This window comes from Streptomyces sp. NPDC013157, assembly GCF_042899865.1.
GTDB lineage: Bacteria > Actinomycetota > Actinomycetes > Streptomycetales > Streptomycetaceae > Streptomyces.
Genome location: NZ_JBIBAK010000002.1, coordinates 981,330 through 1,036,395, shown reverse-complemented (window position 1 = coordinate 1,036,395; position 55,066 = coordinate 981,330). Strand labels below are relative to the sequence as shown.

Here is a 55,066-nt window from a genome sequence, read left to right as displayed (position 1 = left end):
GTCATCATCGGCGCAGTCGGATGGGCGGTGATCCGCCGGTGGTCGGCCCGGCCCCGCGCCCTGCTGTCCTGGCTGGTCCCCGCCGTCGTGGTCATCTCCTTCGTCCCCGACCTGCTGATGCTCGTCAGCGACTACATTCCGCACGCCGATGCCGCCGGGATCATCGGACTGGTGCTCATGCACGTCGCGGTCGCCGCGGTGGCCGTCGCCGCCTACCACCGCGCCCTGCCCCTGAACGACACGCCCCGAAACTGACTCACGGCCGCCCACCCATCACCCACCGGGAGCTTTCACCGGGGGTGATGCGTCGCTCGGCCTGTGGCGTTGATTTTCTCAACACCTACGAACTAAGGCCTGTGCTATGACGACGGCTGCGACCGCCGAAGGTTTCCCGACCCAACTCGCCCCCATCGACGAGGCTGCCCAGGCGGCCCTGTTCACCCAGGCCCGGACGGTGAACTCGTTCTCCGACACTCCTGTCTAAGGGTCAGGCGGCGGGAACCGCCTGCGGATAGAGCACGCTCGGGTCGGCGGACAGGGCCGCCTTGAGCTGGACGCAGTTGTTGTCGGCGAGGATCTCCATCTTCCCGGCCTCGATACCGTCGAGGGCGGCGCGCACGACATCGGCGGGGTCGTTCTTCTCCACGTCCCACCCGGCCATCATGTCGGTGTCGGTGCTGGCCAGGTGCAGGCCCGTCACCGCGGTTCCCTGGCCCGCGAGTTCGAGGCGGATGCCGTTGGTGAGGCTCCACGCCGCCGCCTTCGACGCGCTGTAGGCGTTGGCCCCGTCGTAGGCGAGCCAGGACATTGCCGACAGGACGTTGAGGATGGCCCCGCCGCCGTTGGCGGCCAGGACGGGAGTGAACGCCCGGACCACGTTGAGGGTGCCGAAGTAGTTGGTGTCCATCTCCAGCCGGATCTTCTCGGGGTCCCCGGTGACGAGGTTCTGCTGGGTGAAGACGCCGGCATTGTTGATCAAGAGGGTGACGTCCGAGGCCGCGCCCGCCGCGGCGGCGACCGAAGCCGGATCGGTGATGTCGAGCCGCAGTACCTCCACACCGGGGAGGTCGACGAGGTGGGGGGTGCGCGCGGTCGCGTAGACCTTGGTGGCGCCCCGGTGCAGGAGCTGTTGGGCGAAGTGCCTGCCGATGCCGCGGTTGGCGCCGGTGACGAGGGCGACGGAACCGGTGATCTTCATGGGGAGTCTCCTGGCAGTGGTGAGGTGATTCCTGTCCGGGCTGTTCACGGGCTACGCTAGAACCTGACGTTGACGTCAGAGGCAAGGAATGTGATCCAGGTCATGGAGGGGGCGTTGATGCGTATCGGTGAGCTGGCCTCAAGGGTGGGCGTGAGCGTGCGGGCACTGCGCTACTACGAAGAGCAGGACCTGCTGGCCTCGGCGCGCAGCCCCAGCGGCCAGCGGCAGTACCCGGACAGCGCGGTCGACCGCGTCCAGCTGATTCAGCAGCTGTACTCCGCAGGGCTGCCGAGCAGGGCGATCCTGGAACTGCTGCCGTGCGTCGAGACCGGTGACGTGACCCCCGCGCTGCTCGACCGGCTGTCGGCCGAGCGGGACCGCATCGATACGCAGGTCAGCACCCTGGTGAAAACCCGGGACCGGCTCGACGCCATCATCACCACGGCCTCTACAGCCAGGAGCGCGGGCCGGCCCTGCCCTCGTTGAGCAGCGCGCCTTCCCCAGGCGTGCGGCAGTGCTTGTCCCCCCGACGCAGACGGACGCCCGTCAGCAGGCGTCACTTGAGTCTCTTGGTGGTGGGCTGTCCGTCCCAGCGGTAGAACGGGGTCGCGCGGCGGATGAGCATGCGGAGCGTGACGATTGCGGCGGACAGGTAGAGGTAGAAGTCCACAGTGCACTGGCGCTTCTCGGTGCAGCAGCGGAGCTTGCCGAAGCCGTTCATCCATGCGTGGCTCCGCTCCACGACCCACCTCTTGCCGGCCTGGATCGGTGCGGGCACGCCCTTGCGGGCGATCTCGCCGGTGAAGCCCATTTTCTCGAGCGCGGCTCGGGTCTTGTCACTGTCATATCCCCGGTCCACGTTGACGTTGACCTGCTCGGGAAACACACCGATCTGCTTCTTCGCGGCCTCCAGGGTGGGCACGAGCAGCGGGGAGTCATGACGGTTGGCCCCGGCCGAGACGAGACCGATCGGGACGCCGCGGGCTTCGGTGGCCACTGAGCGCTTCAGGCCCTGCTTGCCCCGGTCGACCAGGGAACGTCCGGCTCTCTCGCTGCCGCAGGGAGCCTTGGTGATGCACCCGTCGACGGACAGCTCACGGAGTTGGAGGCCGATCATGCGGTCGTACGCCTGCACGGCCAGCCCATGGACCTGCTCGGCCATGCCCAGCATGGGGTCGTTCTTCAAGGAGTGCGGGCACCAGCGCCCGCGGTGGGCGAAGTGCCCCCGCCCCCTACGTGATCCGGTACCGGTCGGCCGCCGGCAAGCAGGTGGAAGAGTTCGGGTTCGTGAACCAGGACTTGGCCATCGAGCGTTTGACGGAGGTCTACAAAGAGAAGTGGACGGCGAAGCAGGGGCTGCCGAAGGTGGAGCGTATCCGGAAGTACGGGGCGATGCGCTTCGCGACTACGCCGAGGACCTCGGGAGGTCCGGCGCCAGCGACGACGTGTGTGGCGTGGCGCTGGCCGCGCCGGGTGGGCGGCTGACGGTGATGACGACCTGGTGCCGGGTCTCGCCTCCCTCGCCCCCCGGACCGTGGATGGAGTGCCTCGGCAGACCTCTACAGGGAACTCGCTGTATCAGCTAACATAGAATAATTAGATAGATGAATGCCGAATGGTGCAGGGAGCGGCCGTGGACTTCGGGCTGACCGACGAGCAGGACCTGTTGCGCGCGACGGCACGGCAGTTCGTCGCCGACGTGTGCCCGGCCGAGAAGGCCAAACAGTGGGACGAGGAGGGCGTCGTACCACCCGAGCTGTTCCGGGGGATGGCCGACCTGGGCTGGTTCTCGCTCCCCTTCAGCGAGGCGGAGGGCGGCGACGGCGGCGGGCCGGTCGAGCTCATCCTGATCGCCGAGGAGCTGGGACGGGCCAGCTTCGACGTCGCCATGTGCTACATCGGGGTACTCATTCCCGGGATCACGGTGTTCCGGTGGGGCGACGACGCGCAGCGCGAATTCATCCGCGAACAGGTGATGACGGGGCGCCACCGACTGGCCGTGGGCCTCAGCGAGCCGGACAGCGGGTCCGACGCCGCTGCGCTGCGCACCACCGCCGAGGATCACGGGGACCACTTCCTCGTCCGCGGCCAGAAGGCGTGGTGCACGGGCGCCGGCCTGCCCGACACGACCATCGCGACCTATGTGCGCACCGGACCCCGCGAACCCAAGCACGGCGGTATCAGCCTGCTGCTCGTCGATCCGTCGACAAAGGGTGTCGAGGTGCGCCGCACGCCGACCCTCGCGCGGCACATCCTCGGCACCAACGAGGTCTTCTTCAACGACGCGCTCGTGCCGAAGGAGAGCCTCGTCGGCCCGCGCGACGACGGCTGGAAGGTCATGCTCTCCAACATCGAGCTGGAGAAGGTGATCATCAGCGGAGGATATCTGGGCGCCGCCCAGGCCACGCTCGACGAGATGCTCGACTATGCCCGCACCCGGCACGCCTTCGGCCGTCCGATCGGCAACTTCCAGGCGCTCGCCCACGCCATGGCCGACCTGCAGACCGAAATAGACTCCGCCCGGCTGCTCGCCTACCGCGCCGCCTGGCTGCTCGCCCAGGGCAGGCCCTGCACACGGGAGGGCTCGATGGCGAAGCTGAAGGGCTCGGAGACGTATGTGGCGGCCGCCCGGCTCGGGATGCAGGTGTGCGCGGGGCACGGGTTCTCGACGGAGAGCGTCATGAGTTTCCGCTACCGGGAGTCGATCGTGGCCACGATCTCCGGCGGCACGAGCCAGATCCAGCGCAACGGCATCGCCCGCAGCATGGGGCTCAGGTCCTACTGAGCCTCGCCGGCCCTGTCCTGTCCGGCCAGCCACTCCTGGTGCCGTGCGAAGTGGCCCGGGTCCCGGGTCACCCAGATCCCGGAGGTCCGGGCCAGCACGGCACGTGCGGGCAGCAGCACCATCTCGCCCGCGATGTACCAGCGCCTGCCCTCCCGCTTCTCCACCCAGGCCCGGACCTCCAGCGGCCGTTCGACCGGCACCGGCTTCACGAAGCTCACGGTCAGTTCCGCCGTCACGCTCAACACCCGGTGCAGTAGCGGCAGATGGCCGAGGCAGTCGTCCAGGACGGCGGCCGTCCAGCCACCGTGCGCGACATCGGGCCCGCCCTCCTGGTCCCGTGGGCAGGACAGCTCGAACACGGCCGCCCCGTCCGCGTCGAGCCGCTCCCGCTGCACCCCCAGCCGGCAGGAAGCCGCGGCGCGGCACGCCCCGCAGAGGGCCACTCCGCCGGGAGTGCGGGGCGGCTCCTGGAAGTCGGCGCCCGCCCAGGGGCCCGTCGGTGTCGTCGTGGACATGGTGTGGCTCCTCCTGCGGGGCGGGCGGACGGGCGTCGGGGTGTCGGGCGTCGGGGTTCTGGGCGCCGGCGTGTCAGACATCGGCCAGCAGCGGGCGCAGCTTCCCCGCGATCAGCTGGACCTGGCGGGCCACCATCTCCTCGGGCATCCCGGCCAGCGAGGCCCACAGGAAAACCCCCTCGACCGGCAGGCCCGCCACATACGCCTTGATGGCATCGGCGGTCTCCTGCGGTGTGCCGTACAGGAACTGTCCCACGCCGGTCGCGCGCAGCCCGGTCTCCCGCCACTTCTCGGGGTCGATGGGGCGAGGGGCGGGCTGGCCGGTCCCCTCGACCATGTAGCGGCGGTAGCTGTCCCACTGATACGCCAGATGCCTGCGGACCACCGGCCAGTCGCGGTCGGGGTCCTCGGTGACGAACGTGGTGAACGAGCCCTGCATCCGGCCCGCCGACACCTCGTACCCGCTCTCCGCGAGCCCCTGCCGGTACGGCGCCAGCAGTGCCGGGTTGAGGGAGAGCAGCCCGGTGCCGAGCCGGCCGGCCCGCCGGGCGCCCTGGGGGCCCTGGTAGCCCAGCCAGATGGGCAGCGGGTCCTGGACCGGGCCGGGCGTGACCAGGGATTCGGCCCACAGGCCCCGGATCTCCCGCACCCGCTGGTCGGTCGTGGTGTAGCGCTTGGCGAGGTCGGCTCCGTAGAGCCGGTACTCCGGCACCCGGTAACCGGTGCCGAGCCCGAGGTCCACGCGGCCGTCGCTGATGATGTCCACGAGGGCGGCCTGCTCGGCGATCTCGGGAGCCGCGTGCAGCGGTGCCGGGATGACGGCGGTGCCCAGGCGCACGCGCCGGGTGCGGGCCGCTGCGGCGGCCGCCATGGTGAGTGGCTGGGGGAGATAGCCGTCCTCGAAGCCGTGGTGTTCGGAGAACCAGACGGAGTCCAGGCCGAGCCGGTCCGCCTCCTCGCACATCTCCAGGGCGAACCCGTACACCCGCGACCAGCTTCGCTGCCACGGTGGCGGGTTGCGCAGGTCGAAGTAGACACCCACCTTCATGAGGGGCTTCCTCCTGTCGTACGTGACGCTTTGCCGTGATGCGGGGTCGCCCGATGCCGTGGGGGTCTTCCTGCTGTCATGCGAGGCCTCCTGCGGGTTCGGCCGAGATCCTGATCGTGGCGTGCGCCACCGCCACCCCGTCGCCGGGCGGCAACAGCCGTACCGGGCGCAGTTCCAGCGCCTCGATCTCGGGGAGGTCGTCGACCATCGCCGAGATCCGCAGGACGGTCTCCTCGAGGGCCGGCAGATCCACTCCGGGCCCGCCCGCCCGGCCGTCCAGCAGCGGTGCCGCGCGCAGCGAGCGGACCATCTCCCTGGCGTCGCGGTCGCTGAGCGGGGTGACGCGATGGACGACGTCCGCCATGAGGTCGGCGTAGTCGCCGGTGAGGCCGAAGGAGACCACCGGGCCGAAGACCGGATCGGCGCCGACGGTGAGGAACGCGGTCCGTGCGGCGGCCGGTTCCGGCCCGGTGCCGGGGGCCGGTTCGGTTCCGGGTCCGGGGCCCGGTTCGGCGGCGCCCACGGCGATTCCGTACGCGCCCAGCAGTTCGGCGGCGGCCGGCTCCGGCATCGGACCGGGGGCGCAGGCGGCGACCAGTGCGCGAGCCCGCTCGGCGTCGACGCCCGCGAGATCCGGGACGACGCCTGCCGGGGTGCTGCGCCAGGCCTGGTAGGCCGCCGCGTGTCCGAGAGAGGCGGCCGCCGCCTCGGGGAACGTGTAGGTCGGAATCACCAGGTCGCCCCGGTGCAGGAGATCGGCCACGCCCGCACCGCCGAGGAAGCTGGTCACCACCGGTTTCTCGGGCCGGGACGCGGCGGCGTCGAGGATCGCCGACGCCACCTCGTCGGGCTTGTCCGCCAGCGGCGGCATGAACAGCACGACGGCCGCGTCGACACCGTCGTCGGCCAGTACCGCGTCCAGCGCCTGCCGGTAGTGGGCGGCCGTGGCGGTGGGGGTCAGATCGACCGGGTTGGTGACGTCGGCCTGCGGCGCGAGGGCCGCGCGGAGCGTGTGACGGGCGCGTTCGCCGAGCGGGGGCACGGACAGGCCGCTCGCCGTGCACGCCCCGACCGTCAGCGCCGCGGGCCCGCCCGCGTTGGTGATCACGGCGACCCGGTTGCCGGGCGGGGGAGGCTGGTGGGCGAGCAGCAGGGCGACGTCGAACAGTTCCTGGAGGCTGCGGGTGCGGATCACGCCGGACTGGGCGAACAGGGAGGCGGCCGCCGAGTCCGCGTGGCCGGGGTGGACCGCGACGATCGGCTTGCGCGGTGCGACACGGCGGGCGACGCGGGCGAACCGGCGCGGATTGCCGAAGGTCTCGACGTGCAGCAGGATCACCGAGGTCGCGGGGTCCTCCTCCCACCACTGCAGCAGGTCGTTGGTGGAGACGTCGACGGCGTGGCCCACCGACACGAAGCCGGAGAAGCCGAGCCGCAGCCGGCGGGCGTAGTCGAGCACCGCGAGCCCCAGCGGCCCGGACTGGCTCGACATCGCCACCCGGCCCGGTGCCGGCAGGGCGGGCGAGAAGGTCGCCGCCAGCCGCGCCGCCGGGGTCGTGTTGACCACGCCCATGCAGTTCGGGCCCACCAGCCGCATCCCGGAGGCGCGGGCGAAGCGGGCCAGCTCCAGCTCGGTCGCCCGCCCCTCGGCTCCGGTCTCCCGGAAGCCGGTCGAGACGACGACCACCGCCTTGACCCCGGCCTCGGCACATTCCCGTACGACAGCGGGCACCGCCTCGGCCCGCACGGCCACCATCGCGAGATCCGGCGCCTCGGGAAGCTCCCGCACGCTGGGATACGCCCGTGCTCCGGCGATCCGCTCGGCCCGCGGGTTGACCGGGAACACGCTGCCGCCGAAGCCGCCCCGCAGCAGGTTGGCCACGATCTCGTGGCCGATCGTCAGCGGGTCGCGGTTGGCGCCGATCACCGCGACCGACCGCGGTTCGAGCAGCGGCCGCAGGGAGCGTCGTACGGCCGTGTGCTCGCGGCGTTCGGCCCGGGCCACCGCCAGCGTCTGCGGGTCCACGGCGATCTCGAAGTGGATGATCTGGCCGGGCGGCCCGCTCTCGACCCGGTAGCCGGAGCCGAGGAACACATTGATCATCCGGGTGTTGTCGGCGAGGACGTCGGCCTCCAGCACCCGGATGCCCCGGGCGCGTGCGGCGGCGGCGATGTGCTCCAGGAGCAGCCTGCCGAACCCCTCGCTCTGGTGGTCGTCCCGGATGGTGAAGGTGACCTCGGCGTGCTCGGGCCGCTCGGGATCACGGACGTAGCGGACCAGTCCGGCGATCTCGTCGCCGGCCAGGGCGACCAGCGCCAGCTCGTCGAGGTAGTCCACGTGCGCGCCGCGCCGGATGACGTCGTCGCGGGCGCGGACCACCGGGCCGAGGGAGCGGTAGGCCAGGGTGGCCCGGGACAGGCTGCCGACGAAGTCGACCAGCCGGTCGGCGTCCTCGGGCCGGACGGGTCTGACGAACGTCGACCGCCCGGTCCTGACGAGCCCGGGCCGTTCCAGGTCTTCGGGGTAGTGGGTCACGGCAGCGGTTTCGTGCGGCTCAGACGGCCGCTTCCCGGGGAGTCTGCTCGGGCAGGTCGAACAGTTCGTTGAAGGTGCCCCGCGTGACACGGTCGCGGATGTCGTCCGGCACGCCGGCGAACAGGTCCTGGAGCGTGGACTGGGTGTGCCCGTACGTCCCCTCCAGGTGGGGGTAGTCGTCGCCCCACATCACATTGCGGTAGCCCGTCGACTCCACGATCTCCACCGAGCTCTTGTCGTGCTGGAAGGAGGCGTACACCTGCTGCCTGATGATCTCGCTGGGCAGCCGGCTCAGCTTGGGCCGGACGAACATGCCGTGCTGGCGGTACGCCTCGTCCATCCGGTCGCCGATGGCCGGCACCCAGCCGGCACCGCCCTCCGCAATGAGGATCTTCAGGTCCGGGTGACGGTCCAGGGCGCCGCCCGCGACCATGTGGGAGACCACCCGCATGCCCGGGTAGGTCGTCTCCATGTAGTTGACGACCGCGCCGCCGGGGCCGCGGAAGACGACGTTCTGGCCGCCCGTGCCGATGTGGAAGCCGAGCACGATGCCCGCCCGCTCGGCCGCGGTCCACAGCGGCTCCCAGCGGTCCAGGGCGTACTCCTCGCCCTCCCGTGTCGAGCACGGCAGGAAGACCGCCTTGAAGCCCAGCTCGGCGGCCCGTTCCAGCTCGGCGACCGCGTCGCCGATGTCGGCCGTCGAGACGCAGGCGGTGGTGATCACCCGCTTGTTCCTGCTCAGGATCTCCTCGTGCGCCCAGTCGTTCCAGACCCGTACGGTCTCCCGGGCGAGTTCCCGGTCGGTGATCGACACCAGCCAGAACCCCATGGAGGGGAAGGCCAGTTGGGACCAGACGCCTTCCTGGTCGAGGTCCTTGAGCCGGACCTTCAGGTCCCAGGCGCCCGGCGGACGCATGGCGTCCATGAAGTCGCCGAGCTGGCGGTCGATGCGCTCGCCGTCGATGTAGAGCATCTCGTACTTCTCGCCGCGCTCGCTGCGGGGGGCGCGGGCGCCGAGCCGCTCGGGCAGCCTCGCGGTCCACACGTCGGCGGGTTCCATGACATGGGAGTCCCCCGAGTTGACCCAGATCTTCGACATGACGCCCCTTCGAGTCAATGGATGTAATCAGTTAGCGATTTTAGTTGTATGAACGGCGGAATGGAAGGCGGTGCGGGCTCTCGACTTGAATCCGTCAAAATAGTTGACTGATTGCGCTGATAGACGGAAGATCTGGGCACTGAGCCGCGAGGAGGCGCCATGGTGGGTGACGGGCACGCCGGGGACAGGTACTTCGAGCCGCAGGTGGAGACCATGCCCCGGGAGCGTCTGCGGGCACAGCAGGAGGAGCGGGTGCTGGAGCTGGTGGCGTACGCCCACGCGAACTCCGCCTTCTACCGCGAACTCTGGGACGGTCACGGGGTGCACCCTCGCGACATACGGTCGCTGGAGGACTTCCGGGCACGGATTCCCTTCATCACCAAGGACATGGTGCGCTCCTACCGGGCCCGCACCGGCGACCCCTTCGGCGGGCTGCTCTGCGTCCCGGTGGAGGAACTGACCTCGGTCTCCTCCAGCTCGGGAACCACCGGCGATCCGGAGTTCTTCGCCGAGATCTGGCAGGACGCCCCGCCCCTGGTCACCGCGCAGGTGCGGGACCTGTGGGAGCTGGGCCTCAGGCCGGGCGACCGGGTGCTCAGTCCGCCCGGAACCTTCCGCAACCTCATGGACCCCGGCTATCAGGCGCTCGGCGCGGTGGTCATCGAGGTCGACACCTGGCTCGGCAGGATGCACGAGGTCGTCGAGGCCCTGCGCACCTACCGGCCGGCCTACCTCCAGATGATGTATCCGCAGATGGTGGAGCTGGAGCATCTCGCCGAGAAGGTCGACCTGAAGGAGGCCTTCTCCTCCCTCAAGGGCGCCTCCTGCGCCGGGCAGCCCCTCAGCCGGAAGATGCGCGAGCGGATCCGCGACGACTGGGGCATCGACGTCTACGAGTACACGAGCGCCGCCGACACCGGGACCGCCTGGGAGTGCCGTGAACACGACGGTTTCCACCTCTGGGAGGACACCGTCTTCGCCGAGTGCGTCGAGGTCGGGGAGGACGGCTGGCGCGACGTACCGGAGAGCGACCTCGGCGAGCTGGTCGCCACCGACCTGGACAACCGGGCCGCGCCGCTGATCCGTTACCGAAGCGAGGACCTGGTCCGCATGTCACGGGACCGCTGCGGCTGCGGACGGACCCACGCCCGGATGTGGGTGGCCGGCCGGCGCGGCGACGAGACGGTCGTCCAGGGGCGGTCGGTGGTCCTCCGGGACGTCTGGCAGGCGGTGGAGGACCAGCCTGAAACGGTCGCCGGAGTGTTCCAGATCGTCCGGGACGGCCGCGAGGTCGACGAACTGCGCCTGCGTGTCGGCTACGACCCCGCGCTCACCGGCGACGTCGACGCGCTGGCCGGGCGGCTGGGCGAGGCCGTGCGCGAGCGGACCGGCGTCAAGCCGGTGCTCGACATGCGCACCGAGGAGGACCTGTTGAAGACCATGACCAGCGTCGCCAAGTTCCCCCGGGTGGTGAAGCACTGATGGCCCGCGCCGCGACCCTCGCCCGGGCCAGGACCCTCGACCGGCCCGAACTCGCCTACCTGGTCCGCTTCCCCACGGCCGGTGGCACCCGCGACATGGAAATGACCTGGGCGGAACTCGCCCGGGACACCGACTGGGTCACCGCACGGCTGCGCGAGCACGGCCTCGCCGCCGGGCAGCGGGCACTGCTCACCGCCTCCGGATTCGAGGGCTTCTGGGGCCACGCGGTGATCGGCGCCCTGCGCACGCTGCACGTCACGTACGGCATCGCGGAGGCGATGGGCTGGGACCACCGCCGTACCGCCGTCTTCCACCGTGAGCTCGATCCGCACGCGGTGATCGGCCTGTCGGCCGAGACCCTGGAGGGACTGGCCGGCGCGGCGGACATCGGTGAGATGTTCCGGTCCACGTCGGTCGTGCTGGCCCGGCCTCCCGCCGTACCCGTGCTGCGCGGGGTGGGGGTGTCCGCCTGTGTGATCTCGGCCGTGGGACCGGCCCTCGCGCTGGAATGCCCCGAACGGGGCGGCGCGCATGTCGATGCCGTCGAGTGGCGGGTGAGCGAGCGCGACGGACAGCTGTCCGTCGCGGCCGGCGAGGGGCGCACCTCACCGCTGCCCGAGACCCCGCTCGGCATCGCGGGCCGCGTCGTGGGCGGCCGTTGCGGCTGTGGCAGCGAGGACCCACGGATTCTGCTCGCAGAGGCCAACTGAACTGAGTCACCTAGGAGTTGAGGATGTCCGAAGGAGTGGTCGGCGGCCGGGTCGTGGTCGTCACCGGCGCCGGCAACGGGATCGGCCGGGCACACGCCCTGGCCTTTGCCGCGCACGGGGCGAAGGTCGTGGTAAACGACCTGGGCGGGGCGCGGGACGGCGCGGGTGCCTCGGCCGGGCCCGCCCAGGCCGTGGTGGACGAGATCGTCGCGGCCGGCGGCGAGGCCGTGGCCAACACGGACGACATCTCCGCCTGGGACGGCGCCGGCCGTCTGGTACGGCAGGCGGTGGACACGTACGGCGGCCTGGACGTGCTGGTCAACAACGCCGGCATCCTGCGGGACCGGATGATCGTGTCGATGACCGAGCAGGACTGGGACAGCGTGCTCGCCGTCCACCTCAAGGGCGGCTTCGCGACCCTGCACCACGCGGCCGCGTACTGGCGCGAGCGCGCCAAGGCCGGTCACGGCAACGACGCCCGGGTGATTAACACGACCTCCCCGTCCGGCGTCTTCGGCAACCCCGGCCAGTCCAACTACGGCTCCGCCAAGGCCGGGATCGCCAGCCTCACCGTCATCGCCGCCGCCGAACTCGCCCGCTACGGCGTGACGGTGAACGCCATCGCGCCCACCGCGCTCACCCGGCTGACCGAGGACATCGAGATGATGCGGCAGGCCGCCGAGGCCCAGGACCTCACCCCCGAGGCCATCTCCCCGCTCGTCGTCTGGCTCGGCTCCGCCGCCTCCCGCGAGGTCACCGGCCGGGTCTTCGGCGTCATGGGCAACCGCATCACGGTCCTGGAGGGCTGGGTCAACGGCCCCGCCGCGAGCGCGGAGTCCCGCTGGACCCCGGAGCAGCTGTCCTCGGTCGTTCCGAACCTGGTGGCCAAGGCGGCTCCGAACGCCGACGCCCTCGGCAACCGGAACGGGGTCTGAGATGACGATCCGTCAAGAATCTGTCGCCGAGGGCCTGTTCACCTGGCCGGACGCCCCGTTGCGGCTCATCGGCTCCGAGTGCGCGGACTGCGGGCTGGTGAGCTTCCCGGCAGCCCCTGACTGCGTCCGGTGCGCGAGTCCTCGGTCGAAGGAACGGCTGCTCGCGGACCGGGGCAGGCTGTGGACGTACACCACCCAGAACTTCCGCCCTCCCACCCCGCCGTACGACGGGCCGGAAGCCTTCGAGCCCTACGCGGTCGGCTACGTCGAGCTCCCCGGCGAGCTGCTCGTCGAGGCCCGCCTCACCGAACCCGACCCGGAGAAGCTCAGGATCGGGCAGGAGATGCGGCTGGCCCTGGTGCCGTACACCGTGCGGGACGACGGCACCGAGGTCATGACCTTCGCGTTCGCCCCGGCCGAGGAGTCCGACCGGTCCGAGGAGTCCGACCGGTCCGAGGAGGAGACGTCATGACCGAGGCCGTCATCATCGGGGTGGGCCTGCACCCCTTCGGCCGGTTCCCCGGCAAGCCCGCGCTGGACATGGGCGCGGACGCGGTACGGCTGGCCCTCGCCGACGCGGGCGTCACCTGGCCGCAGATCCAGGGCGGTTACATCGGCAGCTACGAGGTCGCCAACCCGGACGCCATCGTGGCCCGGCTCGGCCTGACCGGTGTGCCGCTGCGCGGCGTGTTCAACGGCTGTGCCACGGCCGGCACGGCGATCGCGCTGGCCGCCCGCGCGATCGAGACCGGCGAGCACGACCTGACCATCGCGATCGGCCTGGACAAGCACCCGCGCGGCGCGTTCGCCGCCGATCCGTCCGTGGCCGGTATCCCGTCCTGGTACGGGCAGACGGGGCTGTTCCTCACCACGCACTTCTTCGGCATGAAGATCAACCGCTATATGCACGACCACGGCATCTCGCACGAGACGCTCGCCCGGGTGGCGGCCAAGAACTTCGGCAACGCGGCCGGGAACGAGAAGGCCTGGCGGCGGACGCCCCTGTCGGTGGCGGAGATCCTGGCCTCGCCGGTGCTCAACTACCCCCTCCGCCAGTACATGTACTGCGGCCCGGACGAGGGCGCCGCGGCGATCGTGCTGTGCCGCGCGGACCAGGCCCACAAGTACACCGGGAAGCCCGTCCGGGTCCGCTCCACCGCCCTGCGCAGCCGCCGGCTCGGTGCCTTCGAGGTACAGAGCCCGTCGTTCCCGGTGGGGGAGGTGGTCGAGAGCCCGACGGTGGACGCGTCCAGGGCGGCGTACGAGGGCGCGGGCATCGGGCCCGAGGACGTCGACGTGGCCCAGCTCCAGGACACCGACGCCGGCTCGGAGATCATCCACATGGCCGAGAACGGCCTCTGCAAGGACGGCGAACAGGAGCGACTGATCGCCGAGGGCGCCACCGGGATCGGCGGCCGGCTGCCGGTCAACACCGACGGCGGACTGCTCGGCAACGGCGAACCGATCGGCGCGTCGGGCCTTCGGCAGATCCACGAGATCGTCCTCCAACTGCGTGGTACGGCAGGAGACCGGCAGATCCCCGGCACCCCCCGCGTCGGATACACCCACCTGTACGGCGCGCCGGGCGTGTCGGCGGTGACGATCCTCTCGACCTGAGCACGGAGCCGAACATGGACCACGACACGCAGGACTTCGCCGCCGAGGCCCGCCGCTTCCTCGACGCCCACGCGGCGAAGGCCCCCGACCCCGCCGCCTTCACCTGGGGCGAGGGCGACGACTCGATGGCCTACTTCAGCAGCCTGCCGCCCGAGCAGGAGCGGGAGCAGGTGCGGCGCGCACGGGAGTGGCAGCGCGTACGCCACGAGAACGGCTTCGGCTGGATCACCGGCCCGCCCGAGTACGGCGGCCGGGGCCTGACCCCCGTGCACGATCTGGTCTACGACGCCGTCGAGGCCGAGTACGACGTCCCCGACACCGGTGTCCTGAGCGTGGTCGGCCTGGGCATGATCGGCCCGACGATCCTCGCCCACGCCCAACCGGACATCAGCAAGCGGTGGTTGCCCGCGATGTACCGCGGGGACGCCATCGCCTGCCAGCTGTTCAGCGAACCCGGCGCCGGGTCGGACCTGGCGAGCGTGGCCACCAAGGCCGTACGCGAGGGCGATGAATGGGTGCTCAACGGGCAGAAGGTGTGGACGTCGGTCGCCCAGCACAGCCAGATCGGACTGGCGCTGACCCGCACGAACCCCGACGCTCCCAAGCACCAGGGCATCACGGCCTTCCTGGTCCCCATGGACGCCCCCGGTGTCGAGGTCCGGCCGCTGCGCCAGATGACCGGCGGCGCCGACTTCAACGAGGTCTTCCTCACCGACGTCCGCATCCCCGACGACCACCGCCTCGGCGAGGTCGACGGTGGCTGGACGGTCGCCCTGACCACGCTGATGAACGAGCGGAACACGGTCGGCACCGTGGGCGCCGGTCCGGTGGCCGCCGCACTGTCCCCGGACCACCTCTCGGCACTCATGCGCGCCACCTGGACCTGGGACGACCGCGCGCTGCGCGGCCGTCTCGCCGAACTCCTCGTGGACGCCCTGGCCACCGGCTACCTCAACGCCCGCGCCCAGCGCACCCTGCGCGCGGGCGCCGCCCCCGGCCCGGAGAGGTCGATCGCCAAGCTGATGTACGGCCAGAACCTCACCCGGGCCGCGCACTTCGTGTCGGAGTGCCTCGGCCCCCGCATCATCGCCGACACCGGCCAGTGGGGCACCTACGCCTGGGCCGAACTCCTCCTCGCCACCCCGGCGCTGCGCATCCTCGGCGGCACCGAGGAGATCATGAAGAACATCCTCGCCGAACGCGTCCTCGGCCTGCCGAAGGAGGCACGCGCATGAGCACCGACGATCACGAGCTGAAGGAACTCCGGTATTCCCTGAGGGAGTTCATGGCCGCGAAGTCCCCCGAGGAAGCCGTGCGCAAGCTCATGGAGAGCGACCCGCACTTCGACCCGGAGGTATGGGCCCAGGCCGCCGACCAGCTGAGGCTGCCCGCCCTCGCGATCCCGGAGGAGTACGGCGGTGACGGCTACGGGCTGGTCGAACTCGGCGTGGTCCTGGAGGAGATGGGCCGTGCCCTGTTCTGCGCGCCGTTCTTCGCCACCGTTCTGCTCGCCGCCCAGGCCCTGCTCGCCTCGGGCGACGGCGAGGCCTGCGCCCGCCACCTGCCCGGCATCGCGGCCGGCCGCACCACGGCCACCCTCGCCGTCGCCGAGGACAACGGCTCCTGGGACCCCGCCATGGTCTCCACCCGCGCCGTGCCCGACGGGGACGGCGGCTGGAAGCTGAACGGCCGCAAGTCCTTCGTCATCGACGGTACGACCGCCGATCTGCTGCTCGTCGTCGCCCGCACCGTGGCCGGGCCGACGCTCTTCGCCGTGGACCGGAACGCGCCGGGAGTGACGGCAGAGCCGATGGAGACCCTGGACGCCACGCGGGCGATGGCCCGGCTGACCCTCGACGCCGTGCCCGCGACACCCGTCGGCGTGGACGGGGCGGGCGGGCGTGTCATGGCCGAAGTCCTGGACGTCGCCGTGGTGGGGCTGGCCGCCGAGCAGGCGGGCGGGGCACGCCGGTGCCTGGAGATGAGCACCGAGTACGCCCGCACCCGGCACCAGTTCGGCCGGCCGATAGGCTCCTTCCAGGCGGTCAAGCACAAGTGCGCCGACATGCTGGTCCAGGTGGAACTCGCCGAGGCCTCCGCCCGGGAGGCGGCGCTGCTCGCCGCCGGCGAGGACTTCCCGGTGGCCGCCGCGGTGGCGCATGCGAGCTGCTCACGGGCGTACATGGTCGTGGCCATGGAGAACATCCAGGTCCACGGCGGCATCGGCTTCACCTGGGAGCATCCGGCCCATCTGTACTTCCGGCGGGCAAAGTCCGCACAGCTGCTGTTCGGCGGCCCGGCCGTGTACCACGAGCGGCTGCTGGACCGACTCGGCATCTGAACGGCCGGACGGTCAGCCCCAGTTCCACGCCTGGTTGCTGTTACCCGCGCAGCTCCACGCCTGGACGCGCTGACCGTCCTGGCCGGAGGTCGCGGCCTCCGTATCCAGACAGAAGCCGTCCGGCACGCTGACCAGGGTCTGACCGCCGGTACGCCGGCGGTTCCGACACCCCACCGCTGCGCGGCCCGGCCCGTTGCACCGGACGCCGTGGATCCCGTGGCCGTTCGTTCAAGGCCGACCGCCGCGTGGGCAACCGCGTGTGACCGGTTGTACAGCGGGTCGGACAGGGGAAATTCCGGTCTCTCGCGCGTACCTGTGGACGTACGCGGCGGCTGTCGGTGCACGCGAGATTAGCCCAATGTCCTTGTGAACAGGGCGAGTTGGCGTTCGTCAACTGTGTGTCGGGTCAGTCGCCGGACGGCGTCCCGGGTCAGTCGCGAGCCGCCTCGCCCAGCAGTGCCTTCGCGATGATGACCTGCTGGATCTGGCTGGTGCCCTCGTAGATGCGGAACAGCCGGGCGTCACGGTAGAACCGCTCGACGGCGACCCCGCGCATATAGCCCGCACCGCCGTGGACCTGCACGGCACGGTCGGCGACCCGGCACACCATCTCGCTGGCGAAGTACTTGGTGCAGGACGGCCCGATCTTGGTGTCCGTACCGGCGTCGAAGGCGCGAGCGGCCTCCAGCACCGTGGCGCGCCCAGTGTAGTAGTCGGTCATCGAGTCGGCGATCAGGCCCTGGACGAGCTGGAAGGACCCGATGAGCCTGCCGGACTGCCGACGGGTACGGGCGTACTCCACCGACTCGTCGACCAGGCGCTCGGCCATCCCCACCATCAGCGCCGAGATGTGCACCCGGCCGTGCGCGATACAGCCCATCGCCGTGCCGAAGCCCCGGTCAAGGCCGCCCTCGCCGCCGACGAGGGCGGCGGCCGGGACGCGTACGTCGTCGAAGTACACATCCGCGGTCCAGGCACCGAACTGGCCCATCTTGTGGTCCCGGGGGGCCACGGTCAGGCCCGGAGTGCCGGCCGGGACCAGGAAGGTCGAGATGCCGCGGGTGCGCGGGGCGTCGGGGTCGGTGCGGGCGAAGACCATGAAGACGTCGGCGAGCGGGGCGTTGGTGATGTACCGCTTGGCGCCGTTGATCACCCATGTGTCGCCGTCCCGCGTCGCACGCGTGGTCAGCGTCGACGGATCGGATCCGGCGTCCGGCTCGGTGAGCGCGAACGAGGCCAGCACCTCGCCCGAGGCGACCCTCGGCAGCCACTCGGCCTTCTGCTCCTCGGTGCCGCCGACCATCAGGACATGGCCGGCGATGCCGTTGTTCGTCCCGAACATGGAGCGCAGGGACGGGGTCGTGTACCCCAGCTCGAACATGAGCTGGGCCTCCTCGTACATCGAAAGGCCCAGACCGCCGTACTCCTCGGGCAGCGCGAAGCCGAACAGGCCCATCTTCCTGGCCGCCTCGCGGATGTCCGCGGGCATCTCGTCCTTCTCGTCGATCTCGGCTTCGAGCGGCATGACCCGCTCCCGGACGAAGCGCCGGACCTCGGACAGCACCGAGCTGAAGTCATCCGCGTCCATGTCGACCCCTTCACTGATCCTGGTCCTGATCGGCCGGCTTGCGCTCCGGCCGGTAACACACCGCCAACAACGCCGCGGCGCTCGCCGCACCGAGAGCCGTCGCGAGCAACGCCGGCCCCACGCCGGCCCGTTGCCGTCGCAGCAGCCCGTCCAGCGAGTACCGGCCGTTGCCCAGCGCCGCGAGTGCGACCGCCGTGCCGCCCACGACTCCGACGTACTCCCAGCCGCCCTTGAAGACGAAGAACCCCTTGCCGCGGTGGTCGGTCCGAGCGGCCACGGTCATCAGGCCCACGGTCGCTGCCATCGGGAGAGGGCCCGCAGCGCCCAGGGTGATCCCCACCCCGGCCGCGATCTCGGTTCCGGCCGCCATCCGGGCCTGCACGGCGGCCGGCTTCAGGCCGAGCGCCTCGAACCAGCCCGTGGTGCCCTTGAGGCCGCCGGGGCCCGCGACCTTGTTCCAGCCGTGCGCGACGAGCATGGGGCCGAGCGTGGCGCGCAGCACCAGGGCGGCGGCGTCGTGCCCCTTCACTGGCCGGCTCCGGTGGCCCGCCCGGCAGGGACGGCACCGTACAACTGCGGTACGGCGTCCACGAGTTCGTCATAGGTGAGGGCCTGACCGTCATGGCTGGGATGGACGGCCGCGACGGTCCAGCCCTGGAGCCGGTTGAGCCGGTTGCCCTCGATGCGCAGGACCTGACCGGTCAGCCAGGACGCGTCGTCGGAGGCCAGGTAGACGACGACGCCGGAGGCGTTGGCGGGGTCGCGCGGGTCGAAGCCCTCGGTGGCCCGGAGAGAGGCGCCGACGGCCAGTCCGTCCGTCATCCGGGTGGCCGCGATCGGCGAGATGGCGTTCGCGGTGACACCGTAGCGGCGCATCTCCAGGGCGGTCAGGACCGTCAGCCCCGCTATTCCGGCCTTCGCGGCGCCGTAGTTGGACTGGCCCTGGTTGCCGAACAGCCCGGTCCCGGACGTCGTGTTGATGACGCGCCCGGCGACCCGCTCACCCCGCTTCGACGCGTCCCGCCAGTACGCGCAGGCGTGCCGGGTCAGGGCGAAGGTGCCCTTCAGATGCACGGCGATCACCGCGTCGAACTCGGCCTCGCTCATCGAGAAGAGCATCCGGTCGCGCACGATGCCCGCGTTGTTCACGACGATGTCGAGGCGGCCGAACTCCGCGACGGTGTCCAGGACCATCTGCTCGGTGGCCGCCCAGTCCGTCACCGAGGCGTGGTTGGCGACCGCCCGGCCGCCGAGCTTGGTGATCTCGGTGACGACGTCGTCGGCGGGGGAGTCCCCGGTCCGTTCACCGTGCACGCCCGAGCCGAGATCGTTCACGACCACGGTCGCGCCGGCCTCGGCGAGCGCCAGGCAGTGTGCGCGGCCGAGGCCCCGGCCACCGCCGGTCACGATCGCCACCTTGTCGTCGAGGATGCCCACCCTCTACCTCCCGGGTATGTCAGTCGAGTTCGCGGAGTACTTCGTCGGTGTGCTCGCCGAGGGTCGGCGCGCCGGTGCGTGGTTTGTCGTCAACGCCCCAGAAACTGACTGGGGTCGCCACGGTCCGCAGTGGTGGCGCGTCACCCATGCCGGGCTGCTCGACGAACGCCCCCACCGCCTCCGCCTGCGGGTCGGCCGCGACCTCCGCGAGGCTCTGCACGGGCGCCCACCACACCTCCTCGGCGTCGAGGCGTTCCGCCCACCGTGCCAGCGGCCGCTTCGCGAACTCCTCGTCGAGCACGGCGATCAGCTCACGCACATGGCCGCGCCGGGCCTTGCCGGTCGCGAACCGTTCGTCCGTCTCCAGGTCCGGTCGGCCGAGCGCCCTGACCACTCCCGGCCAGTGGCGGTTGCCCTCCAGGCCCACCAGCCAGAACCAGCGGTCGTCGGCGGTCCGGTAGCAGTTGTACAGCGGGGACTCGTGCTCGGTGCGGTGGCGGGTACGGCCGCGCCTGCCGAAGAAGTTCTGCAGGGCGAGGTCGTTGCCGTTGGCGTAGGTACCGGACCGCAGCAGCGAGACGTCCACCACCCCGCCCTCGCCGGTGCGTTCGCGACGCAGCAGCGCGGCCAGCACGCCCGCCACCAGGTTGGCGGCGGCGGTGCGGTCGCCGAGGCCCGGACGGATTCCGGGCGGCGGTTCCCCGGCCGGGTTGAGCATCGCGGCGATGCCGGGCCGTGCCCAGAACGCGGAGACGTCGTATCCGGCCCGGTCGCGCTCGGCGCCCGTCCAGCCGTAGCCCGTCAACGTGCCGACCACCAGACGGGGATGGCGGGCCCGCAGCTCGTCGGGCGCGAGGCCGAGCCGTTCCAGCGCGCCGGGGCGGAGGTTGGTGACGAACACGTCGGCTCGTGCCAGCAGCCGTCCCAGGACGTCCTTTCCGGCCTCGGAGCGCAGGTCGAGCACGATCCCGCGCTTGCCGCGGTTGTCGGTCTCGAACGGGGGTGCGCTGTCGATGTCCTGGCCGACGTGCCGGAGCGTGTAGCGGTTGGGGTCGCCGGCCGGCGCCTCCACCTTCACCACGTCCGCGCCCCAGTCCGCGAGCATGGTGGCCGCGGCCGGTGCCGCCACCCACATGCCCAGCTCGACGACCGAATAGCCTTCCAGTGGCCGCACGGCCCACCTCCACACCTGTCGGGGACGGTTCGCTACACGCCGCGGAACTCGCCCGGGCGCCGCTCGCGGAAGGCCTTCAGCCCCTCGGCGCGGTCCTCGGTGGAGAACAGCACCGTGACGGTCTCGCGCTCGTAGGCGATCGCCGCGTCGAGGTCCATGCCGAGCCCGTGGTCGACGAGCCGCTTGCCGGCCGCGAGCGCCAGCGGGGCCCCGGCCGCGAGCCGGGCGGCCAGTTCCTCGGCGGCGGCGAGCGCCCCGCCGGGTTCGGCGAGTTCGTTGACCAGGCCCAGTTCCCAGGCCCGGGTCGCGTCGAGGGGATCGCCGGTGAGGATCATCTGCTTGGCGACGGCCGTCGGCAGCAGCCGTGGCAGCCGCTGGGTGCCGCCCGCGCCCGGCAGGACCCCGAGCTTCATCTCGGGCAGCCCGAGCCGGGTGCCGCGCTCCGCCACCCGCAGATCGCAGGCGAGCGCCAGCTCCAGACCGCCGCCGAAGGCGAACCCGTGGACGGCCGCGACCGACGGCTTGGGGAAGTCCTCCAGCAGCGCGTACGCCTCGGTCAGCCGCCCCACGAAGGCCCGGAACTGCCCGGGGGAGGTGAACGACTCGATCTCGCCGAGGTCGGCGCCGGCCGAGAAGGCACGGCCCGCCCCGGCCACCACAAGGGCTCGGACGTCGTCGTTGTCGCGCAGTTCGCCGAGGGCCCGGGTCAGCCGCTCGACGGTCTCCGAGCCGACGGCATTGAGCTGCCGAGGCCGGTCCAGCGTCAACACGGCGATCCTGTCGCGGAGTTCCACACGCAGCACGGTCGCTCACCTCAGACCATCGTCAGGCCGCCGCTGACCGAGAGCGTCTGCCCGGTCATGTAGGCGGCGTCGTCGGACGCGAGGAAGGCCACCACGCCGGCGATCTCGCCCGGCCGGGCGACGCGGCGCAGCGGGATCGCCCGCACGGTCGCGTCGTACATCTTCTGGCTGTACTCGGCGACCTGCCCGAGCAGCGCGGTGTCGGTGGGCCCCGGGCAGACGCAGTTCACGGTGATGCCGTGCCGGGCGACCTCGCGCGCCAGCGCCTTGCCGAAGGCGATGACCCCGCCCTTCGTGGCGGAGTACACGACCTCCCCGGAGGACCCGACCCGGCCGGCGTCGGAGGCGATGTGGACGATCCGGCCGCCGCCGCGCTCGATCATGGGGTCGAGCACGGCCCGGGTCATCGTGATCGTGCCGCGCAGATTAACGGCGATGATCCTGTCCCAGGTGTCCTCGTCGCTGTCCACGAACCGGCCGATGACGTCCACCGCCGCGTTGTTGACCAGGATGTCCACCGGCCCGAGTGCGGCGGCGACCCGCTCCACGGCCCAGTGCACGGCCGCGCTGTCGGAGATGTCCGCGCCGACTCCCGTGGCACGCACCCCGTACCGCTCCGTGAGCCGGGCGGCGGCCTCGGCGGCGGCTTCCGCGTCCAGATCGCAGACGGCGACGGCGGTTCCCCGGGCCGCGAGCCGCTCGGCGATCGCCTCGCCGATACCGCGCCCCGCCCCGGTGACGAGCGCCACCCTGTCCCGTACGCTCACGCGCCCTCCCTCGCCCGGACCTCGATACAGCGCTATCGTATAACTACTTCAGCTAAATAAGCGAGATGGGTGAGTGGAGTCGAGCATGCGCCGTACGATCTTCAGCGAGGAGCACGAGCTGTTCCGGGACACCGCCCGCTCCTACTACCTGCGCGAATGCGCCCCGTACGCCGAGCAGTGGGAGCGGGACGGCCAGGTGAGCCGGGCCGCCTGGACGGCCGCGGGCAAGGCCGGGCTCATCGGCTGGCAGTTCCCGGAGGAGTACGGCGGGCAGGGGATCCGGGACTTCCGCTACAACGCGATCATGGCGGAGGAGATGGCGGCCACCAGCTCGGTCGGCATCGGGCTCGGCCTGCAGAACGACGTCATCCCGCCCTATCTGACGAACCTCACCACCCCGGAACAGAAGGCCCGCTGGCTGCCCGGCGTGACAAGTGGCGAGACGATCTGCGCGCTCGCGCTCTCCGAGCCGTCCGCCGGGTCCGACCTCAAGTCCCTCCGCACCACCGCCCGCCGGGACGGCGACGAGTGGGTGATCGACGGGTCCAAGACGTTCATCACCAACGGCATCCTGGCCGACCTGGTCGTCGTCGCCTGCAAGACCGACCCGGAGGCCGGGCGCAAGGGCATCAGCCTGATCGTCGTCGAGCGCGGCGCCGAGGGCTTCGAGCGCGGGCGCAAGCTCGACAAGGTCGGCATGAAGGCGCAGGACACCGCCGAGCTCTTCTTCCACGAGGTCCGCGTCCCCGCCGAGAACCTCATCGGGCAGGAGGGACGCGGTTTCTATCACATGATGGGCAACCTGCCGACCGAGCGCCTCGCCATCGCCGTCTCCTCGCTGGCGTCGGCCGAGCGGGCCTACGAGCTGGCGCTGGAGTACGCGAAGACCCGTACGGCCTTCGGCCGGCCGATCGGGGAGTTCCAGGCCAACCGCTTCGCCCTCGCCGACATCAAGGCCAAGCTGGGCGCCGCCCGGGTGTACCTGGACGGCTGCATCATGGCGCTGGTCGAGGGGGAGCTGACGCCCGAGGAGGCCGCCGCCGCCAAGTACTGGACCTCCGAGACCGGCTGGGAGGTCATCGACCGCTGTATGCAGCTCTTCGGCGGCTACGGCTACGTCAACGAGTACGAGATCGCCCGCATCTGGCGGGACAGCCGGGTGCAGCGGGTCTTCGGCGGGACCTCGGAGATCATGCAGGAGATCATCGGGCGCTCGCTGGGGCTGTGACACCGCGCGGATGCATTGACTGCCCTGGATAAATAGGTTAGCTATTTAAGCGGGATAGAGGATGTGAGACGCGGCAGAGGGGGCGCCCGTGGTCACGGTCGACGTGCGGCCGTACCAGGACAGGGGCTGCCAACCGGCCGGTAGCGCCTGACAGCCGGGACGGTGGACGTCACCTTCGGGCCGGGCGGAACGAGTTCATCAACGTCAAGGGCGTCGGCGTCGGCCGCGCCCGAACCACCATGGGAGCAACGACGTGAATCCCGCCCGCCGCCTCACCTTCGGCGACATCATCCGAGAACACCGACGGTCCTTCCCCGAGGGCGTCGCCCTCGTCGACGGTGAGGTCCGGCTGACCTGGCCGGAGCTGGACGAGCGCACCAACCGGCTCGCCAACGCCCTCGCGGCCGCCGGGGTCGGCCCCGGCGACCGCGTCCTGTGGCTGGGCCAGAACTCCTTCCGCATCTGGGAACTGCTCGGCGCCGCCGCGAAGATCGGCGCGACGGTCTGCCCCGGCTACTGGCGCTGGGCCGCCCCCGAAATGGCGTTCGCCGTCGAGGACTTCGACCCGAAGGTCGTCGTCTGGCAGGACGAGGAGATCGGCGACACGGTCGGCAAGGCACGGGCGGAACTGGGCAGCGGACACCGGGCGTTGTGGCTGCAGCACGACACCGAGGGCCCCGACTCGTACGAGTCCTTCCTGTCCTCGGGCTCGCCCGAGGACCCGGCTGTTGCCGGCATCGACCCCGACTCCGCGCTGCTGGTCATCTACACCGCCGCGATCTCCGGACGCCAGTCCGGCTCGATGCTCTCGCACCGCAACCTGCTCACGATGGGCGCGAGCGCCGCCTGGATGGGCGACATCGGCACGGAGACCGCCTTCCTCGGCGCGGGCCCGATGTTCCACATCGGCAACTACCAGTTCTGGGGCGTCCCGGCCTTCGTCCACGGCGGCAAGAACGTCGTCGTCCGCCGCGTGGTCGCCACGGAACTGCTCCCGCTGCTCGCGGCGGAGCGCTGCACCCACGCCTACCTGATGCCCCCGACGATCGCGCAACTGGTCGCCCTGAACCGCGAGGCGGGCCACGACCTGTCGAACCTGCGGGCAAGCGTCGCCGCCCCGCTGTGGCAGGGCACGGTCCCCACCGACCAGAGCCGCTTCACCCGCAACGGCGGTGGCGAGGGCCGGGGCTACGGGCAGACCGAGGTGACCGGCTTCGCCGTGACCGGGGCCTACGGCGGCGCCGGCGCCGGCAACGCGGGACGGCCCGGCCCCTTCACCGCCGTACGCGTCCTCGACGCCACCGGCAAGGAGTGCGAGACGGGTGTGGCGGGGGAGATCTGCGTGCGCGGCGACCTCGTCCACCTCGGCTACTGGAACCGGCCCGAGATCAACGCGGAGCGCTTCCGTTTCGGCTGGTGGCACACCACCGACCTCGGCAGGCGCGAGCCCGACGGCACGATCAGCTTCCTCGGCACGACGACCCGCATGCTCAAGTCGGCGGCCGAGAACATCTTCCCGGCCGAGGTCGAGAACTGCATCGAGTCGCATCCGGCGGTGAAGGAGGCCGCCGTGATCGGTGTGCCGAACGAGCGCTGGGCCCAGGACGTCAAGGCCGTGGTCGTGCGCCACGACGGCGGAGTCACGGCCGAGGAGATCATCGAGTACTGCCGGGTCCGGATCGCCTCGTACAAGAAGCCGAAGACGGTCGAGTTCGTGGACGCCCTGCCACGCACCAAGGACTTCGCCAAGGACTACGACGCCCTCGACGAGCGCTACGGCGGGGGCGGCTACCCCGGCGGCGACACGCTCGGCGCCGGACGGTGAGCTCCGTGGACGGTCGCCGACCCGTCGTCGTCGGCGTGTACGCCACCGAGCAGGCCCTGTCCCTGCCGCACCGGGACGCCATGGACCTCGCCCTCGAAGCGGTGGCGGGCGCGATCGCGGACGCGGGGCTCGGTCCCTCCGACGTCGACGGCGCCCAGGTCGACTGGCCCGGGCCCGGCGGGGTCCCCGGCGAGGGCAGTTCCTGGGCGCGCATGCTCGGCCGCGACCTGCGCTGGACCAGCGACTCGATGCTCGACAACGCCGGTTCGCGGGGCCTGCTGAAGGCCGCGGCCGCGATCCGGGCCGGGCTCGCGGACACCGTGGTGGTCGGCGGCTGCAAGCTCGTCTCGCGCGGGGCCGGACCGGTCGGGGCCGGCGTGCCGCTGGAGTTCGCCGATGTGTGGGGCAGCTATGTCGTCGCCCAGTTCGCGCTGGTGGCGACACGGCACATGCACGAGTACGGGACGACCGCCCGCCAGCTCGCCGAGGTCGCCGCCACCATCCGGAACAACGGCACGACCAATCCGGAGGCGATGATGTACGGGCGCGGCCCCTACACCGCCGAGGACGTGCTCGCCTCCCGCATGGTGGCCACGCCGTTCCACCTGCTGGACTGCTGCATCGTCGGCGAGGGCGGCGCGGCCCTCGTGGTCACGACCGCCGAGCGGGCCCGCGACCTGCCGCACCCGCCCGTCGCCGTACTCGGCGGCGGCATGGAGTACCACCAGGCCGCCTACGCCAACCCGGCGCTGTACCGGGAGGTCGGGCAGCTCGGCCGGGACTCCGCCGCTCGCGCGTACGCGATGGCCGGCGTCGGCCCGCAGGACGTCGACGTGTTCTCCCTGTACGATCCCAACTCCTTCGAGGTCATACGCCAGTTGGAGGCTCTCGGTCTGTGCGGTGAGGGCGAGGGCGGCCCGCTGGCCGCGAGCGGCGCGATAGCGGTGGGCGGCAAGCATCCGGTCAATCCCGACGGCGGCTGCCTGGCGTACGCCTGGAACGGCACCCAGCAGATGACGTTGAAGGTCGTCGAGGCCGTGAGGCAGTTGCGCGGCACCGCCGTGCACCAGGTGGCCGGCGCCGAGCTGGCCGTGGTCGGCAACGCCGGCTCGGGGGCGCAGCACTACGAGATGAGCCTGCTCGGGAGGATGCGATGAGCCGTCCGGTACCGGTCCCCACCGCGTTGTCGGAGCCGTTCTGGGCGGCGGCCCGGCGCGGTGACCTGGTCACCCCGTACTGCCCGAGCTGCGAGCTGCGGTTCTTCGTGCCGGAACCGGCGTGTCCGGGCTGCCTCGGGCGGGACTGGCGGTACGTCCCCAGCACCGGCAAAGGCACGGTCTACTCGGTCAGCGTGGTGCACCGCGCACCCGGCCCCGGCTTCGACACGCCCTTCGCACTCGCGGTGATCGACCTGGACGACGGCGGCACCCTGCTCTCCCACGTGGACGCCGGCGACCCGGACGACGTCGTCGTCGGAATGCGGGTCCGCGTCGACTTCCGGCCGCTGACCGGCGAGATCACCCTGCCGTACTTCATGCCGGAACCGGGTGACCGAAGGAGCTGACGCCGTGGCCAACACACCCGTAAGGGTCCCCAAGATGGCCGAACTGGTCGCGGCCCAGCTGCGCCGCAAGATCGTGCGCGGGGAACTCACGGAGGGCGAGGCACTGCCTGCCGAGACCGCGCTGATGGCCGAGTTCGCCGTCTCCCGGCCCACGCTGCGCGAGGCGTTCCGGGTCCTGGAGTCGGAGTCCCTGATCAGTGTGCGCCGGGGCGCCCGGGGCGGGGCCCGGGTGCAGATCCCGGAAGGCACGGCGGCGGCCCGATACGCGGGGGTGGTCCTGGAGTACCGGGGCACGACCCTCAAGGACGTCTATGACGCCCGTACGGTGATCGAGGCGCCGTGCGCCGCACTGCTGGCCGAGCGGCGGACGGACGACGACCTGGAACGGCTGCGGGCCGCGGTCGCCGAGGCCGAGCGGCTCATGGACGACCCGTCGGCCTTCATCCGCGCGCACATGGAGTTCCACGCCCTCGTCGTCGAACTGGCGGGCAACGAGACGCTCAGCGTCCTCAACGGCATGGTCCGGCACATCATCGACCAGGCCAACTGGTCCCACGTCGACCTCGACGCCGGCAGCCCCGAGAACATCCGCGCCAACCGCCGGGGCTTCCGCGCCCACCAGGCGCTCGTCGGCCTGGTCGCCGCCCGCCGGTGCGAGGACGCCGAGGAGCTGTGGCGCCGCCACCTCCAGGAGGCCGAGGACTATCTGTTGCGGAGCAGGTCCATGACCACCGTCCTGGACCTGCTCGGCTGATCATCCGGTACGCAACTCGCCGACGATCGGCTCCCACACCTGCGCGTCGATCTCGTACGCGGTGTAGAACGACACCCGGTCCACCAGCGAACCGTAGCGGCGGCAGATCTCGCCCGCGACCCGCTCGGGTTCCGCGACGACCGCGAACGTGTTCAGGACCTCGTCGTCCACGAGCCGGGTCATCGCCTCCCACCTGTCCTCGCGCCGGGACGTCGACAACTCGTGCAGCTCGTCACCGAGTTCGCCCCAGCCGTGCAGCTCCAGGACGCCCCGGTAGGCGGGGGTGCTGCCGTAGAAGGCGATCTGCCCCCGGGTGCCTTCGACCGCGCGGGCCATCTCCTCCTCGGTCCGGCCGGTCGCGGTGAGCAGAAGGTGCGAGACGGAGAAGTCGGAGCGGGTCCGGCCGGACTTCGCGAGCCCGGCCTCGACGGTCGGCAGCGTCACCTCGCGCAGATAGCGCTCCGTGGTGAAGCCGTGCGCGAGCAGCCCGTCCGCCACCTCGCCGGCCACCCGGGTCATCGCCTCCCCGACGGCGGCCACGAAGACCTTGGGAGCGCCACCGACGGCCGGCGGGGGAGAGAAGAAGGGGGACATCAGCGTGTGCGAGTAGAAGTCGCCGCGGAAGTCCAGCCGTTCGCCCTCGTTCCAGGCGGCCCAGATGGCGTGCAGGGCGCTCACGTACTCCCGCATACGGGCCGCGGGACGGCTCCACGGCATGGCGAAGCGCCGCTCGATGTGCGGCTTGATCTGGCTGCCGAGGCCGAGCGAGAACCGTCCGCCCGCATAGCTCTGGAGGTCGTGTGCCGTGTACGCGAGCTGCATGGGGGAGCGGGCGAAGGCCACCGCGATGGCCGTGCCGACCTCCAGCCGTTCGGTGTGCTCGGCCGCCAGCAGCAGGGGCAGGAAGGGGTCGTGCTTGGACTCCGAGGCCCAGAGGCCGTCGTAGCCGGCCTTCTCGTGGTGTCTCGCCTCCTCGGCCACCCCGGCGGTGCTCCACACGTTCAGCTTGCCGTCGACCTTCATGCCGCTCCCTTGACCGCTTCCATGCCGATGCGCTGTGCCAGCAGCTCCCGGTGGTAGGCCGGGTCCCCGAACAGCAACTGCGATGTCTTGGCCCGCTTCAGATAGAGGTGGGCCGGATGTTCCCAGGTGAAGCCGATGCCGCCGTGCACCTGGATGTTCTCGGCCGTGGCCTGCAGACAGGCGTCGGAGCAGAACGCCTTGGCCAGGCTCGCCACGGCGGGCAGCTCCGGGTCCTCGTCCTGGGCGGCGAGCAGCGCGTAGTGCGCGGCGGCGCGCGCCGACTCCACCTCCAGGAGGACGTCGGCCAGGAGGTGCTTCACGGCCTGGAAGGACCCGATGGGCCGCCCGAACTGGTGCCGGACCTTGGCGTACTCCACCGCCATGTCGAGAGCCCGGGAGGCCACCCCGACCTGCTCGGCGCACAGCGCCACGGCCGCGTGGTCGAGCACCCGCGACACGAGGTCCCAGCTGTCGCCGTGCGTACGCAGGAGGGTCGCCCGTACGTCGTGGTAGTCGAGGCGGGCCTGGCGGCGGGTCGGGTCCATCGTGGGCAGCGGCTCCCGGGACAGCCCGGCCGCGTCGCCGTCCGCCACGAACACCCCGATGCCGTCCTCGGAGCGGGCGACGGTGAGCACGACGTCGGCGGCGGCGCCGTCGAGGACGAACGTCTTGTGGCCGTTCAGCAGCCACTCACCGTTGCTCTCCTGGGCGGTGAGGCCGATGCCCGCGCCGTCCCAGCGAGCCGAGTCCTCGGTCAGGGCCAGCGTCGCGACGAGTTCGCCCGAGGCCAGGCCCGGCAGCAGCCGCTTACGGGCGTCCTCGTCGGCGCAGTGCAGCAGCGCGGTCGTCGCCAGCACGGCCGAGGACAGGAACGGCGCGCACAGCAGCGCCCGGCCCGTCTCCTCCATGACCACGCCCACTTCGACCGGCCCGCACCCGGCACCGCCGTACTCCTCGGGGACGGCCAGCCCCTGGAGGCCGAGTTCGGTGCCCATCCGGCGCCACAGCGCCCGGTCGAAACCCTCCGGGGTCTCCATCAGGCGCCGTACCTCGGTCTCGGGCGAGGTGTCCGTGAGGAACGCCCGTACCGTGCGACGCAGTTCCTCCTGCTCCTCGCTGAACGCGAAGTCCATGGCGCAGTGCTCCTCTCGGGTTCAGCGACGGCCGCGCGAGGCGATGATCTTCTCGACGACGGCGATGTGCTCGGGCGTCCGCATGCTCTCCCGCTCGGCGAGGAGGGCCGGCTCCATCACCGTGTCGAGAGCCTGCTCAAGGTGGCGGTTGACCGCCCGCTTGGTCTCGCGCAGCGCCTGGACGGGCAGCGCGGCCAGCCGGCCGGCGAGGTCCATGGCCTCGTCCCGCAGCCTGTCCTTCGGTACGGCACGGTTGGCGATGCCCAGCCGGACCGCGTCCTCGGCGCTCACCCGGTCGCCGAGGAAGAGGAGTTCCTTCGCCCGGGTCAGCCCGACGAGCAGGGGAAGGACGAAGGCCCCGCCGTCGCCCGCGACAAGACCGACCTGGACATGCGGATCGGCGATGTAGGCGTCGTCGGCCATCACCACCAGGTCGCTGAGCAGGGCCAGGGTGCAACCGAGGCCCACCGCCGGCCCGTTGACGGCCGCGATCACCGGTAGCGGGCAGCGGACCATGCCGGTGATGATCCGCCGGGCCTCGTCGACGTTCCGCTCCCGGAAGGCGCTGTCGCGCTGTACCCGGGTCATGATGTCGAAGTTGCCCCCGGCGCTGAACGCCCGGCCGCGTCCGGTGAGCACGACCACCCGCGCCTGCGGGTCACCGGCGAGCGTGTCCCACAGTGACGCGAGGCCGGAGTGCAGCTCCTCGCTCATCGAGTTGAGCTGGTCCGGACGGTTGAGCTCGATCAGCCGGACCGGCCCGACGGCCGTCACCACCAGATCGGTCATCCGCAGATCCGTCATCTCCACCGCCAACGATCACGAACGGGTTAGTAGAGTTGAATGCTATAACTAATTAAGCTTTCTGGAAACCGGGTCGTGAAGTGACGGAGGACGCGCATGCCGGAGCAGGAGCACGAGTCCGTGCGGGCGGAGCACGAGTCCGTGCGGGTCGAGTACGAAACCGTGCGGGCCGAGGTGGCGGACGGCGTCCTCACCGTCACGCTCGACCGGCCCGAGAAGCTGAACGCCTTCAACCCGCGGATGATGGCCGACCTGCTGGCCGTCCTGGACGCCGCCGACGCCGACGACGAGGTGCGCGTGATCGTGGTGACCGGAGCCGGGCGCGGTTTCTGCGCGGGCGCCGACGTCGGTTCCGGCGGCTCGTCCTTCGACCACCGCAGGGCCGGCGCCCTGCACCGGGACACCGGCGGCCGGGTGGCACTGCGGATCTTCGCCAGCACGAAGCCGGTGATCGCGGCGATCAACGGCCCGGCGGCGGGCGTCGGGGTCAGCATGACCCTGCCCATGGACATCCGGCTGGCGTCGACCTCGGCCAAGTTCGGCTTCGTCTTCGCCCGCCGCGGGATCGTGCCGGAGTCGGCCGCGAGCTGGTTCCTGCCGCGGGCCGTGGGCATGCAGCGGGCCATGGAATGGGTGGCGACCGGCCGCGTCTTCGGCCCCGACGAGGCCCTGGCGGCCGGACTGGTCCGGTCCGTGCACGCGCCGGAGGAACTGCTGCCGGCGGCGTACGAACTCGCCAGGGAGATCGCCGCGAACACCTCCGCGGTCTCGGTCGCCCTGTCCCGCCAGATGATGTGGCGGATGCTGGGCGAGCCCCACCCGATGACGGCGCACCGGCTCGACTCGCGGATCATGAGCCAGATCGGCGGGGGCCCGGATCCCGTGGAGGGCGTGGAGTCCTTCCTCGCCAAGCGCCCGCCGAAGTTCCCGGGCCGGGTCAGCTCCGACATGCCGCCCGTGTATCCCTGGTGGCAGGAGGAGGCGTTCCGCCCCTTCGGGGAGTAGCCGGCGGCAGCGGAACGGCGCGGGCCCGCGTTCGACCGTCGCGCGGTTCTTCCCGCGAGGAGATCTGGCCGAAACATTGTCGTGGTTTCCGTGAGGTGTTAGCGTCCGGTCGGCGGGCATTCAGTTGAATGCGCTGAACCATTTACCGCCTGGGACGGCAACCATGAGCGATGGTTTCCTGCACACATCCCTGCGCGGGGTCGACTGGGGGGTCGCCACCGCGGACACCCTCGCGGCCCCGCCACCGCCGCCGGCGGAGCGGGGCGGGCACTTCCGGCAGTGGACCGAGGACATCCGGCAGCTGACCGGCGTCGTCCCGGACGCGCACCGTATGGTCGCCGGATGGCCGCAGCTCCAGCCCGACGGCCCCGGCAGCTGGGACCGGGACGCCCTGGACCGATGCGACCGCGCACTCGACTCCCTGCTCGCGCACGGCACGCGCCCCGCGGTGACCCTGTTCGACCGCTCGCTGCCCTCCTGGCTGGACCCCGGCGGCGGCTGGCTCGCCCGCGACACCGCCGAGCACTTCGCCGGGTACGCCGCAGAACTGGGCAGCCGCTTCGGCGACCGGGTGGAGCGCTGGATCACCTCGACCGACCTCGCCGGTCCCACCCTCGCGGACCACGTGGCCGGAATGTACTCACCGGGCCGCGGCGCGGGCCGCGCCGGACTGGCCGCCGTCCACCACATCCTGCTCGCCAACGGCCTCGCCACCCGGGCGCTCAGGGCGGTCGGCGTGAGCGGCCGTATCGGCACCACGGTCACCCTCGTCGGCGGTTATCCGGCCAGCGACGACCCCTACGACCGGCTCGCGCTGGAGCGACTGGAGAGCTGGACCAACCGTCTCTTCCTCGACCCCCTGTTGCTCGGCGAGCACATGGTGACCGAGGACGACGCCTCACCCGTGGCCGCCACCGGCTGCGTACGCTCCGGCGACCTGGAGATCATCGCCACCGCCCAGGACCTGCTGGGCCTGTCCTGGCACAACCCCTTCCGCGTCACCGCCCCGGAGAACCTGCCCCGCGTCCTGCCTGCCGCCAAGTGCCAGAGCGCCCTCAACGAGGTGAACCGCCTGCTCGTGGGTCTCGGCTTCGCGATCGTCCCCTTCGACGACGTGGAGACGACCGCCTACGGCTGGCCCCTCATCCCCGAAGGACTCGCCGATGCCGTCGCCGGTCTCTACGACCTGTACGGCGACCTGCTGCCACCCCTGTCCGTCGTCGACAACGGCATGGGTGACCTGGACCTGGTCGACGACCGGGGACTCAGCGACGACGCCCGGCGCCGCGCCCTGCTGCGGGCCAGGCTCACCTGGCTGGCGGGACTCGTCACCGCCGGGGTGGACGTGTGCGGTTACGAGTACTGGTCGGTCCTCGACAACCTGGAGGCCAAGTTCCGCTACACCCGCCTGTACACGATGGCGGTCCCGGACCACGAACTCGCGGTGCGCCCGACGATGCCCTCCGACTGGGTGCACGGGGGAGCGTTCGCCGCCGGCCCGGGCGCCGCAGTGCACACCGGGCTCGCCCTCGTGCCCCGGAGTCAGGGCGTCGGCACCTCGTAGTCCCGACCCCGGATCAGCCGTACCGGGCAGTAGACCAGGACGTCCTCGTCCCGCTGGTTGCGGACGGTGATTCTGCTGGTCACCACCCCACGGCCGGGCTTGCTGGAGGGGCGGCAGCCCGTCGTCTCCACGACCGCGTGCAGGGTGTCCCCGACGTACACCGGCCCGAGCACGGTCAGTTCCATGTGCAGGAACGCGAGGCCGGTGCCGTGCAGCACGTTCGTCTGCAGGACGAGTCCCTCGGCGAGGCAGTACGTCAGGCCACCGGGGACCAGCCGCCCGGTGTACCCGCCCTCCGCGGCGTGCGTGGCGTCCCAGAAGAGCGGCTCGGTGAAGCCGCCCCAGGTGACGAAGTTGACCAGGTCGGTCTCGGTGACAGTGCGTCGGGCAGTCCGGAACACCTGCCCGACCGGCATCTCCTCATACGTCAACCCCCGTACCAGCGGGGCTACTTCGACCGTGACGTCCGGTGCGTTCATCGTTCGGTCCTCTCTACGGCGCCTGGTGGGTTCACAGATCGAGCGGGTGCTTCTCGCCCACGCCCTCGAAGTCCGGGGCGCGCTTGCCGCGGCGGGCGGCCAGGCCCTCGGCGACCTCGTGTCCCGCGAACCCGAAGAACTCCAGGCCGAGCGAGGCCTCGAAGAGCGGCTGGGCGGTGCGGTACCAGTGGTTGAGGGACCGCTTGGTCCAGCTGATGGCGCTGGCCGGCCCGGCGGCCAGCGCGGTCGCCACCCGCAACCCCTCCGCGTGCACGTCCCCGTCGTCCACGCACTTCGACACGAGCCCGATCCGCTCGGCCTCCTCGCCGGTGAGCGCCTCACAGGTCAGCAGGTAGTACTTGGCCTTCGCCATGCCGCACAGCAGCGGCCAGCAGATCGCCGCGTGGTCTCCGGCCGCGACCCCGAGACGAGTGTGCCCGTCGACGATCTTCGCCGTGCGGGCGGCGATGGAGATGTCCGCCAGCATGCCGATGACCAGCCCCGCCCCGACGGCCGGTCCGTGGATCGCGGAGACCACCGGCTTGGAGCAGTTGATCACCCCGTACACCATCTCCCGCGCCTCGCGCATCACCCGGGCCCGGACCGCGTAGTCCTCGGTCATGGCCTCGATGGAGTCGAAGGTCCCGCCCGCCGAGAACGCCTTGCCGGCGCCCTGGACCAGCACCGCGCGGGTCTGCTCGTCACGGTCCACGACCGGCCAGATGTCGGCGAGTTCACCGTGCATCCGCGGGTCGACGGCGTTGAGGCTGGGGGCGTCGAGCACGATCCGCAGCACGCCGGGCGCGGGTCGCTCGAAGGTCAGGCTCGTGAACGGGGCGTAGGGATCGGACACATCGCACTCCTGGTGTATTCAGTGTGGATACTATAATTATCTAACTGTATCGTGAGCGGGCAACACCGAGGACGGGAAGCTCGGCATGGATCTCACCTTCAGCGAGGAGCAGGACGAACTGCGCAGGGTCGTGCGCTCCTTCCTCGCCCGGCACTCCTCCGAGGCGGACGTACGGCGCCTGGCCGCCGACACAAAGGGCTACGACCCGGCCCTGTGGCGGCGGATGGCCACAGAGCTGGGCCTCCAGGGGCTCGCCGTCCCCGAGGAGTACGGCGGCTCCGGCTTCGGCTACGTCGACCTCGGCATCGTCTTCGAGGAGACCGGCCGTGCGCTGCTGTGCGGGCCGTACTTCGCCACCGTCGCCCTGGCCGCCGAGGCCCTGCTGCGCTGCTCCGACGAGCAGGCCCGGCACGACCTGCTGCCGGGCATCGCCTCCGGCGGGACAGTGGCCGCGCTGGCCCTCACCGAGGACCACGGCCGCTGGGACGAGAAGGGCATCCGGCTCACCGCACACGAGACGGGCGGCGCCTGGCACCTGACCGGCACGAAGACCTACGTGCCCGACGGCCACCTCGCCGACCTGCTTCTGGTCGCCGCCCGCACCCCCGCCGGCATCAGCCTCTTCGCGGTCGACGCCGGCGCACCGGGCCTCGCCCGCGCCCCCCTCCCCACCCTCGACCAGACCCGGAAACAGGCTCGGCTGGAGTTCACCGACACCCCCGCCCGCCTGCTCGGCACCGAGGGCACCGCATGGCCAGTCCTCGAACGCACCCTCGCCACCGCCTCGATCCTGCTCGGCGCCGAACAGGTCGGGGGAGCGGCCGCCGCCCTGGACGCCGCCGTCGACTACGCCCGCATCCGGGTGCAGTACGGACGGCCGATCGGCTCCTTCCAGGGGATCAAGCACAAGTGCGCCGACATGCTCGTCGAGATCGAGTCCGCCCGCTCGGCCGCCTACGCCGGACTCTGGGCCCTGGACGCGGGCGACGAGAGCGACATCGCTGTCGCGGCCGCCCTCGCCCAGACCTTCTGCGCGGAGACGTTCACCCGGGTCGCCGGCGACACCATCCAGGTCCACGGCGGCATCGGCTTCACCTGGGAGCACCACGCCCACCTGTACTTCAAGCGAGCCAAGAGCTCCGAGGCGCTGCTCGGCCCGCCGTCGTACCACCGGGAACTGCTCGCCGCCCGGCTCGGCATCTGAGACCAAGGAGTGGCAGACATGGAACTGGACTTCGGGCCCGCGGTACGCGACTTCCGCGACGGACTGCGGGACTGGCTGGCGGACCACCTCGTGGGGGAGTTCGCCGAGCACCGGGGCGTGGGCGGGCCCACCGACGGCGCGGCCTGGGAGGTCCGCCTCGCCTGGGACCGCGAACTGTCCGCCGGGAACTGGCTCGGAGTCGGCTGGCCCAGGGAGTACGGGGGACGCGGACTCGGCCTGCTTGAGGAGATCGTCTTCGAGTACGAGTACGCCCGCGCGAACGCCCCCTACCGCGCCACCGGCAACGCCCTCGACCTGCTCGGCCCGATGCTCCTGAAAATGGGCGGCGAGGAGCAGAAGAAGCGCTTCCTGCCGCCGATCCTCGCCGTCGAGGAACTCTGGGGCCAGGGCTTCAGCGAACCCGGCGCCGGCTCCGACCTGGCGTCGGTCCGTACCCGGGCCGAACGCGACGGCGACGCATGGGTGGTCAACGGCCAGAAGGTGTGGACGTCCTTCGGCATCCACGCCGACTGGCTCTACCTCCTCACCCGCACCGACCCGGACTCCCAGCGGCACAAGGGCCTGACCATGCTGCTGCTCCCCGCCGACCAGCCCGGCGTGGACATCCGCCCCATCCGCAACCTCGCCGGCCAGGACGAGTTCGCCGAGGTCTTCCTCTCCGACGCGCGCACCGGCGCCGACATGGTCGTCGGCGAAGTAGGCCAGGGCTGGCGCACGGCCATGGCCACCCTCGGCATCGAACGCGGCACCACCCTGCTGCCCCAGCAGCTCACCTTCGAACGGGAGGCCGAGGCACTGATCGAGCTGGCCCGGGAACGCGGCGCCCTCGACGACCCCATGCTTCGTCACCGGATCGTCGACGCCTGGATCTCCGTACGCATCATGCGCACCACCAACCTGCGCACCCTCGCCGAACTGACCGCGGGCCGCACCCCCGGCGCCCAGGCCACCACGGCCAAGCTCTACGCCTCTACACGCCACCAGCGACTCGGCCACCTGGCCATGGAGCTGGCGGGCCCCGCCGGCCAGATCGTCGGCGAGGACTACGGCCTGGACACCCGGCAGCGCTCCTTCCTGCTCTCCCTCGCGGAGACGATCTACGGCGGTTCGAGCGAGATCCAGCGCAACATCATCGGGGAGCAACTCCTCGGTCTGCCCAAGGAGCCCCGGTCATGACGGCGATCGAGGACCGCATCGACCGCATCGAGTCGCACCTCGCCATCCAGCAACTGCCCGTCCGGTACGCCCTCGCCGTGGACGCCCGCGACCTCGACGCCTGGGTGGGCTGCTTCCGGCCGGACGTGGACATGGGGCGCCACGGCCGTGGCCGGGAGGCGCTGCGCGCGTACATCGAGCCGCTGGTCCGCGGCTTCCATCGCTCGGTGCACCAACTCTGCGGCCACCGCATCGAGTTCACCGGCCCCGACACCGCCACCGGCTCCGTCTGCTGCCGGGCCGAGCACGAGGTGGGGGAGCGGTGGATCGTGATGGCCATCCGCTACCTCGACGACTACGTGCGCGTGGACGGCGAGTGGTACTTCTCCCGGCGCCGCGAGCAGCACTGGTACGCGGCCGATGTGACCGAGCGTCCGCAGGCGGTGGGCTTCGAGGGCTGGGAGGGCGCGGGCCGCCCGGCGCTGCCCGACGCCTTCCCCTCCTGGGCGGACTTCTGGAAGGACCGGAAGGAGACGTGATGACACGGCTTGCGGGCAGGGCGGCGCTGGTCACCGGAGCCGGCCAGGGGGTGGGGCGGGGAATCGCGCTCGCGCTGGCCACCGAGGGCGCGGCGGTGATGCTCACCGGCCGCACCGAGCGCACCCTGAAGGACACGGCGGCGGAGATCGCCGGGCGCGGCGGCCGGGTGTCCACCCTGGTCGGGGACGTCGGTGAACGGGACGACGTCGACCGCATGGTCGCCGAGACGGTACGGCAGTTCGGCGGCCTCGACGTGCTCGTCAACAACGCGCAGACGTCCGTGCAGCGGCGGCTGGAGCAGACGTCGTACGAGGATGTCGAACTGGCTTACCGGAGCGGTCCGTTGGCCGTCTTCCACGCGATGCGGTCCGCGCTGCCCCACCTGAGGGCGAGCCGGGGGAGCGTGGTGAACCTCGGTTCCTCGGCGGCGGTGCGGGGCGAGGTGGGCTTCGCCGCGTACGCGATGGCCAAGGAGGCGATCCGGGGACTGACCCGGGTGGCCGCGCGGGAGTGGGGCGCGTACGGGATCCGGGTGAACGTGGTCTGCCCGGCCGCCCTGAGCCCGGCGGCGGAGACGTACTTCGCGGACCACCCGGAACAGGCCGAACGGGTGCTGGCCGGCATCCCGTTGGGGCGTATGGGCGACCCGGAGTCGGACATCGGCCGGGCGGTGGCCGCCCTCGTCAGCGACGACATGGCCTATCTGACCGGTGCGACGCTGATGCTGGAGGGCGGCCGGACGCTGATCGGCTAGCACGTCACGCGTGACATGTGATATGTGATATGTCACGCATCACACGTCAGACAACGCCGTGGCACGCGTCCCGCCTCAGGCGTCACGCATCACACCACGCCCCGCGCCCGCAGCCCCGCGAGCTGGTCCTCCGTCACTCCGGCGAGCTCCGCGAGGACTTCGGCCGTGTGCTCCCCCAGCGTCGGGGGCGGGGCGTAGCCCTCGACCGGAGTCGCCGCGAACCTGATCGGATTGGCGAGCAGCGGCAGCGGGCGTCCGGACGCCCGGTCCTCGATCTCGACCAGCATCTCCCGGTGCCGTATCTGCGGGTCGGCGAAGACCTCGGGCATCTCGTTGAACGGGCCGGCCGGGACGTCGTGTTCGTCGAGTACGGCCAGCCATGCGTCCCGGGTGCGGGTGCGCAGGACAGCCGCGAGCACCGGCAGGATCTCCTCGCGGTGGGTGATCCTGGCGGAGGTCGTGGCGAACCGGGGGTCCTGGAGCAGGTCGGTACGGTCGGCGGCGGCGCAGAACGCGGCGAACTGCTTGTCGTTGCCGGCGACGAGGAAGAGCGGCTTGTCCGCGCACTGGAACGCCTGGGAGGGGATCCCGCCGTAGCCGCCGTTGCCCCGCCGTCGCGGAACCTCTCCGGAGACCAGGTAGTTCATCGCGAAGTGGGAGAGCGAGGCCAGCCCGCAGTCCAGCAGGGAGAGGTCGATGAACTGGCCCTCCCCGGTGACGTCCCGGTGCCGGAGCGCCGCGAGGACGGCCGTGGCGGCGTACAGGCCCGTGAGGATGTCGACCATGCTGACGCCGACCTTCATCGGCTCCTCGGGGTGTCCGGAGACACTCATCATCCCGGACATGGCCTGGAAGATGCCGTCGTAGCCCGGCCGTCCGGCGTACGGGCCGGTCTGGCCGAAGCCGGTCACCGACAGATACACCAGCCTCGGGTCGAGCTGCCGCAGGCTCTCGTGGCCGAGGCCGTACTTCGCCAGCGTCCCGGCGCGGAAGTTCTCGACCAGGACGTCCGACCGGGCGGCGAGGGCGCGGATCAGCTCCTGTCCCTCGGTGGTGGCGTGGTTGACGGTGACCGACCGCTTGTTGCGGTTGCAGGAGAGATAGAAGGCGGCGGTGTCCGTCCGGTCCGCACCCTCCGGGCCGGGCGCGAAGGGCGGTCCGTACGTCCGTGAGTCGTCGCCCGCACCGGGCCGCTCCACCTTGATCACCTCGGCGCCGAGGTCGGCCAGCATCTGGGTGGCGAGCGGCGCGGCGAGGATGCGGGACAGATCGAGGATGCGGATCCCGGCCAGGGCGGTCGACGGCATCGGGGTCTCCCTCTGTTCGCGAGCCATGAATGAGTTATATAAATAATACATCTGGAGCCCGGATCGGATCCCGTGTGATTGCTTCAACTATCCAATTCATGTAACTATATGGATCGGCCGGTCGGCCGAGACCGGAGGGCGTGCTGATGACCGTCGCGGCGAGGACCCTCACCGACCTGGAACAGCGGGAACGCCGCGAGTGGTTCCGGGCACGCTGGGAGCGCGGGGTCGCCTTCAACCGCCTCTGCCGGCTCCGCGTGACACGCTGGGACCCGGACGGGGTGGAGATCGTGCTCCCCTACGCCGAACCGCTCTCCGCCCACGAAGGCGTCTTCCACGGCGGTGTGATCTCGGCGCTCATCGACACCGCCGGCGCCGGATCGGTGATCGCCGGGCATGACTTCACGAAGGGGAGTCTGCTCAGCACCGTGTCGATCTCGGTGCAGTACCTCGCCCCCGCCCGGGGCCGGGAGGCCGTCGCCGTTGCGCGGTGCGTCCGGCGCGGCCGCAGGCTGCACTTCGCCGACGTCGACGTGATGGCCGACGGACGTGTCTGCGCTCGGGGGCAGGTGGTGGTGACCATCTCCGGGGAGCGCCCGGGCATCGGCGACCCGATAGACCCCCTGGACCCCCTCGACCCCGTCGAACCGCTGACCGAGGAGTGACCCGATGACCGAGGAGCCCGCCGGGCCCGACCTGGTGCTGTACGAGGTCGACGAGGACGGCGTCGCCACCGTCACCCTCAACCGTCCGGAGCGCAAGAACGCCTGGAGCATCCCCATGGAGCGCCGGTTCTTCGCACTCCTCGACCAGGCCGCGGCCGACCCCGCCGTCCGCGTCGTGATCATCACGGGCGCCGGCCGGGCCTTCTGCCCCGGGATGGACGTCCAGCGGCTGGAACAGAACGCCCAGCCCGGCCAGTCCCTCAACCTCCACGCGCGCGTGCCGATGTACAGCCGGCGCAGCATGCCGAAGCCGCTGATCGCCGCCGTCAACGGCGCCTGCGCCGGCATCGGCCTGGTCCAGGCCCTCGTCTGCGACGTCCGCTTCGCCGCCCGCGGCGCCCGCTTCACCACCGCCTTCACCCGTCGCGGCCTGGCAGGCGAGTACAACCTGCCTTATGTCCTACCGCGCGTGATCGGCCTGGAGAACGCGCTCGACCTGCTGCTGTCCGGCCGTGTCTTCGACGCCGACGAGGCCAAGGGACTCGGCCTCGTCAGCCGCGTCGTCGAACCCGCGGACCTGCTCGACGCCGCCCGCGCCTACGCCCGCGACATCGCCCGCAACTGCTCCCCGCGCGCCATGGCCGTCGTACGCCACCAGGTCTACGGCGACCTGGACCGCACCTTCACCGACGCCCTCGCCCGCTCCTACTCCGCCATGGAGTTCTTCGCGGGCTCCCCGGACTTCCGGGAGGGTGTGGCGAGCTTCATGGAGAAGCGGGAGCCGAAGTTCGAGGGCCTGCCGGCGGACTTCGACCCGGACGAGGCCACCCGCGACGCGTTCCTGCCGTACTGACCTGCCGTACTGACCTGCCGTACCGACCCGCTGTTGCGACCGAGGAGCACGACGATGACAGGGCAACCCTTCCGCGTGGAGGCCGGGCACATCATGATGTTCGCCCGCGCCATCGGCGACGAGAACCCCGCGTACCAGGGTGAGATCGCGCTCGCCCCGCCCACCTTCACCATGGCGAGCGCCCACTACGACCCCGAGTACCACCTGCGCCCGAAGCCGGACGCGGAGTGGTTCGGGTCCGGCGGCGGTCCCGGGGCGGTGGCCGAGGGCGGCGGCGGCCTGCACGCCGAGCAGCACTTCGAGTACCACCGCCCGGTACGCGCCGGCGAGACCCTCTACCCGCACACCGTCCCCGGCCGCAGCTGGGAGAAGCAGGGCCGCAGCGGCCGCCTCCTGTTCAGCGAGCGCATCACCGAGTACCGGGACGCCGACGGGGAACCCATCGTCAGCGCCCGCACCGTGGCCGTCGTGCCCGAGGGCCCCGCGACCCCGAAGGACGCCCGATGAGCCTGAGCGCGAACGACGTCAAGGTAGGCGAGACCCACGAGAACGTCCTGGTCGACGACCTGAAGCGGACCCGGATCGTGCAGTACGCGGGCGCCTCCGGCGACTTCAACCCCCTCCACACCGACGAGCGGTTCGCCGTCGAGGCCGCCGGATACCCCGGGGTGTTCGCCCACGGCATGCTGACGATGGGCATGACCGGCCGGGTCCTGACCGACTGGGTCGGCGTCGAGTCGCTGCTGCGGTACGGCGTGCGCTTCAAGGCCCAGGTCTGGCCGGGCGACACCCTGACCGCCACGGCCACCGTCGAGTCGATCGAGGACACGGTGGACGGCCCGGTCGCCCACTTCTCCCTGCGGACCGTCAACCAGAATGGCGTCGAGGTGGTCACCGGCACGGCGGCGGCCTTCCTGGAGCCCTGAACCGGTGGACAGCGCAGCGGAGTCGGTGCCGGGGACCATGGCGGAGGCGGGGCCGGAGACCGCGCAGGTCGCCGCGACGGAGACCGCGCCGGTGGGCGCAGTGGGCGCAGTGGGCGCAGTGGGCGTGGTGGGCGCCGCGCCGGTGGCCTCACCGCGGCCCGCCCCGGTCGCGGCGACGGCGGCGACCTGGACCGCCCTGACGAGCCGCGCTTACGACCACGGCCGTCCCGCCGTCCGGTTCGGCGACCTGACCTGGACCGGACACGAACTCCTCGACCGGGCGTGCGGCGCGGCCGACTGGCTCGACTCGCTCGATCTCGAACCCGGCGTCCCCGTCCCGGCGCTGGTCGCCACGTCCGCGGCCGCCCTCGCACTGGTGATCGGCGGCGCCGGTTCCGGCCACCCGCTCGCCCCACTCGGCGTCCGCATGACCCCGCACGAGCTCGCGGCGGTGGTCAACGGCACCCGGTCCCAAGTGCTGTTGGCACAGCCCGAGTTCGCCGTCCTCGGCGCACAGGTCGCCGCACTTTCCGGACGGCGGCTCGCCGTCCTGCCCGAACTCCACCCCACGGCACGGGGACTGAGCGCCGGACCCGACGACCTCGCCGCGGTCCTCCACACCTCGGGGACGACAGGCCTGCCCAAGCCCGTCCCCATGACCCAGCGGCGGCTCGCCGCCCGCGCCCGCGTCAACGGACGACTCTGCGCGCTCGACCCCGACAGCTTCTACGGCGGCAGCGCGCCCTTCCACCACATCGCGGGCCTCGGCAACATAGCCGTCGCCCTCGCCGCCGGCGCGCTGATCACCGGCCTGCCCCGCTTCACCGTCGAGGGCTGGACCATGCTGCGGGACCTCGGCATCACACACACCAGCATGGTCCCGGCGATGCTGGAGACACTGCTGGCGGCGGGCGAGGCACGCCACGGCACCCTGCGCACCCTCCAGTACGGCGGTGCGCCCGTCCGCCCCGGCACCCTGCGCCGGACGTACGAGGCGATGCCCGGCGTCCGTATGCTCAACATGTTCGGGCAGACGGAGGGTTCGCCCATCAGCGTACTCACCCCCGAGGACCATCGGGAGGCCGTCGCCGGACGCACCGAGCTGCTGCGATCCGTCGGGCGGGCCGCTCCCGGGGTCGAGGTCGGGGTCCACGCCTCCGGCCCGGACGGCATCGGTGAGATCCACGCCCGCGCGGACCATTTCTTCCGGATCGACGCCGAAGGCTGGCTGCGCAGCGGCGACCTGGGCCGGGTGGCCGCGGACGGCTACGTCTACCTGTACGGCCGGGGCAGCGACATGATCATCCGGGGCGGTGAGAACGTCCACCCCCTGGAGGTCGAGACGCTCCTCGCCGCCCACCCCGACGTGGCGGACGTGGCCGTCACCGGCGTCCCCGACGAGCGACTCGGCCAGACCGTCGTCGCCTTCGTCGTACCGTCCGACTCCGCCACCCCGCCGGACCCGGCCCGGCTCAGGGCGTACGCCCGCGCCCAGCTGTCCGGGTTCAAGGTGCCGGTCCGCTGGTGGTTCGTGACCGACCTGCCCCGCAACGCGAACGGCAAGGTCGTACGCCGTCGGCTGCGCGAGCCGTACGAAGGAGAAGCCAGTGCCTGAACTCGTGGACCCACAGCGACTGGACGCCCTCCTGAGCCGGATCAGACAGGAGGTCGACCACGGCCCCCTGCCGTCCGCGCAGGTCGCCGTCGCCCACCGAGGCCGACTGGTGGCCTCCGAGACGTACGGCGACGCCGACGCCGACACCCGGTACGTCCTGCAGTCCGTCGGCCGGTCGGTCGTCGCCGGCGTGGTGTGGAAGCTGCTCGGCGAGGGTCTCCTGGACGTGAGCGAGCGAGTGGCCGCGATCATCCCGGAGTTCGCGCCGAACGGGAAGGAGGGGGTGACCGTCGAGCAGGTGCTCACGCACACCGCCGGTTTCCCCTTCGCGCCCCTCGGCCACCCCAAGACGCTGGACCGCGCACAGCGCCTCGCCGCCTTCGGCCGCTGGCGCCTGGACTACCCGCCCGGCAGCCGCTTCCAGTTCCACCTCACCTCGGCCGCCTGGCTGATCGCCGAGATCGTCGAACGGCGCACGGGCCTGGCCTTCGCCGACTACCTGCGCGAGAAGGTCGTACGGCCACTGGGCCTGTCGTCGATCGAACTCGGGGTGCCGGTGGACCGGCAGCGGGGCAGCGTCGCCCCGATGCTCGCCACCGACCGCACCAGCGAGGAGCAGGAACCCGACCCGTGGGGACCGTGGTACCTGTCCGATCCGAGGGTCCTGGCGGCCGGCGAGCCCAGCCACGCCCTGGTCGCCACCGCCGCCGACGTCGCGCTGTACTTCCAGGCGCTGGAACACTCGGGCCTGTGGCAGCCGAACGCGGTCGCGGAGGGCACCCGCATCCGCCTCACCGACCATCCGTACGGGGAGCGGATCTACGGCGGTGGCGGCGCCCGGCGCACCAGCATGGGGCTGTTCGTGACGGTGGCCGGCCCGGACGCGGGGAGCAACCTGCCGTCGACCGGCTCGCCCGCGCTCTTCGGCAGTGCGGGCGCTGCCTACCAACTGGGTTTCATGGACCCGGAGTCGGGGCTGTCCTTCGCCTGCCTGAGCAACGGTTACCCGCTCGCCGGCTACGACCACTCCCCGCGTGGGACGGCGCTGCTCGCCGACATCGCGAACCTGGCGGCGGGCCTGGTCGGCTGACCGGGCCCGCCGCCAGGCGGAGGCTGCGAACGCTCAGCGGTTGATCAACGGTTGATCAGCTGCTGGGCGTTGTTGTACATGATGTCGTCCTGGACGGACTCGTCCAGCTCCGAGATGAGCTTGCGGAAGTCGGCCGGGCCGGCCAGGCCCTCCGCGTGCGGGAAGTCGGAGCCCATGACGATGGACTCGTGGTAGCCGAGCCGCTTGACGAGGGCCACGGTGTCGTCCTCCGGGTAGGGCACCACGCGCATGTGCTTGCGGAAGATCTGGCTGGGCCGTTCGTCCAACTGCCCGCCGATCCATGGGCCGTTGCGGCCCATGCCCCGGCTCTTGTCCATGTGGCGGACGAAGTGCGGGACCCACTCGGCGCCGAACTCGGAGACCAGGACGTTGATGTCGGGGAAGCGGCCGAAGAGGTTGTCGAAGATCAGCGCGGAGAGAGTCTCCTCGATGGGCCGCTGGCCGTAGGTGTTCTGCCACTGCCAGGCCGACATCCGGAAGTGGATGGGGTGGGGGTCGTAGCCCCAGGCGGGCGCCACCTGCGAGTTGTAGTAGAACTCGCTGATGTGGTAGCAGACGCTTGCCTTGGCCTCGTTGACCAGCTTCCAGAACGGGTCGAAGTACGGGTCGCCGGGGGAGCGGCCGTAGACCGGTCCGGTGGGCAGGAGGATGAAGCGGGCGCCCTGGTTCAGGACGTACTCCAGCTCTTTGACCGCACTGGGGAGGTCGCGCAGGGAGAGCAGGGCGGGGGCGTAGATGCGGCCCTGGTGGTCGAAGCCCCACACCTCGTTCATGTACCGATTGAACGAGTGGTAGTTGGCGTAGAGCGGCTCGACGCCCTTGACGTACTCCTCGGCGACGAGTGCCCAGCCGCCGGGATACATGATCGTCTGGTCCAGGCCCTGCTCGTCCATGACCCGTAGTCTGGCCTCGCGGTTCTGGTACGACTCGTGCATCGGCTCGAACTGGTAGGTCTCCTCGGGGTTGCCCGAGGCCATCGCCTTGAGCATCTCCTTGAGTGAACCGGGACGGTAGACCTGCCCGAACTCCGGCTCCAGACAGACCACGATCCGGTCCCCGGCGAGGATCACCTCCCGCCCGTCCGGCAGGGTCACCGGCGCGACCGCTGCACCGAGGAACTCCTTGGGAAGGTAGCGGGTGAAGGAGTCCCGCTCCTCGTACATGTGCTGGTCGCAGTCGAAGATGCGCTTGCGCTGTTCGGCCATGGCCGTCGCCTCCGGACCCCTGAGCTATTCAGTACGCCTCCTATAATTATCTAACTGTTTATCGAGCGCAAGGGGTCTGCTGGCGGGGTCGGTCCGGGAGGCGGTCTGCGGGCGGGTCCGGGCGGTCAGTCGATGAGTTCCAGCACCGTCTTGGGTCCGGCCGCGTTCACCACGTCGTCGGCGCTGGAGATGTGCCGCTGCCACAGCTTCTCGGCCTCGTCCGCCTTGCCGGTCTCGATCAGCCCGACGAGCCGCACATGCGCCCGGTGTCCCTTGAGGGCCTGCGCCCTCTGGGCCTCGGCGTCGGTGGCGGCGGCGGTGTACGAGGCGTTGGCCCGGTCGATGATGTTGCGCAGCATGCCGCACAGCAGGATCAGGGTCTGGTTGCCGGTGAGCTCGACCAGCAGGGCGTGGAAGGCGTCCTGTGCTTCGACCAGGGTGAGCGGGTCGTCCAGGGCGGCCTTCTCGGTCGCCACCGCGTTCCGCAGCCGCTGGATGTCGTCCGCCGTGTGCTTGGCGGCGAGCTGGCGGGCGCAGGGCGGCTCGATGAGGGCCGCCGCGCGGTAGATGTCGCCCAGTGTGGCGCCGCGGTACTCCAGGATCAGCCCGGCGTAGCGGGCGGCGACGTCCGCGTCGGGTGCGCTCACCCGGGCGCCGCCGTGGGCGCCACGGCGCACCGTGATCAGCGACTCCGACTCCAGCACCCGGAACGCCTCACGCAGCGTCGGCCGCGAGATGCCGAACTGCTCCATCAGCCCCGACTCCGGCGGCAGTGCGTCGCCGGGCATCAGCTCACCCCGTACGATCTGGCGGCGCAGATGCGCGGCCACGAGCTCGGCGGTCTTCGGTACCCGCACCTGGCGTCCGACGCGGCTGCGGGAGGGGGCGGGCACGGTTGCCGTTTCGCTTGCGCGGGCTGCCTCGGCCACGGTGGGCTCCTCATATAGCAAAATGAATCGTCTTAGTGCATCGAGCGTACCAGGTCAAGGGATGCGTGATCTTACTTTGGCGCGAAGGCGGCGGAGCCTGATCTGGTGCCCACCGCCTTCCCTGGTATATAGATGATTCATCTATCTATAAATCCAGTCCCGACGGACCCGTGGGAGTGACCTCGATGACCGAGAACCCGGCCCCGGTGATCCTCACCGAACTCACCGACGACGGGGTCATGCTGCTCACCCTGAACCGGCCCGAGCGGCACAACGCGTGGACACTGGAGATGGAGCTGCTCTACAACGAGCTGTTCGACCGGGCGGAGGCCGATCCGCGGGTCCGGGTCGTGGTGCTCACCGGCGCGGGCCGGAGCTTCTGCCCGGGGATGGACATGAGCGTGCTGGACGGCGCCTCGTCGGGTGCCCGGCCGTGGCCCACGGACCGGCTGCCCCCGCGCACCCGCCCGATGTCCTTCCCGAAGCCCGTCGTGGCCGCCGTCAACGGTGCCTGCGCCGGCATCGGGTTCAACCAGGCGCTGATGTGCGACATCCGCTTCGCCGTACCGGGCGCCAAGTTCGCCGCCGCGTTCAGCGCGCGCGGTCTGGTGGCCGAGGACGGCGTCTCCTGGCTCCTGCCCCGCCTGGTCGGCTACGGCAACGCCACCGACCTGCTCCTGTCGTCGCGTCGCGTCACCGGCACGGAAGCCCTCGCGATGGGCCTGGTCAACCGCCTGGCCGAGCCGCCGGAACTCCTCCCGGCGGCGCTCGCGTACGCGACCGAACTGGCCCGCACCGCAAGCCCGTACGCGATGTCCCTCATCAAGCGGCAGCTCGCCGACGACCAGGCGAGGACCTTCACCGGCAGCCGAGACCGCGCGGCCGCCCTGCTGGCCACGGCGAAGCGCGCCCCGGACTACCGCGAGGGCGTGCGCAGCTTCATCGAACGCAGGCAGCCGGCCTTCCCCGCGCTGGGGACGGAGCTGGAGGAGACCGCGTCATGACCCGTGCCGAACTCCCGCTGCACCGCCGTACGATCACCGTCACCGCCTATGACGAGGGCGGCGGCGAGATCTCGGTCGAGGCGGAACTGCGCGACGAGCGGCCCTGGGAGGAGCCGCCGGGCGGAGTCGTGCACCGCATGGTGCTGGCGGTGCGGGTGCGGCTCGCGGACATGGTGATCGTGGCCGCCGAGGCGGGCATGAAGGACTTCCCGCACGCCGAGTGCCCGCTGATCGCGCCGGCGTTCGACGGCCTGGTGGGGCTCGGTGTCGCCGCCGGCTACAACCGGGCCGTCCAGGACCGGTTCCGTGGCGTGTCCGGCTGCACCCACCTGTACGAACTGGCCCGCGCGCTCGGCCCGGCCGTGGTCCAGTCGGCGATCTCGGCCCGCAACCGCGCGGCCGGCCCGCGTTCCCACGACCCGCGCGCCACCGCCTGGGTCCTGAACAGCTGCCACATCTGGGCGCCGGACGGCGTGGGCCTGCGCAAACTCGACGCGGGCTGGATCCCGGGGCCGGGCCCGCGCCCGGTCCCCGAGCTCGGGACCTTCGACCGGCCTTAGCCCCGACAGGCCTGCAGAGGCACTAGGAGTCGGTGCCCCGCGGCTCGCGCGGCAGCCCCAGCACCTTCTCCGCGAGGATGTTCCGCTGCACCTGGGACGTCCCCGCGTAGATCGTGCCCGAGCGGGCGATCAGGTAGGTCGTCGACCAGGACGCCGAGGAGTTCGCGGCGCCGGGGTCGTCGGCGCGGTAGGTGCGCAGGGGCGGCCGGCCGGCCGGGACCTGGCCGTGCAGGCCCATGATGTCCATCGCCAGGTCGGTCACCTCGGTGTGGTACTCGCTCCAGTACAGCTTGGCGATCGACGTCTCGGGGCCGGGCTCGGCGCCCTTGAGCCAGCCGGTGAGGGTGCGGTAGCCGAGGTAGCGCATGATCTCCACCTTGGACCAGCACCAGGCGATGCGCTGCCGGATCACCGGGTCCTGGTCCTTGCCGTACTGCCGGGCGAGGTCGACGAGGCGCTCGACCTCGGCCCGGAACAGGATGGGGTTGGTGGCCGCCTCCTCCCCGCGCTCCACGCCGAGCAGGCTCTGGGCGACCGTCCAGCCGTTGTCGACGCCGCCGACCACGAGATCGGCGCGGGTGCGGGCGCCGGTGAAGAAGACCTCGTTGAAGTGGAGCTGGCCGCTCATCATCCGGAACGGGCGGACCTCGACGCCGGGCTGTTCCAGCGGCACGAGGAGGAAGGAGATGCCGCGGTGCCTGGACGCGTCGCGGTTCGTGCGGGCCAGGACGAAGATCCAGTCGCTGTGGTGGGCGCCGGACGTCCACACCTTCTGGCCGTCGATCACCCACTCCTCCCCGTCCCGTACGGCGCGGGTCTTCAGGGATGCCAGGTCTGAGCCCGCGTCCGGCTCCGAGTACCCCTGGCACCAGGTGTCCTCGCCGCTGAGGATGCGGGGGAGGAAGTGGCTCTTCTGTGCAGCCGTGCCCCACCGCAGCAGCGTGTTCGCCAGCATCTTCACGCCGAAGGTGTCCTGCGGCAGCCCGAACGGCACGCCGGCCATGGCCAGTTCCTCCATCAGGACGACCTGGTGGAGCTTGGACAGGCCCCGGCCGCCGTACTCCTCGGGCCAGGCGAGGGAGAGATAGCCGCGCTCGGCGAGGCGGCGGCGCCAGCCCCGGGCGAAGGCCCAGGCCGCCTCCTCGTCTAGCGCGCCGATACCCCGCCAGTGCGGCGGCAGCTCCTCGGCGAGGAACCCCTTGACCTCGGCGCGGAACGTCTCGGTCTCCGCGGGATAGCTGATGTCCACCTGCGTACTCTCCTCGCCCGGCCCCGCTCGCACAGCCGATCGCTGTATTGATTGTTTCAGCATAATAGGTTATCTATTTATGAGGAATAGCGTCGAGCCAGGGCGGGCGGACATGGGACTGCTGGACGGCCGGAACGCGGTGATCACCGGCGGCGCACAGGGCATCGGCTACGAGATCGCCGGCGCCCTCGGCGGCGAGGGCGCGTCCGTCGTCCTCGGCGACATCAACGAGTACGCGGCACGCGAAGCCGCCGAGCACCTCGCGAAGAACGGCGTCAGGGCCAGCTCCCTGCGCTGCGACGTCACCGACGGGGACGAGGTGGCCGCCCTGGTCGCCCACTGCACCGACACCTTCGGTCCGCTCGGCATCATGGTCAACAACGCCGGGACCACCCGGGACGCGACCCTGCGCAAGATGCCCGTCGCCGACTTCCGCGCGGTCATCGACGTCCACCTCACCGGCGCCTGGAACGGCACCCGGCACGCCGCCGCCGCGATGCGCGCCCACGGGCAGGGCGGCAGCATCGTCAACATCTCCTCCATCGCCGGCAAGGTCGGCAACTTCGGCCAGACCAACTACAGCGCCGCAAAGGCCGGCCTCGTCGGCCTCACCAAGGCGTCCGCCAAGGAGCTCGCGAAGGCGGGCGTCCGCGTCAACGCCGTGCAGCCCGGTCTGATCCGTACCGCCATGACCGAGGCGATGCCCCCGGCCGCCTGGGACGCCAAGCTCGCCGAGATACCCCTCGGCCGCGCGGGCGAGCCCGCCGAGGTCGCCCAGGTCGTCCTCTTCCTCGCCTCCGACATGGCGAGCTACATGACCGGAGCCGTGGTCGAGGTGACCGGTGGCCGGTACATGTGAGCGCCGATCCTCTGATGAAAGGCAGGACCGATGCGTGACGCGGTGATCTGCGAACCCGTGCGTACGCCCGTGGGCGGCTACGGGGGCGTCTTCCGCGGGGTACCGGCGACCGAGCTGGCGGCCACGGTCGTACGCGCTGTGCTGGAGCGCACCGGCATACCGCCCGCCGCCGTGGACGACGTACTCCTGGGCCAGTGCTACCCCAACGGCGAGGCCCCGGCGATCGGCCGGGTCGCGGCCCTGGACGCCGGTCTGCCGGTGGAGGTCCCGGGCCTGCAGATCGACCGCCGCTGCGGCTCCGGACTCCAGGCGATCATCACCGCCGCGATGCAGGTGCAGACCGGTGCGAGCGATCTGGTCCTGGCCGGTGGCGTCGAGTCCATGAGCCAGGCCGAGTTCTACACCACCGACGTGCGCTGGGGTGTGCGCGGCGCGGGCACCACGCTGCACGACCGGCTGGCCCGCGGTCGGATCACCTCGGGAGGCGTCAACCACCCGGTCCCCGGAGGGATGATGGAGACGGCCGAGAACCTGCGGCGCGCGTACGGCATCCCCCGCGAGGAGCAGGACCAACTGGCCCTGCGGTCCCACGAAAAGGCGGTCGCCGCGCAGCGACAGGGCCGTTTTGCCGACGAGATCGTTCCGGTGACCGTACGCACACGCAAGGGCGAGACCGTCGTCGACATCGACGAACACCCGCGCCCCGACTCCTCGTTGGAGAAACTGGCGAGTCTTCGTCCTGTGCTCGGCCGCCACGACCCGGAGGCGACCGTGACCGCGGGCAACGCCAGCGGGCAGAACGACGGCGCCGCGATCTGCGTCGTCACCCACCCCGCACGCGCCGCCGAACTCGGCCTGCGCCCGCTGGGCCGCCTGGTCTCGTGGGCGGTCGTGGGTGTCCCCCCGGAGACGATGGGGATCGGCCCGGTCCCCGCCACCGCCAGGGCACTCGACCGAGCCGGACTCAAGCTCGCAGACATGGACCTGATCGAACTCAACGAGGCCTTCGCCGCCCAGGTGCTCGCCTGCACCCGCGAATGGGGCCTGACCGAGAGCGACTTCCAGCGGTTCAACGTCAACGGCTCCGGCATCTCCCTGGGCCACCCCGTAGGAGCGACCGGCGGCCGCATCCTCGCCACCCTGCTGCGCGAACTCGACCGCCGCCAGGCCCGCTACGGCCTGGAGACCATGTGCCTCGGCGGCGGCCAGGGCCTCGCGGCCATCTTCGAACGGCCCGGAAACGACGTTCCAGGAGGACGCTGACATGGCCGGACTCATCGCCTACGGCGCCTACGTGCCGTACCACCGCCTCGCCCGCGCCGATGTCGCCGCCACCCTCGGCACACCGGCGGGACGCGGCACCCGCGCGGTCGCGGGCTACGACGAGGACACCACGTCGATGGCCGTGGAGGCCGCCCGCGGCGCCCTGGCCCGCGGCGCACTGCGTGCCCGCATCGGCCAGCTCTTCCTCGCCACCGCCGCCCCCGCCTACCTCGACAAGACGAACGCGACCGCCGTCCACGCCGCACTCGGCCTCGACGAGCACGTCCTCGCCCTCGACATGGCGGGCTCGGTCCGCTCCGGCCTCGGCGCGCTGGTGACGGCCGCCCGCTCCGCGGTGCCGACCCTGACGGTCCTGTCCGACCTGCGCACCGGCCTTGCCGGGGGTGCCGAAGAGCTCGCGGGCGGCGACGGCGCGGCGGCCTTCGTCTTCGGCGGCCACCGCAACGGTGCCCCGGTCATCGCCGAGCTGCTCGCCCACGACACGGTCAGCGACGAACTCCTCGACCGCTGGCGGCTGCCCGGCGCCCCCGCCTCCCGCGTCTGGGAGGAACGCTTCGCCGAGGAGATCTACGTGTCCGTCGCCGACAAAGCGCTGACCGCCGCCCTCGACCAGGCCGGCCTGGACCGCGGCGCGATCGACCATCTCATCGTCTCCGGCCTGCACGCGCGCGCGTGCGCGTCGATACGACGCTCGGCAGGCGTACGGCCCGAAACCGTCACCGCGGACCTCGGCGGCTCGATCGGTAACGCGGGCACCGCCCAACCGGGTCTCCTCCTGGCCGACGTCCTCGACCGGGCCCGCCCAGGCGAGCTCATCGCGCTCGTCGTGCTCGGCGACGGCGCTGGAGTCCTGCTGCTGCGCACCACCGACGCACTCCCCGCCCACCGCAGCGCCCGTCCGGTCGCCGCGCAGATCGCCGCGGGCAGCGCCCCGATGCCGTACGCGACCTATCTCTCCTGGCGCGGTCTGCTCGACCGCGAGCCGCCCCGCCGCCCGGACCCCGAGCCGCCCTACGCACCGCCCGCCCACCGCCGCGCCGGGTGGAAGTACGGCTTCGTCGCCTCCCGGTGCGAGAAGTGCGGTACCCGGCATCTGCCGCCGGACCGGGTGTGCGCCTCCTGCCACAGCGTCGACGCCATGACCGAGGAGCCGATGGAGCAGGTGCGCGGCACGGTCGCCACCTTCACCGTGGACCGGCTGGCCCACACCCCGAGCCCGCCGATGCTGGTCGTGGTCGTCGACTACGACGGCGGCGGCCGGTTCCGCTGCCAGCTGACCGACGCGACCGAGGCCGACGCCGTGATCGGCGCCCGGGTGGAGATGACGTTCCGGCGCACCGTCACCGCGTCCGGCATCCACAACTACTTCTGGAAGGCCCGGCCGGTACGGCTGGGTGCGGACGAGGGGACGGCCGAATGAGCTCGCACGGAATCCGGGACCGGGTCGCGATCGTCGGCATGGGCTGCACGCCGTTCGGCGAGCACTGGACCAGGTCGGCGGACGATCTCCTCGTCGACGCGGCCGGCGCGGCGGTCACCTCGGCCGGCGTCACCCTCGACGACATCGACGCGTTCTGGTTCGGCACCCAGGCGTCCGGCGTCTCCGGCCTCACCCTGAGCCGGGCGCTGCATCTGCCCAACAAGCCCGTCACCCGCGTCGAGAACATGTGCGCGACCGGCTCCGAGGCCCTGCGCAACGCCTGCTACGCCGTCGCCTGTGGCGCCTACGACGTGGCGATGGCGGTCGGCGTGGAGAAGCTCAAGGACTCCGGCATGTCCGGCCTGTCCGGTACGGCGATCCCCGGCGCGGGCGACGACAGCCGCGGCGAGATCACCGCACCCGCCAACTTCTCCCTGCTCGCCCCCGCCTACGCCGCCAAGTACGGGCTGGACGACGACGAGATGAAGGACGTCATCACCCGGATCGCCTGGAAGAACCACGTCAACGGCGCCCGCAACCCCCGCGCCCAGTTCCGCAAGGAGGTCCCGCTGGAGCGCATCCGGTCGGCGCCGATCGTGGCGGGCATGCTGGGCGTCTTCGACTGCTCGGGCGTCTCGGACGGCTCGGCGGCGGCGATCGTCGTACGCGCCGAGGACGCCTACCGGTACACGGACCAGCCGATCTTCGTGAAGGCGTTGTCCTTCGTCGCGGGCCCGGCGGACGGGCTCCTGGACCCCGCCTACGACTTCACCACCTTCCCCGAGGTCGTCGCCTCCGCCCAGGAGGCCTACCGGCAGGCCGGCATCACCGACCCGCGCACCGAACTCGCGCTCGCCGAGGTCCACGACTGCTTCACGCCCACGGAGCTGGTGCTGATGGAGGACCTGGGCTTCGCCGGACGCGGCCAGGCCTGGAAGGACGTGACCAGCGGGGCGTTCGACCTGGACGGCTCACTGCCAATCAACCCGGACGGGGGCCTCAAGGCCTTCGGCCACCCCATCGGCGCCTCCGGGCTGCGCATGATGTTCGAGGCCTGGCTCCAACTGCGCGGCGAGGCACCCCCGGAGCGCACGGTCCAGACCCTCGCCGAGGGACGTTCCCTCGCGCTCACCCACAACCTGGGCGGCGGACCGGGCGAATGCGTGTCGTTCGTCTCCGTCGTCGGCAGTCAACTCACCGAATAGCAAAGGCGGTTCGCTCATGGGACGGCTTCAGGACAAGATCGCCGTCGTCACCGGGGCCGCCTCCGGCATCGGTGCCGCCACCGCCCGCCGCCTCGCGGCCGAGGGCGCCCACACGGTCGTGGCGGATCTGAACCTCGACGGCGCCAAGTCGGTCACGGAGGAGATCCGCGCCGCCGGAGGATCGGCTACGGCCGTACTCGTCGACCTCGGTGACGCCGACAGCGTACGGGCCATGGTGGCCGTGGCGGTCGAGACGTACGGCGGCCTCGACGTCCTGCACAACAACGCGGCCGCCACCCACCTGGCCGCCCGCCGGGACCTCGCCGTCACGGAGGCCGACCCGGCGGTCTGGGACGACACCATGCGGATCAACCTCCGCGGCACCATGGTCGCCATCCAGGCCGCCGTACCCAGCATGATCGCCCGCGGCGGCGGCTCGATCATCAACACCTCGTCCGGCGCCGGCCTCGCGGGCGACCTCCGCAACCCCGCCTACGGCGCGTCCAAGGCCGCCCTCATCAACCTCACGCAGTACACCGCCACCCAGTACGGCAAGCAGGGCGTGCGCTGCAACGCCATCGCACCGGGCTTCATCGTCACCCCGGCAAGCTCCGGGTCGGCCCACAACTCCATCCGCGAGGCCATGCTCCGCCATCACCTCACCCCGCGCCTGGGCCTCCCGGAGGACGTTGCCGCGGCGGTCGTCTTCCTCGCCTGCGACGAGTCGGCCTTCATCACCGGCCACACCCTGCGCGTGGACGGCGGCCTGCTGGCCCACCAGCCGTACGTCGCCGATCTGCGGGACGCGTAAAGCCGCAAGCAGGAAGCCGTCGCGGGGGGGGGGGCCCGGGGGGGGGCCCCCCCCCCCGGGGTTTTTTCGGGGGGGCGCCGGGTCGTGGGTCCCCCAACAAGACCGCCCCCACCCCCCCCGCG

General features: G+C 71.5%; 56 protein-coding genes and 1 pseudogene (1 of these 57 running past the window's edge). 35 read left to right on the top strand and 22 right to left on the bottom strand.

Annotation, left to right across the window (positions count from 1 at the left end; translation table 11 throughout):
- Positions 1–255, top strand: the 3' portion of a protein-coding gene (locus tag ACFY6U_RS10075; protein ID WP_390036490.1) for a DUF6069 family protein. It extends 213 nt beyond the left edge of the window; only the last 255 of its 468 coding nucleotides appear in the window; the start codon falls outside the window, past its left edge; the stop codon is at positions 253–255.
- 106 nt (positions 256–361) lie between these two features.
- Positions 362–484, top strand: coding sequence for a hypothetical protein (locus tag ACFY6U_RS10070; RefSeq protein WP_390036488.1), 123 nt, complete (start codon positions 362–364; stop codon positions 482–484).
- 3 nt (positions 485–487) lie between these two features.
- On the opposite strand, the gene ACFY6U_RS10065 is transcribed toward ACFY6U_RS10070, so the two are convergent.
- Positions 488–1,198, bottom strand: coding sequence for an SDR family oxidoreductase (locus ACFY6U_RS10065; RefSeq protein WP_095850112.1), 711 nt, complete (start codon positions 1,196–1,198; stop codon positions 488–490).
- 117 nt (positions 1,199–1,315) lie between these two features.
- On the opposite strand from ACFY6U_RS10065, the gene ACFY6U_RS10060 reads away from it, so the two are divergent.
- Positions 1,316–1,684, top strand: a complete 369-nt coding sequence (locus tag ACFY6U_RS10060; RefSeq protein WP_099946741.1) for a MerR family transcriptional regulator — start codon at positions 1,316–1,318, stop codon at positions 1,682–1,684.
- Between the two features lie 70 nt (positions 1,685–1,754).
- On the opposite strand, the pseudogene ACFY6U_RS10055 reads toward ACFY6U_RS10060, so the two are convergent.
- Positions 1,755–2,348, bottom strand: a pseudogene (locus ACFY6U_RS10055) (transposase); the annotation flags it as partial.
- Positions 2,349–2,813: 465 nt separating this feature from the next.
- Here ACFY6U_RS10055 and ACFY6U_RS10050 point away from each other — a divergent pair.
- On the top strand, positions 2,814–3,983 hold the full coding sequence (locus ACFY6U_RS10050; protein WP_390036486.1) for an acyl-CoA dehydrogenase family protein: 1,170 nt from the start codon (positions 2,814–2,816) through the stop codon (positions 3,981–3,983).
- On the opposite strand, the gene ACFY6U_RS10045 is transcribed toward ACFY6U_RS10050, so the two are convergent.
- The 4 genes from ACFY6U_RS10045 to ACFY6U_RS10030 form a co-directional block, all read right to left on the bottom strand.
- The gene (locus ACFY6U_RS10045) at positions 3,977–4,498 is read right to left on the bottom strand and encodes a PaaI family thioesterase (protein WP_390036484.1); all 522 of its coding nucleotides are present in this window, start codon (positions 4,496–4,498) and stop codon (positions 3,977–3,979) included. The genes ACFY6U_RS10050 and ACFY6U_RS10045 overlap by 7 nt on opposite strands.
- A 73-nt stretch (positions 4,499–4,571) precedes the next feature.
- On the bottom strand, positions 4,572–5,546 hold the full coding sequence (locus ACFY6U_RS10040) for an LLM class flavin-dependent oxidoreductase (protein ID WP_390036482.1): 975 nt from the start codon (positions 5,544–5,546) through the stop codon (positions 4,572–4,574).
- Positions 5,547–5,622: 76 nt separating this feature from the next.
- Positions 5,623–8,082, bottom strand: a complete 2,460-nt coding sequence (locus tag ACFY6U_RS10035) for a GNAT family N-acetyltransferase (RefSeq protein WP_390036480.1) — start codon at positions 8,080–8,082, stop codon at positions 5,623–5,625.
- A gap of 19 nt (positions 8,083–8,101) precedes the next feature.
- Positions 8,102–9,181 carry an amidohydrolase family protein gene (locus ACFY6U_RS10030; protein WP_390036478.1) on the bottom strand — a complete coding sequence of 360 codons (1,080 nt, stop codon included), beginning with the start codon at positions 9,179–9,181 and terminating at the stop codon, positions 8,102–8,104.
- A gap of 159 nt (positions 9,182–9,340) precedes the next feature.
- Here ACFY6U_RS10030 and ACFY6U_RS10025 point away from each other — a divergent pair, with 159 nt between their 5' ends.
- From ACFY6U_RS10025 to ACFY6U_RS09995, 7 genes are read left to right on the top strand one after another with little or no spacing between them, the layout of a single operon-like run.
- Entirely contained in the window at positions 9,341–10,663 is a 1,323-nt protein-coding gene (locus ACFY6U_RS10025; RefSeq protein ID WP_390036477.1) for a phenylacetate--CoA ligase family protein, read from the top strand.
- Positions 10,663–11,373, top strand: coding sequence for a hypothetical protein (locus ACFY6U_RS10020; RefSeq protein WP_390036475.1), 711 nt, complete (start codon positions 10,663–10,665; stop codon positions 11,371–11,373). Before ACFY6U_RS10025 ends, ACFY6U_RS10020 begins: the two co-directional genes overlap by 1 nt.
- A gap of 23 nt (positions 11,374–11,396) precedes the next feature.
- Positions 11,397–12,308, top strand: coding sequence for an SDR family oxidoreductase (locus ACFY6U_RS10015; protein WP_390036473.1), 912 nt, complete (start codon positions 11,397–11,399; stop codon positions 12,306–12,308).
- A 1-nt stretch (position 12,309) separates the two neighbouring features.
- Entirely contained in the window at positions 12,310–12,780 is a 471-nt protein-coding gene (locus ACFY6U_RS10010; RefSeq protein ID WP_390036471.1) for a Zn-ribbon domain-containing OB-fold protein, read from the top strand.
- Positions 12,777–13,925, top strand: coding sequence for a thiolase family protein (locus ACFY6U_RS10005; RefSeq protein WP_390036469.1), 1,149 nt, complete (start codon positions 12,777–12,779; stop codon positions 13,923–13,925). The genes ACFY6U_RS10010 and ACFY6U_RS10005 overlap by 4 nt, the downstream gene beginning before the upstream one ends.
- Before the next feature lie 14 nt (positions 13,926–13,939).
- Positions 13,940–15,160 (top strand): acyl-CoA dehydrogenase family protein, encoded by a 1,221-nt coding sequence (locus ACFY6U_RS10000; RefSeq protein ID WP_390036467.1) that lies wholly within the window; start codon positions 13,940–13,942, stop codon positions 15,158–15,160.
- Entirely contained in the window at positions 15,157–16,266 is a 1,110-nt protein-coding gene (locus ACFY6U_RS09995) for an acyl-CoA dehydrogenase family protein (protein WP_390036465.1), read from the top strand. The genes ACFY6U_RS10000 and ACFY6U_RS09995 overlap by 4 nt, the downstream gene beginning before the upstream one ends.
- 12 nt (positions 16,267–16,278) lie before the next feature.
- Here ACFY6U_RS09995 and ACFY6U_RS09990 read toward each other — a convergent pair whose 3' ends face one another.
- From ACFY6U_RS09990 to ACFY6U_RS09960, 7 genes are all read right to left on the bottom strand, one after another.
- Positions 16,279–16,392: a hypothetical protein gene (locus ACFY6U_RS09990; protein ID WP_390036463.1), complete on the bottom strand. Its 114-nt coding sequence runs from the start codon at positions 16,390–16,392 to the stop codon at positions 16,279–16,281.
- A 304-nt stretch (positions 16,393–16,696) separates the two neighbouring features.
- Positions 16,697–17,854, bottom strand: coding sequence for an acyl-CoA dehydrogenase family protein (locus tag ACFY6U_RS09985; RefSeq protein WP_390036461.1), 1,158 nt, complete (start codon positions 17,852–17,854; stop codon positions 16,697–16,699).
- 10 nt (positions 17,855–17,864) lie between these two features.
- Positions 17,865–18,383 carry a DoxX family protein gene (locus ACFY6U_RS09980; protein ID WP_390036459.1) on the bottom strand — a complete coding sequence of 173 codons (519 nt, stop codon included), beginning with the start codon at positions 18,381–18,383 and terminating at the stop codon, positions 17,865–17,867.
- Positions 18,380–19,291 (bottom strand): SDR family NAD(P)-dependent oxidoreductase, encoded by a 912-nt coding sequence (locus ACFY6U_RS09975; RefSeq protein ID WP_390036457.1) that lies wholly within the window; start codon positions 19,289–19,291, stop codon positions 18,380–18,382. Before ACFY6U_RS09975 ends, ACFY6U_RS09980 begins: the two co-directional genes overlap by 4 nt.
- 19 nt (positions 19,292–19,310) lie before the next feature.
- The gene (locus ACFY6U_RS09970) at positions 19,311–20,465 is read right to left on the bottom strand and encodes a CaiB/BaiF CoA transferase family protein (protein WP_390036456.1); all 1,155 of its coding nucleotides are present in this window, start codon (positions 20,463–20,465) and stop codon (positions 19,311–19,313) included.
- A gap of 32 nt (positions 20,466–20,497) precedes the next feature.
- Positions 20,498–21,268, bottom strand: a complete 771-nt coding sequence (locus ACFY6U_RS09965) for an enoyl-CoA hydratase/isomerase family protein (RefSeq protein WP_390036454.1) — start codon at positions 21,266–21,268, stop codon at positions 20,498–20,500.
- A gap of 11 nt (positions 21,269–21,279) precedes the next feature.
- Positions 21,280–22,035, bottom strand: a complete 756-nt coding sequence (locus tag ACFY6U_RS09960) for an SDR family NAD(P)-dependent oxidoreductase (RefSeq protein WP_390036452.1) — start codon at positions 22,033–22,035, stop codon at positions 21,280–21,282.
- Positions 22,036–22,120: 85 nt separating this feature from the next.
- On the opposite strand from ACFY6U_RS09960, the gene ACFY6U_RS09955 reads away from it, so the two are divergent.
- The 5 genes from ACFY6U_RS09955 (at position 22,121) to ACFY6U_RS09935 (ending at position 27,406) form a co-directional block, all read left to right on the top strand.
- Positions 22,121–23,263: an acyl-CoA dehydrogenase family protein gene (locus tag ACFY6U_RS09955; protein WP_390036450.1), complete on the top strand. Its 1,143-nt coding sequence runs from the start codon at positions 22,121–22,123 to the stop codon at positions 23,261–23,263.
- 253 nt (positions 23,264–23,516) lie between these two features.
- Positions 23,517–25,088: an AMP-binding protein gene (locus ACFY6U_RS09950; protein WP_390036448.1), complete on the top strand. Its 1,572-nt coding sequence runs from the start codon at positions 23,517–23,519 to the stop codon at positions 25,086–25,088.
- Between the two features lie 5 nt (positions 25,089–25,093).
- On the top strand, positions 25,094–26,245 hold the full coding sequence (locus ACFY6U_RS09945; RefSeq protein ID WP_390036446.1) for a thiolase family protein: 1,152 nt from the start codon (positions 25,094–25,096) through the stop codon (positions 26,243–26,245).
- Positions 26,242–26,652: a Zn-ribbon domain-containing OB-fold protein gene (locus tag ACFY6U_RS09940; RefSeq protein WP_390036444.1), complete on the top strand. Its 411-nt coding sequence runs from the start codon at positions 26,242–26,244 to the stop codon at positions 26,650–26,652. Before ACFY6U_RS09945 ends, ACFY6U_RS09940 begins: the two co-directional genes overlap by 4 nt.
- 4 nt (positions 26,653–26,656) lie before the next feature.
- Positions 26,657–27,406: a FadR/GntR family transcriptional regulator gene (locus ACFY6U_RS09935; RefSeq protein WP_390036442.1), complete on the top strand. Its 750-nt coding sequence runs from the start codon at positions 26,657–26,659 to the stop codon at positions 27,404–27,406.
- On the opposite strand, the gene ACFY6U_RS09930 is transcribed toward ACFY6U_RS09935, so the two are convergent.
- Genes ACFY6U_RS09930 through ACFY6U_RS09920 form a run of 3 tightly spaced genes read right to left on the bottom strand, consistent with a single transcriptional unit; the run spans position 27,407 to position 30,351 of the window.
- A complete protein-coding gene (locus tag ACFY6U_RS09930) occupies positions 27,407–28,429 on the bottom strand; it encodes an LLM class F420-dependent oxidoreductase (protein ID WP_390036440.1) in 1,023 nt (340 codons plus the stop codon).
- Positions 28,426–29,562 (bottom strand): acyl-CoA dehydrogenase family protein, encoded by a 1,137-nt coding sequence (locus ACFY6U_RS09925; RefSeq protein WP_390036438.1) that lies wholly within the window; start codon positions 29,560–29,562, stop codon positions 28,426–28,428. The genes ACFY6U_RS09930 and ACFY6U_RS09925 overlap by 4 nt, the downstream gene beginning before the upstream one ends.
- A 21-nt stretch (positions 29,563–29,583) precedes the next feature.
- Complete coding sequence (locus ACFY6U_RS09920; protein ID WP_390036436.1) at positions 29,584–30,351, bottom strand: enoyl-CoA hydratase/isomerase family protein; 768 nt, start codon at positions 30,349–30,351, stop codon at positions 29,584–29,586.
- A gap of 111 nt (positions 30,352–30,462) precedes the next feature.
- On the opposite strand from ACFY6U_RS09920, the gene ACFY6U_RS09915 reads away from it, so the two are divergent.
- The gene (locus ACFY6U_RS09915) at positions 30,463–31,371 is read left to right on the top strand and encodes a crotonase/enoyl-CoA hydratase family protein (protein ID WP_390036434.1); all 909 of its coding nucleotides are present in this window, start codon (positions 30,463–30,465) and stop codon (positions 31,369–31,371) included.
- Positions 31,372–31,534: 163 nt separating this feature from the next.
- The gene (locus ACFY6U_RS09910; RefSeq protein WP_390036432.1) at positions 31,535–32,935 is read left to right on the top strand and encodes a family 1 glycosylhydrolase; all 1,401 of its coding nucleotides are present in this window, start codon (positions 31,535–31,537) and stop codon (positions 32,933–32,935) included.
- Here ACFY6U_RS09910 and ACFY6U_RS09905 read toward each other — a convergent pair.
- Both ACFY6U_RS09905 and ACFY6U_RS09900 read right to left on the bottom strand, forming a co-directional pair.
- Positions 32,914–33,414: a MaoC family dehydratase gene (locus tag ACFY6U_RS09905; RefSeq protein ID WP_390036431.1), complete on the bottom strand. Its 501-nt coding sequence runs from the start codon at positions 33,412–33,414 to the stop codon at positions 32,914–32,916. The two genes, ACFY6U_RS09910 and ACFY6U_RS09905, sit on opposite strands and share 22 nt — an antisense overlap.
- Before the next feature lie 31 nt (positions 33,415–33,445).
- Positions 33,446–34,267 (bottom strand): enoyl-CoA hydratase/isomerase family protein, encoded by an 822-nt coding sequence (locus ACFY6U_RS09900; RefSeq protein ID WP_390036429.1) that lies wholly within the window; start codon positions 34,265–34,267, stop codon positions 33,446–33,448.
- An 85-nt stretch (positions 34,268–34,352) separates the two neighbouring features.
- Between ACFY6U_RS09900 and ACFY6U_RS09895 the strand changes: the two genes are divergently transcribed.
- From ACFY6U_RS09895 to ACFY6U_RS09880, 4 genes are read left to right on the top strand one after another with little or no spacing between them, the layout of a single operon-like run.
- Positions 34,353–35,471, top strand: coding sequence for an acyl-CoA dehydrogenase family protein (locus ACFY6U_RS09895; RefSeq protein WP_390036427.1), 1,119 nt, complete (start codon positions 34,353–34,355; stop codon positions 35,469–35,471).
- An 18-nt stretch (positions 35,472–35,489) separates the two neighbouring features.
- On the top strand, positions 35,490–36,668 hold the full coding sequence (locus tag ACFY6U_RS09890; protein WP_390036424.1) for an acyl-CoA dehydrogenase family protein: 1,179 nt from the start codon (positions 35,490–35,492) through the stop codon (positions 36,666–36,668).
- Complete coding sequence (locus ACFY6U_RS09885; protein ID WP_390036422.1) at positions 36,665–37,186, top strand: nuclear transport factor 2 family protein; 522 nt, start codon at positions 36,665–36,667, stop codon at positions 37,184–37,186. Before ACFY6U_RS09890 ends, ACFY6U_RS09885 begins: the two co-directional genes overlap by 4 nt.
- Positions 37,186–37,941, top strand: a complete 756-nt coding sequence (locus ACFY6U_RS09880; RefSeq protein ID WP_390036420.1) for an SDR family NAD(P)-dependent oxidoreductase — start codon at positions 37,186–37,188, stop codon at positions 37,939–37,941. Before ACFY6U_RS09885 ends, ACFY6U_RS09880 begins: the two co-directional genes overlap by 1 nt.
- A gap of 89 nt (positions 37,942–38,030) precedes the next feature.
- Here ACFY6U_RS09880 and ACFY6U_RS09875 read toward each other — a convergent pair whose 3' ends face one another.
- Positions 38,031–39,275: a CaiB/BaiF CoA transferase family protein gene (locus tag ACFY6U_RS09875; RefSeq protein WP_390036418.1), complete on the bottom strand. Its 1,245-nt coding sequence runs from the start codon at positions 39,273–39,275 to the stop codon at positions 38,031–38,033.
- Between the two features lie 119 nt (positions 39,276–39,394).
- Between ACFY6U_RS09875 and ACFY6U_RS09870 the strand changes: the two genes are divergently transcribed.
- The 6 genes from ACFY6U_RS09870 to ACFY6U_RS09845 are packed head-to-tail and all read left to right on the top strand — an operon-like array spanning position 39,395 to position 44,397.
- Complete coding sequence (locus ACFY6U_RS09870) at positions 39,395–39,913, top strand: PaaI family thioesterase (RefSeq protein WP_390036416.1); 519 nt, start codon at positions 39,395–39,397, stop codon at positions 39,911–39,913.
- Between the two features lie 4 nt (positions 39,914–39,917).
- Entirely contained in the window at positions 39,918–40,766 is an 849-nt protein-coding gene (locus ACFY6U_RS09865; protein ID WP_390036414.1) for an enoyl-CoA hydratase-related protein, read from the top strand.
- Between the two features lie 54 nt (positions 40,767–40,820).
- Complete coding sequence (locus ACFY6U_RS09860) at positions 40,821–41,273, top strand: MaoC family dehydratase N-terminal domain-containing protein (RefSeq protein ID WP_390036412.1); 453 nt, start codon at positions 40,821–40,823, stop codon at positions 41,271–41,273.
- A complete protein-coding gene (locus tag ACFY6U_RS09855; protein WP_390036410.1) occupies positions 41,270–41,692 on the top strand; it encodes a MaoC/PaaZ C-terminal domain-containing protein in 423 nt (140 codons plus the stop codon). Before ACFY6U_RS09860 ends, ACFY6U_RS09855 begins: the two co-directional genes overlap by 4 nt.
- 4 nt (positions 41,693–41,696) lie before the next feature.
- Positions 41,697–43,307 (top strand): class I adenylate-forming enzyme family protein, encoded by a 1,611-nt coding sequence (locus tag ACFY6U_RS09850; RefSeq protein ID WP_390036408.1) that lies wholly within the window; start codon positions 41,697–41,699, stop codon positions 43,305–43,307.
- A complete protein-coding gene (locus tag ACFY6U_RS09845) occupies positions 43,300–44,397 on the top strand; it encodes a serine hydrolase domain-containing protein (protein ID WP_390036406.1) in 1,098 nt (365 codons plus the stop codon). Before ACFY6U_RS09850 ends, ACFY6U_RS09845 begins: the two co-directional genes overlap by 8 nt.
- A gap of 44 nt (positions 44,398–44,441) precedes the next feature.
- Here the strand turns inward: ACFY6U_RS09845 and ACFY6U_RS09840 are convergent, their stop codons facing one another.
- Entirely contained in the window at positions 44,442–45,623 is a 1,182-nt protein-coding gene (locus ACFY6U_RS09840; protein ID WP_390036404.1) for an amidohydrolase family protein, read from the bottom strand.
- A 125-nt stretch (positions 45,624–45,748) separates the two neighbouring features.
- Entirely contained in the window at positions 45,749–46,552 is an 804-nt protein-coding gene (locus tag ACFY6U_RS09835) for a FadR/GntR family transcriptional regulator (RefSeq protein ID WP_390036402.1), read from the bottom strand.
- Between the two features lie 185 nt (positions 46,553–46,737).
- Here ACFY6U_RS09835 and ACFY6U_RS09830 point away from each other — a divergent pair, with 185 nt between their 5' ends.
- Positions 46,738–47,556 carry an enoyl-CoA hydratase-related protein gene (locus ACFY6U_RS09830; protein ID WP_390036400.1) on the top strand — a complete coding sequence of 273 codons (819 nt, stop codon included), beginning with the start codon at positions 46,738–46,740 and terminating at the stop codon, positions 47,554–47,556.
- Positions 47,553–48,116, top strand: coding sequence for a DUF2889 domain-containing protein (locus ACFY6U_RS09825; RefSeq protein ID WP_390036399.1), 564 nt, complete (start codon positions 47,553–47,555; stop codon positions 48,114–48,116). The genes ACFY6U_RS09830 and ACFY6U_RS09825 overlap by 4 nt, the downstream gene beginning before the upstream one ends.
- A gap of 22 nt (positions 48,117–48,138) precedes the next feature.
- Here ACFY6U_RS09825 and ACFY6U_RS09820 read toward each other — a convergent pair whose 3' ends face one another.
- A complete protein-coding gene (locus ACFY6U_RS09820) occupies positions 48,139–49,365 on the bottom strand; it encodes an acyl-CoA dehydrogenase family protein (protein WP_390036397.1) in 1,227 nt (408 codons plus the stop codon).
- Between the two features lie 112 nt (positions 49,366–49,477).
- On the opposite strand from ACFY6U_RS09820, the gene fabG reads away from it, so the two are divergent.
- The 5 genes from fabG to ACFY6U_RS09795 are packed head-to-tail and all read left to right on the top strand — an operon-like array spanning position 49,478 to position 54,944.
- Positions 49,478–50,224 (top strand): 3-oxoacyl-ACP reductase FabG, encoded by a 747-nt coding sequence (gene fabG, locus ACFY6U_RS09815; RefSeq protein WP_390036395.1) that lies wholly within the window; start codon positions 49,478–49,480, stop codon positions 50,222–50,224.
- A gap of 30 nt (positions 50,225–50,254) precedes the next feature.
- Entirely contained in the window at positions 50,255–51,487 is a 1,233-nt protein-coding gene (locus ACFY6U_RS09810; RefSeq protein WP_390036393.1) for an acetyl-CoA C-acetyltransferase, read from the top strand.
- Between the two features lies 1 nt (position 51,488).
- A complete protein-coding gene (locus tag ACFY6U_RS09805) occupies positions 51,489–52,928 on the top strand; it encodes an OB-fold domain-containing protein (RefSeq protein WP_390036391.1) in 1,440 nt (479 codons plus the stop codon).
- Positions 52,925–54,133, top strand: a complete 1,209-nt coding sequence (locus tag ACFY6U_RS09800; protein ID WP_390036389.1) for an acetyl-CoA acetyltransferase — start codon at positions 52,925–52,927, stop codon at positions 54,131–54,133. The genes ACFY6U_RS09805 and ACFY6U_RS09800 overlap by 4 nt, the downstream gene beginning before the upstream one ends.
- Positions 54,134–54,149: 16 nt before the next feature.
- On the top strand, positions 54,150–54,944 hold the full coding sequence (locus ACFY6U_RS09795) for an SDR family NAD(P)-dependent oxidoreductase (RefSeq protein ID WP_390036387.1): 795 nt from the start codon (positions 54,150–54,152) through the stop codon (positions 54,942–54,944).
- The last annotated feature ends 122 nt before the right edge of the window (positions 54,945–55,066 follow it).

What these genes read in the sequence shown, in the direction of transcription:
- ACFY6U_RS10070 (WP_390036488.1), top strand. Translation starts at nt 362, where the DNA reads ATGACGACGGCTGCGACCGCCGAAGGTTTCCCGACCCAACTCGCCCCC.
- ACFY6U_RS10065 (WP_095850112.1), bottom strand. Translation starts at nt 1,198, where the DNA reads ATGAAGATCACCGGTTCCGTCGCCCTCGTCACCGGCGCCAACCGCGGC.
- ACFY6U_RS10060 (WP_099946741.1), top strand. Translation starts at nt 1,316, where the DNA reads ATGCGTATCGGTGAGCTGGCCTCAAGGGTGGGCGTGAGCGTGCGGGCA.
- ACFY6U_RS10050 (WP_390036486.1), top strand. Translation starts at nt 2,814, where the DNA reads ATGGTGCAGGGAGCGGCCGTGGACTTCGGGCTGACCGACGAGCAGGAC.
- ACFY6U_RS10045 (WP_390036484.1), bottom strand. Translation starts at nt 4,498, where the DNA reads ATGTCCACGACGACACCGACGGGCCCCTGGGCGGGCGCCGACTTCCAG.
- ACFY6U_RS10040 (WP_390036482.1), bottom strand. Translation starts at nt 5,546, where the DNA reads ATGAAGGTGGGTGTCTACTTCGACCTGCGCAACCCGCCACCGTGGCAG.
- ACFY6U_RS10030 (WP_390036478.1), bottom strand. Translation starts at nt 9,181, where the DNA reads ATGTCGAAGATCTGGGTCAACTCGGGGGACTCCCATGTCATGGAACCC.
- ACFY6U_RS10025 (WP_390036477.1), top strand. Translation starts at nt 9,341, where the DNA reads ATGGTGGGTGACGGGCACGCCGGGGACAGGTACTTCGAGCCGCAGGTG.
- ACFY6U_RS10020 (WP_390036475.1), top strand. Translation starts at nt 10,663, where the DNA reads ATGGCCCGCGCCGCGACCCTCGCCCGGGCCAGGACCCTCGACCGGCCC.
- ACFY6U_RS10015 (WP_390036473.1), top strand. Translation starts at nt 11,397, where the DNA reads ATGTCCGAAGGAGTGGTCGGCGGCCGGGTCGTGGTCGTCACCGGCGCC.
- ACFY6U_RS10010 (WP_390036471.1), top strand. Translation starts at nt 12,310, where the DNA reads ATGACGATCCGTCAAGAATCTGTCGCCGAGGGCCTGTTCACCTGGCCG.
- ACFY6U_RS10005 (WP_390036469.1), top strand. Translation starts at nt 12,777, where the DNA reads ATGACCGAGGCCGTCATCATCGGGGTGGGCCTGCACCCCTTCGGCCGG.
- ACFY6U_RS10000 (WP_390036467.1), top strand. Translation starts at nt 13,940, where the DNA reads ATGGACCACGACACGCAGGACTTCGCCGCCGAGGCCCGCCGCTTCCTC.
- ACFY6U_RS09995 (WP_390036465.1), top strand. Translation starts at nt 15,157, where the DNA reads ATGAGCACCGACGATCACGAGCTGAAGGAACTCCGGTATTCCCTGAGG.
- ACFY6U_RS09985 (WP_390036461.1), bottom strand. Translation starts at nt 17,854, where the DNA reads ATGGACGCGGATGACTTCAGCTCGGTGCTGTCCGAGGTCCGGCGCTTC.
- ACFY6U_RS09955 (WP_390036450.1), top strand. Translation starts at nt 22,121, where the DNA reads ATGCGCCGTACGATCTTCAGCGAGGAGCACGAGCTGTTCCGGGACACC.
- ACFY6U_RS09940 (WP_390036444.1), top strand. Translation starts at nt 26,242, where the DNA reads ATGAGCCGTCCGGTACCGGTCCCCACCGCGTTGTCGGAGCCGTTCTGG.
- ACFY6U_RS09930 (WP_390036440.1), bottom strand. Translation starts at nt 28,429, where the DNA reads ATGAAGGTCGACGGCAAGCTGAACGTGTGGAGCACCGCCGGGGTGGCC.
- ACFY6U_RS09925 (WP_390036438.1), bottom strand. Translation starts at nt 29,562, where the DNA reads ATGGACTTCGCGTTCAGCGAGGAGCAGGAGGAACTGCGTCGCACGGTA.
- ACFY6U_RS09920 (WP_390036436.1), bottom strand. Translation starts at nt 30,351, where the DNA reads ATGACCGATCTGGTGGTGACGGCCGTCGGGCCGGTCCGGCTGATCGAG.
- ACFY6U_RS09915 (WP_390036434.1), top strand. Translation starts at nt 30,463, where the DNA reads ATGCCGGAGCAGGAGCACGAGTCCGTGCGGGCGGAGCACGAGTCCGTG.
- ACFY6U_RS09910 (WP_390036432.1), top strand. Translation starts at nt 31,535, where the DNA reads ATGAGCGATGGTTTCCTGCACACATCCCTGCGCGGGGTCGACTGGGGG.
- ACFY6U_RS09905 (WP_390036431.1), bottom strand. Translation starts at nt 33,414, where the DNA reads ATGAACGCACCGGACGTCACGGTCGAAGTAGCCCCGCTGGTACGGGGG.
- ACFY6U_RS09895 (WP_390036427.1), top strand. Translation starts at nt 34,353, where the DNA reads ATGGATCTCACCTTCAGCGAGGAGCAGGACGAACTGCGCAGGGTCGTG.
- ACFY6U_RS09890 (WP_390036424.1), top strand. Translation starts at nt 35,490, where the DNA reads ATGGAACTGGACTTCGGGCCCGCGGTACGCGACTTCCGCGACGGACTG.
- ACFY6U_RS09885 (WP_390036422.1), top strand. Translation starts at nt 36,665, where the DNA reads ATGACGGCGATCGAGGACCGCATCGACCGCATCGAGTCGCACCTCGCC.
- ACFY6U_RS09880 (WP_390036420.1), top strand. Translation starts at nt 37,186, where the DNA reads ATGACACGGCTTGCGGGCAGGGCGGCGCTGGTCACCGGAGCCGGCCAG.
- ACFY6U_RS09875 (WP_390036418.1), bottom strand. Translation starts at nt 39,275, where the DNA reads ATGGCTCGCGAACAGAGGGAGACCCCGATGCCGTCGACCGCCCTGGCC.
- ACFY6U_RS09870 (WP_390036416.1), top strand. Translation starts at nt 39,395, where the DNA reads ATGACCGTCGCGGCGAGGACCCTCACCGACCTGGAACAGCGGGAACGC.
- ACFY6U_RS09865 (WP_390036414.1), top strand. Translation starts at nt 39,918, where the DNA reads ATGACCGAGGAGCCCGCCGGGCCCGACCTGGTGCTGTACGAGGTCGAC.
- ACFY6U_RS09860 (WP_390036412.1), top strand. Translation starts at nt 40,821, where the DNA reads ATGACAGGGCAACCCTTCCGCGTGGAGGCCGGGCACATCATGATGTTC.
- ACFY6U_RS09855 (WP_390036410.1), top strand. Translation starts at nt 41,270, where the DNA reads ATGAGCCTGAGCGCGAACGACGTCAAGGTAGGCGAGACCCACGAGAAC.
- ACFY6U_RS09840 (WP_390036404.1), bottom strand. Translation starts at nt 45,623, where the DNA reads ATGGCCGAACAGCGCAAGCGCATCTTCGACTGCGACCAGCACATGTAC.
- ACFY6U_RS09830 (WP_390036400.1), top strand. Translation starts at nt 46,738, where the DNA reads ATGACCGAGAACCCGGCCCCGGTGATCCTCACCGAACTCACCGACGAC.
- ACFY6U_RS09825 (WP_390036399.1), top strand. Translation starts at nt 47,553, where the DNA reads ATGACCCGTGCCGAACTCCCGCTGCACCGCCGTACGATCACCGTCACC.
- fabG (WP_390036395.1), top strand. Translation starts at nt 49,478, where the DNA reads ATGGGACTGCTGGACGGCCGGAACGCGGTGATCACCGGCGGCGCACAG.
- ACFY6U_RS09810 (WP_390036393.1), top strand. Translation starts at nt 50,255, where the DNA reads ATGCGTGACGCGGTGATCTGCGAACCCGTGCGTACGCCCGTGGGCGGC.
- ACFY6U_RS09805 (WP_390036391.1), top strand. Translation starts at nt 51,489, where the DNA reads ATGGCCGGACTCATCGCCTACGGCGCCTACGTGCCGTACCACCGCCTC.
- ACFY6U_RS09800 (WP_390036389.1), top strand. Translation starts at nt 52,925, where the DNA reads ATGAGCTCGCACGGAATCCGGGACCGGGTCGCGATCGTCGGCATGGGC.
- ACFY6U_RS09795 (WP_390036387.1), top strand. Translation starts at nt 54,150, where the DNA reads ATGGGACGGCTTCAGGACAAGATCGCCGTCGTCACCGGGGCCGCCTCC.